The organism is Anisomitus miae (SeqCode) (assembly GCF_054906395.1).
Window position 1 is genome coordinate 1 of record NZ_JBRACL010000008.1, and the last position, 57,671, is coordinate 57,671.

Here is a 57,671-nt window from a genome sequence, read left to right on the forward strand (position 1 = left end):
CTCACACGTATCTCACACAAATCTTCCACGAGTTTAGTAGCTTGTCCATCCACGTGTTTCCCAAACTCCTTCTACACCTTTTCAAAAGTTTGATGCTTGTCTATTCGTACATCTCCCGTATAGCCAAACACCTTCTACTCACCCTATACACATATTTTTATTTTGCAGATCTTCCAAATATCTGGATATCTGGGGGAAAATTAGGAAATTAGGAAGTGAGCAAATAGGATTTCGGGGTATTGAGATATGAGTAAAAGAATTTATGGTTTAGTAAAGAAGCATTAGAGATACTACTAGGTAAAGAGATAAAAAAATAGAGTCGATGGTTAATCTGATGGTGAAATGCTGATTAATAAGATTTGAAATATTAAAGATGATGGTTATGTATTTACATTGTGGAGTATTTACATTGTGGAGTATTTACATTGTGGAGTATTTACATTGTGGAGTATTTACATTGTGGAGTATTTACATTGTGGAGTATTTACATTTACGAATTTGGTGAATTCATAAAAGTGGACAAACATTTTCATGAGGGAATCATTTCCTAAATTTATATAGGCATTTTATTGTGGAAGCATTCTTGCGAAAGAGGATAGGACGGATACAGAATAAATTTTAAGGGAGATTAAGTTAAAGGGGAATATGGTATAATAGATATAAGATATTATGTATATGTAAGGGGATTAGGAGATAAATGGGTGTAGGAAAAGATGTATGGGAGAATTTGACTATAAGTAACGATTATATATTTGCGAAGGTAATGAGAGATAAGGAGATATGCAGGGAGACGTTAGAAGGTATTATTAGGTAAGAAGATAGGGGAGATAGAGTACATAGATGAACAGAAGAGGATAGATATAAGATATGAATCTAAGGGTGTGAGACTTGATGTATACGTGGAAGATGAGAGTAGGATATACAATGTAGAGATGTAGGTAGTAGACAAGAAGGATTTAGGGAAGAGGAGCAGATATTATCAGGGGATGATAGATTTAGATGCTATAGAGAAGGGAGAGATGTATAGGGAGTTAAAGGAAAGTATAATAATATTCATATGTAGATTTGACGCATTTGGGAGAGGTATGAGCAGATATACATTTGAGAATATATGTATAGAGGATAAAGGGATAAGGTTAGGAGATGGTAGTAGCAAGGTATTTTTCAATACTAGAGCGTATGAAAAGGAAGAAAGGGAGGAGGTTAGGATATTTTTGGAGTATGTGGAGAGGGATGTAGCGAGAGGAGGAGGATTTATAGGGAGAATAGATAGAAGAGTTAGGGAGATAAAGGAGAATAAAGAGTGGAGGGCAGAATATATGAATTTAATGATGAAGGAAAGAGAGATAGCACAGGAGAACTTTGAGAAAGGTGTAGCTAAGGGACGAGAAGAAGGTAAGGCAGAAGGCATAGAAGAAGGAATAGATAAGGGTAAGGCAGAAGGAAAGCTTGAAGGCATAGAAGAAGGAATTAGGAAATTGGTGGAGAGTTTAAGAGAATTTGGAGTAGATGAGAAAGAGATTAGAGTTAAAGTAATTAGTAAGTATGGATTGAGAGAAGAAGAGTTAGATAAATATTTAAAATAGTAATAAGGTGTATAGGAGTTGCTAAGGAATGACTTAGCGACTTTTTATTTTTGTGGGAGGTGTGATGGGATGATGGAAGATGTATGATAGGAGGTGTATGGATGTACGTATGGATAAGCATTAAGCTTTTGGAAAAATGTAGAAGGTGTTTGGAAGACATGTGGAAGGATAAGCATCGAACTTCCAACTAAAAAGGTGTTAAATGGTAATATATCAGGGAAGGAGTTAAAGTTAAACGATAATGTCACCCCTACATTTGGGAATCCTACTAATGGTACATTAAAAGATAATGCTAAGTTAGGAGCAATAATGGGAGATATAACTGGAGACGATTTAAGACCATTAGGAGAAGGAACATTTGAATTAAAGATATCGCATGCAGACACTGGAAATAATATAACAGTAGAAATATGGGATGAGTCAGAGTTTAATGGTGGGAAGAAGTACATGATGGATAGCGTTACGTTTGATAAAGGTAACGGGACTAAAACAGTAGAGATAGCGGGGATAACATTAAGTTTAAAAGGATTAGATAATAATACAAATATAGCAGCAGGAGACAGTGCAGTAATAAAGTTTAACAACGAAGTTAAGGTAGAAGAAGAAGGTATAAGATTACAAGTAGGAGCGAATAGGGAGCAAATGATAGGATTGAGTGTGGGGAACATGAGGAGCAGGGAGTTAGGGCTAGGAGGAATAGATGTGATAGGAGTAGGGAATGTGGAGGAGGTGGGGGAGGCGAAATAAATTTTTGTGGATCATAGTTTATCGTTAAGGATTAAAGAAGGACAGAAATAAGAAATTATGAAAATGAAAAACGGGTAATGTATGTAGTGTATAGAGAATAGAAAATTTGGTTTAGCAAAAATGGATTTATGGATTTAGAGAGATGAGAAGGTGGGGATTTGGGTTATGGAGATTTGTGAAATGGGATTCATTATTTGGACAAGCTTTCAGGCTCACAAACGCTAAATTATACGTTTACATTGGGCAATTCCAAAAATCGCAAAATCCTATCTCAAAAATACGAAAAAACAAACCAATCGCATAAAACGATTGGTTTGTTAAAATAGGATTACATGGTAACGTACTGAGTTACACGCTAGGATATTTAAATTGTTAGTTAGGTTTGCTATTATCTCAAAATAGAAAGAACATTTTGAGGTGCTTGGTTCGCTTGAGCAAGCATTGACTGTGATGCTTGTTGTAAAACGTTTAACTTAGTTAACTCCATCATCTCTTTTGCCATGTCTACGTCTCTTATCCTTGATTCTGCTGCCTGTAAATTCTCCGCTGTATTATCCGTTGATGCTATCGTATGCTCCAATCTGTTCTGTGCCGCTCCTAAATCCGCCCTCTGACTAGATACCCTCGATATCGCTTCATCTATCCTCTCTATCGCTTCCTCCGCATTCCCTACTCCTATCACATCTATCCCTCCTAGCCCTAACTCCCTGCTCCTCATGTTCCCCACACTCAATCCTATCATTTGCTCCCTATTCGCTCCTACTTGTAATCTTATTCCTTCTTCTTCCTTAACTACTTCATTGCTGAGGGTAAATGTCACTCCCTTGCTTGCTTCCAAATTATCTTTATTTATATTTAACTCTAATTCAATCCCTGCTATTTTAAATGTCTCCTGAGTATCATTAGTAGCAGTCTCAAAAGTAAAACTATCCATCAAATACTTCTTTCCACCGTTAAATTCTGAATTGTCAAATAACTCTACTGTTACATTTGGTTTGGCCGTTGTATTATCAGTTGTTACTTTGATCTCAAATGTTCCTTCCCCTAACTTCCTTATCTCATCTGGGTCTACATCCTTGAATATCTTTCCCAACTTAGTAGCATCTATTCCCCCATTAACATTAGCTGTGATAGTCCCTTTCTTAGCCTCCAACTCCTTCCCTGATATATTCCCATTTAACACCTTGTTACCATTAAATTCCGTATCATTCGCTATCCTATCTATCTCACTCTTCAATTGCATAAATTCCTGATTTATCAATTCCCTATCTTCATCTGTATAAGTTCCGTTCGCTGACTGCACAGCCAACTCTCTCATCCTTTGCCCTATAGATTGAGTTTCTGATAATGCCCCCTCTGCTGTTTGTATCATAGATATCCCATCTTGTGCGTTCCTTGAAGCTTGTGTAAGCCCTCTTATCTGTGATCTCATCTTCTCAGAGATTGCAAGTCCAGCTGCGTCGTCACCAGCTCTATTTATTCTAAGTCCTGAACTCAATTTCTCCATTGATTTACCTTGGGCAGATGTAGTAGCCCCCATATTCCTGTGTGCATTCATCGCATTTAAATTGTGGTTAATTATCATAATCGTTTTCCTCCTTGAATTTAAAAATCAACATCCTTGTTTATTTTCCACGAAGCAATCTTATGGTTTAGTTATCGGTCAATCTTAAAATTTATTTACCTTATATTGTTTAATGTTTTTCAAAAATTTATTCTAACGAAAATCTTATCCTATTTAATGCTTCCTTTATCATCTCTCTTGGATAACACATGTTAAGAGCAATCTTCCCATGCAAACTACCTTCAATTTCCTCTCCAAACTTCAATGTCAGTTTGCCAGATTTCAAAATCCTATATTCCAATTCCTCAGGCATGTATCCATACCTAGACAAATCTATAAATGCAAGATTTCCACTTTCAGGTTTTTCCAATTTCAAAGTTCCGAAAATCTTATCTAAATATTTATCAAATAAATCAAAATTACTATTGACATAATTCCTAAGCTTCCTCAACCAAACTGAAACTCTGCTATAGAAAATATTGAAAATCTCAATATCAATTGCATTGATTTTAAATCTATCACTACTGCTCAATTGAGCTTTCATAAAATCCCTAAACCTCTTATTGTTTATAACCAAATTCCCTATACTGCTATCAGCCAAATTCAAAACCTTACAAGGGCTAAAATAACTTATAACATTACTGCTATCATTCAAAGCCTTAGATAAAGGTGTATATTTAACACCTTCCCTTGTCAGTTCATAACACTCTTCAATGCTGAAAATCCAAAGATTGTTCTTCTTCGCTATGTCTCCAAGTTTCTGAAGTTCCTCCAAAGTAAAACATCTTCCTGATGGATAATGAGGATTACTTATGACGATAACCTTAGCATTCTTTGAGTACTGATCGAGTAACTCAAAATCCAATTCAGCTTTCCCATTTTCAGTAGTCAGGGGAATGGATATAAGATTACGACTCGAAGCCAAAATCTTATACCTAAGAACCTTTTCAAGTGGAGAAAGAACAACAACATTGTCATTAACCTTTGTCAATGCCTCAAAGATAAGTGTATATGCCATCTCGTCAGTTGGAACATACTGAATGGCATCAACATCAATCTCCCATCCATACTCCCTCATAAAATGTGCACTCATCAAACTCTTATATGACTCTTTATCGTAATAACCTTTATCGATCTGTTCCTCAAACAAACTATAATTTTTAAGAACAAACATAATCGGCTTTGGACTTAAAAAATACATCCTATCAACTTCATGCATTATCAAATCGTAGTTGCCTGTATCCAAATTTGAATATTGATAATTATCTTTTTTATTATCTAATTCCATCTTCTCACCTTCCAAAAACCAAACCTATATCATCTTCCCCTTGACGTCATCATCTTGATTGTTTTCAAGAATTTTTATGTTCACATTTTCCGAAAATCTAAATTTGTTTACGACCTTATTCAATCCCTCCGTAGTATTTCTATTATCTTGAATAAATTCCTTAAGTATATCTATCTTCTCAACGATTTGAAAATTCTTATCTGAAATTTTTGATAATCCGATAGTTCCTGTATTAACTGTACTCGAAATCTCAGTAATAGAACCAACTATAGTTTCAACTGCATCGCTTACCTTATTCGAAATGTCCAAGAAGTCTTTCATAAAATCATTTATCCTAAAAGTGTCCTCCGTATATTCCTCACTGTTCTTTATAAAACTGTCATAATCACAAACTATTTTGTTATCTATAAATTCTAAGATTCGTCTTGAGCTCGCTGTCAAAGTCTCGATTGCCATATTCACATTCTTTGCTATCTCTTTAATGTTATTTGCAGTTACGGAACTCTCTTCTGCAAGACCTCGTATCTCTTCAGCCACAACGGCGAATCCCTTACCAGCTTCACCAGCCCTCGCTGCTTCGATAGCTGCATTTAGAGCTAACAAATTTGTTTGACTCGCAATACTTAAAATGGATTCTGTAAGAGTATTTATCTCTTCAACTGCTTCTGACTTTTTTATTGCTGCTTCAAGGTCTATCTTAACGTTTCCGTAAATCTCTATTGCCTCATCTTTAGATGTCGTAATGTTAGTTCTAATTGACTTTGTCCTTTTGGTAATGTCCTGAGTACTGTCATATCCCTTTTGTGCATTTGTCTTTATGTTAAACATTTCATCGCTTATAAGCTTTGATGATGCTGTTATTTCTTCAAGCGTTGCATTGGTTTGCTCCATTCCCGCATACAGGTTATCAGTTTCCGATGAGGTTATAGTCGTAAAATCCTTAAGCTCTTGAGACAAAGCTTCTATATCATTAAACTTCGAATTCAAATCTATGACAATGAGCTTTATAGTTTTTACAACATCTCCAATGTTAAATCTCATTCTCACTATGTTATTAAAAGCTTTTTTCATTTCGTCTTTAGTAACATCATGTATTTTGAAAGTATCCATTAAATCAAACCTAGCTGTCTTCGTAATCAAACTATCGATTCTCAAAAGAGGATTGATAACTGTAATTCTCAATACCAGCAACGCAAGTCCCGAGAAAATAACCAATAGAAAAAGGAATACTAGCGTCATGAATAATTGGTCTTTTCTCAAACTGTTTAGTATCGACCTCACTGGAACAAAATAAGAAATCTTCCAACCAAAAGTCGTCATATTGTAAATCACCATTTTGTAAGCTTCTCTGTCGTAATAAACTCTACTGGAAGTAACCAAGTTCCCATTATCGACTTTAGATAAATTAGTTAAGATTTCCTCGTTCGTAATATACTCCCCACGAGTATTTTTAAAATCTGTATATATAACCTTCTTATCACTGTTATACAATTCAACAAAACTATCGTATATAATATCAATCTTCATATCATTCATTAAGTTTTCAATCATCTGGACAGACACAATACCAATTGCATATCCAACGCTTTGCCCCATATCGTTTCTCAGACGAACCGTTAAAATGATTTTCGGTTCACTCTTAAGGGAACTGACGTCTGTAATGAATTGATAATCCTTCGACATAGCCAACTGATGAATTGAACTCGAGAACACAGAGACATTTTTCCCTTCGACAGTTGTATCAGTCGAAAGCTCTATCTTTCCATCTGGATTAACTAAAGTTATTCCACTTATATTTCCACGCTTAAGTGACTCGTAAGACTTTATGTTAGAATAAGCTTCCTCTCTATCTAGACTTCTAGATTCTCCATATATGTAATCATCACTTAAAAGACTTTGCACACTCTTCATGTTCCCCAAGAACTTAAGCTCCGAAACAAATTCAAACAAACTCTTTTCCAATTCATTCGATGTAAGTTGTGCTTTGCCCTTAAGCTCTTCGACCTTCTCTTCTATAAAACTGTTTTCAATAGCATTTAATCCAACAAAATATAACCCCGCTCCTCCAATAAAAATGACAAAACAAAACAACATTATCTTAACTTTAAGCGACATAAAATCTTTTTCACTTCCCTCAATCGCAATTAAGTATACCCTACTAGTATTAGTTATTTTTCGTTTATTTAAACTCCACCAACTTACATTTTTTAAATTTAAAAAATTGAAAAGGAGAGAATAATTACAAAAAAAAGTAATTATTCTCTCCCAAAAACATCATTTATAACCTGATATATGTATTTAAATGATTTCACTTCTATATTTTTGAATTTAAAATTCTTATAATTTTCACCTTCAGGTACATAAACTTTTGAAAATCCTATTCTGTCAACTTCCTTAAGCCTAAGCTCCATTGACGGAACTCTCTTTATCTCACCGGTCAAACCAACATCTCCAATGAATACATACTTACTACTTATTGCCTTATTCTTAAAAGAAGAAACTATACTCATGATAACTGACAAATTCGTACTCTGTTCTTTTAATTTAAGACCTCCCATAGCCTTTATGACGATATTTTTATCATACAATTTTATCTTCCCACGCTCTTCAAGAATTGAAATCAATGTATTCAATTGATCCTTTTTCAAACAATCAGATATTCTTGATGGGTAAGGTGCATTTGAGTTAGACACAAGACTCTCAATCTCAACAATTATACACCTATTTCCTTCTTTAACCACACTCAATGTGCTTCCAAAGACTTCATCACCTTCATCTCTGGCTGTCATGAAAAACTGTGATGGATTATCTATAGATACCATTCCCTTTTCAGTCATTGAGAAAAATCCAACTTCCCCAGTGCTCCCAAACCTATTCTTAAAACAAACAAGAGAACGAAGCTCTTCTAAGTTGTCATCCTCTATCACCAAAACGCAATCAACCAAATGCTCAAGAGCCCTAACCCCTGCAAGCTCATCGTCTTTTGTCATTTGCCCAACAATCACAACACAACGAGGCCTCTTTACGTTTTTGGCTATTCGCAAAAGCTCATTCGCACACTCCATAGTTTGAATTGGGGAACCAGGTCTTGATGAATACTCCTCAAGTATAAAAGTCTGAATACTATCCACTATTATAAAGTCTGGATCAATTTCATCAATAACCTCAACTACATTATTAAGAGAAATATCAGAATATATCCATATGTTCTTGTCATCTAAATTCTCTCCTATCACTCTGTTGGCTCTCTTTTTAATCTGACTCTCACTCTCTTCACTAGAGGTGTACAAAACCTTAAACCCTTTTTGAGATATGTCATATGCCACCTGGAGTAAAAGCGTAGATTTGCCAGCACCAGGCTTAGCTGCAAGGATATTGACAGAATCCTTAACAATTCCACCGCCAAACACACGATTAAATTCACACAGACCTGTAATTATTCTATCGCTATTAAAAACCTTTATATCTGAAATCCTCTGTGCCCTCTTAGTCCTTAAGGAACCGTCAACCTTAGACCTTGAACTTGGCTTTTTGGAAATCTCAGATTCCACAAAAGAATTCCAAGTATCGCAATTTACACATTTACCAGTCCACTTAGACTGAGTAAAACCACAATTAGAACAGGAATATACTATTTTATTTTTCAAATTTACCCCCAAAATTTAAAACAAAGGTAAACTTATTATAACACCTTAACAGCCCCCCTACTATTTAAAATTTTGTGTTTCATATAGAAAGCTGTAGGAACTGAGATATTAACATTCTTAGCAGACTTCCTTATAGTGTTTTCAGTCGTAACCTCCTTTACACACATTTGAATTTTCTCAAAAGGAAGTTTGGCATTGTGAAAAATGGTATTCGTTGTATCCGAAAATGTTTTTCTACAATCCTTACATCTAAATCTTTCCTTCGTAACTCCGTCTTTGTATTTCGTGTGCCTTTGATGTCTTGATACAAACCTGCTATCACAGTAAGGACACTTCCTACTGGTTTTATCATTTATTATTTTCAAAATGGAGATTATCTCTTTTCTACTTAAGAAAATGTCATCGTTAGATTTAAAAACATCTATTAAGGATTCGTAATCAATCCGATCTATATTTTTTAAATAATTGATTATGTCATCCTTAGTTCGCATCTCTGATTTAATTTTAATAGCATTACTATTCATTTGTAAGCAACTCCTTAGCAGTCATATTTATTGGTGATTATTTCAAGTTTAAGCAATTTTATACAAAAAAATTTTTCACTCCCCAAGAGGAAAGTGAAAAAACATAAAATTCAATATTACATTTATCTCAATAGCTCAAATACATTTCTTACATTTAAAATCCCATATCCCCAATATTTATTTGGGAATTGATAACCTTTCTGAACGGTTGCGGCACTTATGAGCAGCCATATTACAAATGTAGCATCGAGCCTAACTCTATTTTGACGAACGATCGCCCACTCTAACAAAAGTGCAATACCTCCAACTGCAACAGCAGCTGAAACCGAACTACCACTTATCAAATACTCAGTTTGGTTCTTCCCAGTTGTTAAAACGTTTATACCTCCAGCTGCAAGAAGCGGCGAGACTCTTCCATCAAGAGTATATCCTTGCCCAGATTCAGAAGCTATAGTCGTGGAATTTTGATTTAAGTATGCCATCGATACAGCAAGTCGTGCTGTGGCTGGAGATGTTACTGTATTGTCAGAAACGGAATTTAAAAATCTAGTTTGAGGTTTTAGGAATTCCCTTAAACTCAAATATGCATCGTACTTTAATTTCTTATCGCTTCCAGCTATTATAATAATTTGCCATATGCCTGTCTTCAAATTCTCAAAAAGCAATTCTATATTTTGACCAATGTAAATAGAGTTTGCTAAGATTGTTCCAAGCAATCTCATCTCCGTTTCCTCAAATAAAAATTTAAATTCTCCATAAGCTTTAAAATCCAAATTGAATCTTCCCGTTCTCTCACCTGACGGTGACACAACAACCAAAGAACCATTTGCAAAATTCCTGAGATAGATATCAACTCTAAGTCTTGTCTGTCCCTTATCAACAAAAAGTTCCATAATTTTTTCGTTTCCAACTCCTTCAATCACACCACCAACATGAATTTCTTTATTCGCTTGGTTACCTGAAGGAACTACAACAACGAATCCTGGATTTTCGGAATACTTTGTAATCTGTTGTTCTATAATCGTACTACCACAATGGTCTCCACCATTACTCTGAAGGGGGAGTAGCACAACCATTGGCTTATCATACTTAGATTGAATTCTTCTCAAATACCTAAGAGCTAAATATATGGTTACCTCATCATATATTGGGTTTTCGTCTATATTGAAATTTAAATATTCTCTAAAATTTACTGATATATCCCTCAATTTAACAATCACTAAATCGCTACTTGGAGCTCCTCCTTTAATGTTTCCATAACCTCGAGCACTCGTTATACCAGCCATGGCAGTTCCATGACCAAAGGTATCACGTGAAGGAACTATGGAATATGGATCTCCCCCATTCTCACTTAACTTTATTGCACTTGTTATTTGATCCTTTGTGTAAACGCTTCCAAACAAAACATCTCCGCCAGAATCTCCCCTTATAGTTTGATCCCAAATTTCAAGTATCCTGCTCTCTCCTATCTCATTTATAAATTCTCTATTCAAATAATCAATTCCAGTATCGACTATACCCGCAATTACATCTCTTCCAGTTAGGTTTATATAAATGTTATTTTGCAATTGATATATTCCTGCATCTGCTATAGGAGAAACTCCTTCACTACAAAGGCCATAATAAAAAGATCTTTGTATCGATATATTTTCACTAGATAAATATATACTCTCAAATAAATTTAGCTTATCTAGAGGTACAGATATAATTGATATGATTTCGCTATCAGTTTCACTTTCAAGCGGGTAAATGCATACCTCTTCTAAGATATTTTCAATATTTGGATTTATAGTTCCTAAAAATATCACTCTATTTTTATCATAAAAGGCATCCAATGGACAAACGTTTATTTGTAAATTACTATCATTAAATATGTTAAATGTATCTCTCACCGAATTATGATTATGCGAATTTCTATTATCGCTTAAACTTAAAACGTTCCCTATGTTATTTCTTAAATCAGAAAACGCTCTAAAGGCACATGCAAAACCATAACCATAAGAATTATTAGGATAAATTATGTCATTAAGTCTAGTAGCACCTCTCACAAGGAAATATTTTAAAACCTCCCCATAAAGATTTGGCTTATTTCCTTTAACGATTCCCCATTCCATAAAAATTGCACATATCCCAGAAACGATAGGAGCAGAAAAGCTTGTCCCTGACACTCCAGAGATTCTTCCTCCAGGATAAATTGCTCTTATCTCCTCACCAGCTGCTAATAAATCCGGTTTAACGTTGTAAGGATTATTGAATTCCCCTCTTCCCGAAAACACAGAGACAGTTTCAGTCCTATAATTATAACTTCCAACAGAAATGACATTAAAGACAGTGGCAGGAGAGCCGATCGTATTATTGTTGTCAGGTTTTAAAAATCTTGTTTCATATCCAATGTCTTCACTTATGGGAAGCCACATGTTATAGTCACTCTCATAATCGTTAGATGCACTTATGTTTATTGTCCATACTCCTCTTTCAACATGTTCATTTCTATCTCCATCCAAAATGATTATAATATCTCCTTGAGGATTGTAATTGTTAGGACCAGTGAACACAACGTTCACAGAATTATCTCCAATTCTAAAATTTTGAGTGCCTTCGATAACTTTAAGACTTACTCCTACACTGGTCATGGGAGAATCTATTTTAAGAAATACGTCTGTCAAAATTCCTTTATATAAAAAAATAGGAAGCAATGTATGATTACCACTTACTTGTACATTGACTTCCTCACCCTCATTCGTTATTCTTCCACTTTTATGATGGCCGGCTCCACCCTCATTTCCAGCAGACACAACAACAGAGATATTTGAATTTGATGAAAAGAAACTAACGTATTCTTCAAATATACTCCTACCTGTGTGTGCTCCATAGTTTGTATTAAAGCTAAGATTAACAACAAGCAAAAGTCCATCCTCCTTTTGCTTGTCCAGTAAAAACTCAAATCCCTTCATGACCGTATGAAAAAGAGTTTCTGTGGAATCTATATCGGTTACTGTATTGACACTTATTATACTGCTTCTTGAGGCAACTCCATACAAATTTCTATTTATGTTCCCTCCAGCACAAGCAACAGAAGCAACTGCAGTTCCGTGGCCGTTAAAATCCAATTCGTCTGATAACTCTGAAGAATTTCCATCTACAAGTACAGAATTTATCTCCTCCTCGTTATAAACTTTCCCTCTATTCACATTGTAAATATACTTAATGCGTGTAGATCCATCTTCATTTCTAAAAGCATCTAAAGTATAATCGATACCAGTATCAAGAAAGGCTATAGTGACGCCTTCTCCTAACAATTCTTGAGAAGCCTGAAGCTCACTTACACAAGAGCTGAAATTCGAATTTACATCACTGAACTTTATCGGATGTGAAAATTCAAAATGGACATTGGCTCCCATCTCCTCATTGATTTTTGAAATTAAGTTAAGCTCGTTTATGAAAACGTACACAATTCCAAAATCTCCACGAAGAGATTCGTTTTCCATATCGTGTTTATCGAACAATTCCAAAAGACTATCCTTGAAATCCCCATGTACCTTATACAAAATTGGTACTTTTTTCACTACATTGAACTTTTTGTCGATAATGCTTTTATAAAACTTAGTTCTTTCATAAATAGAATCTATACTTATAATCGATTTTAAAATACTGCACATAAAACTTCCCAATATAATTGATTACACTTTATATAAACTATAATTTAATTATTACATAGTTACTAATTTTCTAATGTATTAGAACTGCTAAATGATATTTTAAAATCTGGTTTTTTGTTTCTGTTATTCATTTCAGATATATTTTGTATAATTCGATTATTAAACTTAGTCTCAAATTCATCACTCGAAGTTATCTCTTCAACAATTTTCCTTATTGAATAATTCACATCTCCAGTTTGAGTTTTGTAATCTTCAAATTTTCCTATCCAATACAAGAACCCATCGTCTTCAGGAAACCTTCTAAACACCATGTTATATAAATTCATAATCAAATTCGAAATATCATCAGTCATCTGCGAATCAGAAATGAAACTTGAGATTTTATTTATACCATCATTATCTGCAACAAATAATATTTTTGCATCAAGAATATCGTTTTCTTCTAAATCCACATCGCACTTTTGCTTGTAGATGGTTTTCAAAAATTCATCTATAGTAACTCCAAAATGCTTCAAAATGTTATAATCATTGTTGATTACGTTACTCCTTAAATCCTTTTGTTCATCTGTCCTACTTGTCTTAATCCTTTGAATAAATATTGATTTTGTCTCTTTGCCATTTGGAGAATAGGAAATGATGAAGTTTCTATATAAGGTATTAGGTTCGAGACCTTCGATTATAAATTTCCCATTTTCATATTTGCAAGTAGTCCCCTCTATGCTAGAAGTAACCTGTACATTTTCATAAAGCTTATCGGTAAAACCTTCGTTTAAGAATAATACTACGTAATCAACTCCAACCTCTGTTCTATTGAGCTCATCATAATCCATGAAGTACAAGTACTCATCTAATTCAAATTCGGTATAGTCCTTATTGTCATAAATTGATTTCTTATAGACCTCTGCATAACGAGTGGTTTCTGGAATTTCAATTTCATCAATATTAAGTTTCTCAACTCTATTTTTAAAATCCGTGGACCTCATCATTTCTTCTGCAATTAAAGTATAAGCCACCTCATCCTCTACAAAATATTCTTGTTTGTACTTCTTAACTTTCTCTACCCATTCTTTAAGTTCTTCCTCATCTATGCTAGTTAAAAATATTGCAGAATAGATTCTTTCTATAAATCCTTCTTCTTTATCCACGCTACATAAAATTTGAGGATCTTGCAAAACTCTTAGAATAAATTCCTCAGGCGTTACTTCTTTCATTAAAATTTTGTGTTCCCACATATAAAAATCAATTGGACAGATTGCCTTCTTGAGAGTGTATTGAAGAGTCGTTGTTATAAATTGCCTAATCTCATATTGTGATTTTGCCGTTTTGAAATCTTTAATTTGCAAAATATACTTTTCTTCATTTTTTGAAATCGCTTCAACGACTAACGAGTCATATACAAAGTCAGGTATGAGTCCTGATACAGTTAAGATTCCTTCATCGTAGTTAACATCATAACCATAAGCAGACCTAAAACTCTGAGCATTATCTAAAAATCCTTTTTCAAAATTCTCTGAGGTTATGGATATGGAAGTATCAGTAATCTTTGATGCATTAACTTCACTTGTAGTAAACAAATAATCTACAGAAACATTTGAAACAATCTCAGAAGATATATTCAAATTTGGATAATTAATATTTTCAGCCTTAGTTGGCGATTTAGTAAATATGTAAAAATTACATACAATACAAACGCAAATTACGCAAACCCAAAATCTTTTTATCTTCACGTTATCCACCTCCTTATTTCACATAATGTAGTCTAAGTATCGTAACAAACTCAGTTTAAATTTACACAATCTAATTCATATTTCAAAAAAATTAAGTAGCTCCAAATTCATGAAGCCACTTAATTCAAACCTGCAATAATACTTTGGAATTCTCTCTCATTAACCATATCATTTACGGTCATTTTAAGAGCAAACCTTTCAGGATACCCTTCAGAAATTAGGTAATCGTAACTTTTAATCCAAAAATTCAAGCCCTCTTCATCAGAATCCCTATTTACAATAACTTTGTAAAGTCCCTCTATTTTGCTCACAGTGGTTGTCCTATTAGAAATAAACTCAGATTCGTTCAATAGATTTATAACAAACTCTTCGGCTCTAATGTCTTTGAAGGATAATTTATCTACCCAATACCAGAAACCTTGCTCATCTGGAAGCCTATTAAAAGCATTAGAATAAACACTTTTTACAAATCTGTTTATATTCTTAGTTTCTTTATTGGTAGAAAATTCAGGCAAACTTAAAATAAAATTCCTTCCATCAGAAGTTTCAAAATAAACTTTTAATCCAGAATAAGTTTTCCCTGGTATGAGTCTATCGATTAGAAGTATTCCATTTGCAAATTTCACATACACACCATTTAAACTTGTTTTAAAATTTACTCCATCCTCTATATAATTTCTTAAATTTCCATTTAGATAAATTGAGGCATAGGTATCTCCAATATTTGATTTTCTCAAATCGTCATCCGAAATGCTGAAACTAAAAATTCTAGAATTTGAAGTACTTGAACTGCTTACAATACTTCCTGAAACATTCCCATCAGAACTAGCAAAATAATTCTTTGAGGTTTTTATCTCACCCTTATCTATAACCTTAGGTGAATCTCCATCTACATAACTTACAATTTCGTATTCGTAATTTTTATCATCAACTAAGCCTGTAATATTTAAAACTATATTTCCTGAGGTCGTTTGTTCTGGAATTTGAACTTCCTTAAAACTAGCTCCTTGATATTTCAAAATAATCCATAGGGGATAATATTTTGGATCAAGTGCGTTTTTGGAAATTCTTATTTTAGCACCGTCATAAGTCTGGGATTCAACTGAAGATTTAAAATTAAGGGTTGATATCTTGAAAGGAGAAGAGATAAAAAAATTTTTGTTATCTTTATCGTTTGGGATTGCAAGATATATTGAATACTCTGTACCCTCTTTAAGATTTTCTATAGATGCTTGTACATTTCCAAGCCTATCGCTATTTACATTTTGAGCTACTATAATTTTTCCTGAATCATCTACTGCAGCTACGACTATATCATTTACGGATAAATTCGAATCAACTTTTGCCTTTAGCGATATGAATGTGGTATTTTCCGTTATGTCTTTTTGCGAAATATCTATATGGTGTTTTTGATAAGGATCTATTGATGAATTCATGAATCTGACTTGAGCTAAAATCTGATCATCTTTTTTTATGTCTTTGAACAATGTTAGGTTTTCAATGTCCACGTTTTTAATAGATAAATTATCTACGATGTTATCCATAAATATTTCATTATTGTTTCCTGAGAAAGTTAAATTTTGAAAAAGTGTTTGAGGACTTCCACTAGTGCTCATAACTTTCTTGAAGGATATGGCTTGTCTATTTTCATCATTAGCTTTAACTATAGTAAGCTTTCCTCCACCGTTTATTTTAGTCCCTTGGACAACCACTAAAGAAGAATCTAAAACTTTCGAAGATCCTATAGTAATTTTTAAATTCCTAGTTGAACTCGTTAAGTCAATCCTTTTTGATATAACTACATCACCTTCGATTACAATTTCGGTAATATTTTGATCCTTTAATGCTTCTATTAATTCGTCTTCACTTGCCACCACGATTTTAGAAATAGATCTTTGGGAATTTTGAGATTCTGATTTGCTTTCAATAGCTAAAACGGACGATGTCGCAACTCCTAATGAGAAAATTGAAACAGTTGAAATGAACATCTTCGATAATTTTCTATACATAAAATATCTCCTTAAAATACAGAAAATAATTTTAGCAATTCAATTTTAACATATTTGTAATTAAATTACAATAACTTTTTTAAAAAATAAAAAAGGATTTACTTAAAATAAAGTAAATCCAATTTATATTAAAGTCCTAGGTTACTTACTCTTGTCTTAAATTCTTGCTCGCTAACCATTTGATCTGCCACTAAAGAAAGAGCTGTTGAATCAGTATACCCTTGAGCTATAAAGCTATTATATTTATCAGTCCAGAAAGCTAATCCAGTTGGATCAGAAGTTCTATTAACTATAACCTGATATAAAGCCTCTATTTTTTGAGATGTCGTTTTGTTATTTTCTGAGAACTCTTTCTCACTTAACAGGTTTCTAACAAAATCTTCTGGTGCTGTCTTCTTACCTTGAATTTGATCTTCCCAATAAGCAAATCCTCTTTCATCCGGTAATCTATTTAAAGATTGTGAATACACGTCTTTAACAAATTGACCTGACTTAGTAGTGCTTGTCTTTGTTGTGAATGTAGGAACTGAAAGTGATCTGGAATTTCCATTTGAATCTCTATAACTTAAAGTTACGTTCTTGTATTCTTTTTCAGGAACTAATCCACTTAACTCAACCTTACCATTTTCGTATTTAGCAGTTACTCCCTCAACATTTGTTGTTAAATCTCTTCCATTATTTAAATTGCTAGCTACAGTCGAACTTGAAACTGGTATAGACACAGAAGTATCTTTTATCTCAGATCTATTTATATCATTAGAAGTTATACTTCCTGTAACACTTGAACTTCCATTACCTGTTATAGTTGAACCTGAAGAATTGGAAGAACCTCCTGATATGATTGAACCTGTTGATGATGAAGTGGAAGCTGTTCTAAATGAAGCTTTATCAAGAATATGACCTGAGTTATCTTTTATTTCGTATGTGTAATCAGTTGATAATGTAAGATCTGATAATGCTAAAACTGATACACTAGAACTTTCTATTCTGTAAGACTTAGTAGATGAACTTGATGTTAGTGTAACTGTTAAAGGGTATGCACTATCTGGAATACTTCCCCTTTCTATTTTTAAGTTCGCAGTATTGCCTCTTATATCTGTAACGGTTGCTTTGAAAGTCGTGAAAGTTTTAACTGCATCACTAACTTCATACTCGTTTCCATTTTCATCTTCTATATTTTTAACCCTAACTGTGTATCCAGTTCCTGCTGTTAATCCATCGATCATTGTAGAAAACTCGTTATCGTTAAATAAAACGCTAACTGTTTTCAAAAAGGTATTTGAAGAATTCACTATTTCCAAATCAATAGTATTCAATTTGACATTTCCCGTTGAAGTTCCTAGATTAACTTTACCAACCAAATCAACACTTGTTGAACCTAGATTTGTTAAATTAATATCTACGCTAGACACAGTAAGCTTTTGACCAACAGAGATACTGCTTCCTCCATAAAATAGGTTGTCCGAAAATGTAATATCGCTAATACCTGTTGTAGATGATAAATATCCTCCGCCAACCACTCTATTATCTTTCAAAGTAACTTTAAAGTTTGAACCTCCGTTCAAGAAAGCCTCTTGTGTTTGGTTATTGTTATTAAAAGTTACACCTGATATAGTAACTTGTGTAGTTGTGGTGTTTCTAGTTTCTGTTTTTTCATTATCGCCATCTCCACCTTCAGTGCTTCCGCCATTACCATTTCCGTTATTGTCTACACCAGTACTTCCACCGTCGCCACTTCCACTTCCGTTGTTGTCGCCTCCAGTATTTCCATTATCGCTTTTCTTATTTTGAGTTTGTAATAAAGCTCCTGTCTTTCCACTATCTCTTGTTATGATTAAATTGGATTTGTCACCATTCAAATTTACAGAATCCTCAATTGATAAAGTCGCACCAGACCTAACAACAATTTCTAGACTGCTAGTTCTACTATTTATTGCCTCAACAGCTTCTGCTGTTAATGTAACATCAGTTTCAACGTATAATATCTCAACTCTACTGTCTTTCAAATAAGTAACAAAATCATTAATGTTACTTGAAGTGATGTTCTGTATTGATCTTGCGATCTTCGAACCTACCTCAGCAGATATAGGCATAACGCCATGCTCCGTAGAGTGAGCTGCTTGTCCAGACATACTTACCCCTAAAATCAAAGCCGTAGCCATACTTGCAACAATTAATTTTGATAACTTCCTTCTTAACATCGTGTGCTTCTCCTTATATAATCTCATGATTTCAAAAATAATGCATCGATTCTTAGCCGTCACTTCTTGTTAACATTCTAATTTATTTGAAATTATTTTGCAATAACTTTTTAAACTTTTTTTGAATTTATGTTTTACTTTTGTAATCTTTTGTTGATTTGATAAAGCAAAAAAAATAAGAGCTATTTTGAAAATAGCTCTTTCTTATAATCAGTACACAACGTTTATTGGATTGCCTTGCACAAAGCTCTCAACATTCTTTATGATTAAATCAAATAACTTTTTCCTCGTTTCAAAAGGACACCAACCATAATGAGGAGTGATAATACAATTTTCTATATTGAGAAGAGGGTTATCTTCTTTCATCGGCTCAGAAGAAATTACATCGAGGAGTGCATATTTAACCTTTTTAAATTTTAGAGCATCACTCAAAGCAAATTCGTTTATGAGTCCTCCTCTTCCTGTATTTATGATAGTCACTCCATTTTTCATTATAGATATAGAATCTTCATTTATAATTTCCCTCGTCTCATCGTTCAAGGGACAATGAAGAGAAATTACATCACTACTTGCAAATAGCTCTTCCTTGGATACAAATTTTATGCCTTCCTGATCTTGCCCTTTTGTCCTTGTGTGAATTAGAACTTTCATGTCTAGGGCTTGTGCAATTTTTGAAACCTTTTTTCCAATATTCCCATAACCAATAATCCCCATTGTCTTATTGGCAACTTCACAAACATCTTTATTGTAAAAACAAAAATCTGACGAATTTATCCACTCTCTATCTTGAACCCTTTTGTTGTGTTCAGAAACTTTCCTAAAGGCTTCAAATAAGAAAGCGAATACGAGTTCAGAAACTGCGTTCGTAGAATAGTTAGGCACGTTTGTTACAATAATGTTCCTCTCTTTGCAGAAATCTACATCTATTTGATTAAACCCTGTTGCCATTGAACCTATGTATTTAAGATTTTCACATTCTTGTATGATATCCTTCCTCATAGGAGTTTTACAAGTTAAAACGCACTCAGCGTCTTTTACCCTATCCATTATTTCATCTTCATTTGTTCTATAATGAACTTTGACTTCCTTAGAAAATTCAGACAAAGCCCCCCAAGAAAAATCTCCTGGATTTACTGAAAATCCATCTAAGATGACGATCTTTTTCATATACAAAAACACCTCAAAACTTTCTATGTACTATGCTTATATCCATCGACTTATTATGACACAAAGAGAATCTAAAATCATTAAAAAGAATTTAATTTTGAAATAATGCATGTACATCAATTATTGAATTCCTTAAACTACAAAATTCCAAAATCATAAAAAGGCAAAGTCGCAAAAAGACAAAAAGACAAAATTGTAAAAAGGCAAAAACATAAAATCTAAAAATACCTTATTAAAATTTTTTAACCCTTAAGTTACCCGTATAAATTCACGAAATATACACACGTCGTTTAATATTTTTAAATTAATTTTAATTTTGTTATTGTTTTATGTGGAAATTTATTTTATAATTTAGTTGTTCGGTTGTATCGCTGGCTTCGACACTCAATTTTGAAAATTACTTTATTCTAAGAATTAAAGAGGTATAGAGATATGAATAAAGGCAGTGATAAAATGAATTCAAAGAAAATATTGACTCCGTATTTTGTGGTTTCCTGCATAATTGTGTCTTCGGTTCTCTCTGCAAATCCAAGTAAGGTAAGTGCGTCACCTTGGTCTCGTCTCGCGGCTTCGATTCGTGGTCTTTCTTCCAGTGTTTCCAGATTATTTTCGAGAAGTAGTTCTACTTCAGCAAGTTTAGTGTCTCAAGCTCGAGGTTTAGGTAGTGAAGGCGAACCTGTAGTATTAGCTTACAGAAGTGAATCACAAGGCGTTGATGCTAGAGCGACTAATATTAGTGATCTTGTAGATAAATCTAGGGTTAAGGCTTTACAAAAAGACATAAATAGGTGTGAATCAAGATTAACTAGCGTAGAACAAAGTCTGTCTAGATTCGTAATTCCTTCTAAAGACTTAGATGAGGCCTTAAGACATGTGGACTTAGATAATCCTACTAATCAGTTTATAGCTGAGTTTGCGTACATGGATATGCAAGATCAAAAAGTGCTACAAGCACAGAAGGAATATTTGCAAGGCAAGTTAAGTGCTTCGAGAGAATCGTTAAATTCGTTATTGAATTAAGGTCAGCTTCGTTTATGCTTTTTAGATTGCAGCGTAATGAATCGTAGTGTTTCAGATATTTCGGATTCAAATTTTTGTGTTTTATGAAATGGAGGAACAAAACAAATGAAGAATAAAAAATTAAAAGTCGTTGCTGTTCTAGGTGCAATTACAGTTATATCTTCAATCGGTATAAGTTCAGTGAATGCAAATGCAGGAGCTTTTATTCCAAGAGCATCATCGTCTAATTCTACTACTGGTGGTAGTGGGTTTTTAAGTAGATTAAGAAGTGGTTTTACCGGTATTTGGACTGGACTTACATCTTGTTTCCGTGGAAGGACGACTAGTGGAAATGGGACAACAAGTGTGACTGCCCCTTCTGCTAGTGCTCAAACAACTTCTCATCACACTAACAGTTCTTTTGATGGTGATGGTGGTGATGTGACTTATGCAAATCTTTCACTAACTGGTACACCTGGAGGACTTCATCCTAGCAATATAGATGGTGGTAATAAAACTATTTATACTACCGTTAAAGGAAGCGGTGGTGGAAGTAGTAGTGGTCTTTCATCTGGCTTAAAAATAACTACAACTGGAACTGGGGGCAACAAGGTTGAGACTGTAGACTTCGGCAATGGTAATAAGGTTACAGTTACAACAGGTGACGATGGAATCGAAAGATATCACAGAGACTAGCATTTGCAATTAATAAAAATTAAAAATTGGAAGATATGACTTATTGTATCTTCCCTCTCTTTTATTGAGTGTCAGACATAATTACATATGGTATTTGGAAATTAACATATATGGAAAGTAAACTTTACGATTAATCGATTTGTCTTTTTTGAATTTGTCCTTTTGAGGATAGAGCTAAATGGGAAACAGAAATTTTAGGGCTATCATCTTCTTCAAGATCATCTTCTGACTATATACAATTTTACAGTTTTTCAATTACTTCTGTGTAAATTGGGCCTTTTATGTTTATTTAATTTAGGTGGGTGGGTTTAGCTCAACGAATTTAATCTCAACACAAAACTCTTAAATCATTTCATAAGTGGTATTTAAGTGTAGACTTGAATATTTTTAAAATCTTAAAACCCTAAATCATACTACATACATGATTTAAAGTTGGTAATGAGATTAAATTCGGTTACTTATTAGGAATTGTGGATTTGCCTTTTTACGATTTTGTCTTTTTGTGATTTACTCTCTCGATCAAATCACTTTGTTCCAAAATCAATCTGCGTTTTTTCACAATCCTTATAAGAATATTCCCTTAATTACAAATATTATCGAGGTGAAAATGAAAAGCAAAAAAGTACTAAAGACTATAGCAATAATGAGTTCAGTCACAATTGGTTCTATAATAGTTGGATCTGCACATAGTGCAAGTGCAGGACCGGTTATGTCAAGAGGCACCACGTCAGGCACGGGGGGGGGTAATAGCCCTGGAAGTAGAGGTTTTCTATCTCGACTCTCAAGTTGGTGGACTAGTTTTAAAGGCAGTATTCCTGATGTGGAACTTGTAAATCCATTTAGGCCAACGAAACAAACTACTACCAATCTGGAAATGACAGAGACTTCAGGTGGTGGTAGTGGTATATTCACCATTAGCGGTGGTGGCGGCGGAAGTCACACTAACTTCGGTTTTGAAGGTGGCGATGAGGGTAATTTGAGTATTGTCACTTCAGGTGGTAGTGGTGGAAGCACTAGGTCAAGCAGTTCATCTAGTTCTAGCTCGAGCAGTTCATCATTATCAGTATCTTCATTTTCGGGTTCTTCATCTTCGTCTGGTGGTTTTAGCAGCGAAGGAATTGCTGGCATAGATGGACATAACCCAGAAACTCCTTCTCCTACTACACGAGGTAGAAGCCTTATGCTTTTAGGTTTAACTCAGGATGACCGTCACATGAATGGCGACTTAGGCACATACACATCAAACTTTGGCTTTATGGACTAAATAGAGTTTTTTAATATCACGAGATTGTTAATTGGATAATGAAAACAAACAAAAAATTAATACTTCTAGCGTCGTTTTCAATAATAACAGCTCACTTTTCACTAAATGCCAATTTGTTAAGAGCAGGTGCAAGTCCTGCGATTTCGAGAATTGCTCCATCGAGTACAGGAGACAGAGGTTTTTTATCTAGACTTTCTGACTGGTGGACAAACTTCAAAAACACTCTTCCTCAAGTTGAGTTTGTTAATCCTTTCAAATCAACAAGAGGAAAACTAAAAATCTCTTCACCTATAAGTGGTAGAGATCAACGTGGTGCAGGCTCATTCGATGGAGAAATAAATGAAGCTTTCGACTCTATATCTACGGTAGATTCAGGAAGCATAAGTATACATCTTCCTTCAATAAGTTCGGATAGTTACAGCAGTGAAGGTTTTGATAGTCGTTATGGGGAAAGTGGAAGTATAAGCAGTAGGTCTATTCCCGCACTAGGCGATGTTTTTAATCCATATGACTCACCGACTGCAAACCATAGACACCGTATGCTATTTACATTAATACAGGATGATGAACATATGAACGGTGAGCTTGGCACCACAATAACAAATCATGGTTACTTGAATCAGTGATAATTTAAAACTAAACTATTCTAAATTAAAATTTTACTAATTGAAAATTTATGAATTGAGAAATTACGTATTTGTGATATTGACTTAAATTGTAATTATAAGTGTATCAGAGGTATTAAAGTAATGAAAATAAGCAAAAAACTAAAGATGCTAGCCTTAGTAGGTGCGATTACAACTCATTCTTCGGTTAGTACCAGCACACTAAAAGCGAATGCAGGCTCTACAGTTTCGAGAGCTTCCACAACGGGTACAGGTAGTAGAGGTTTTTTATCTAGGCTTTCTGACTGGTGGACAAACTTCAAAAACACTCTTCCTCAAGTTGAGCTTGTTAATGTTCTTAAAAAAGGAAGTCGAAGTTCTTCTAATCTTTCAACAACTCCTCCTTCTGATCCTGGCGATGGAATATATATTCAAAATGGAGGCTCTGGTGGAAGTATTAAATTGTCCAACCTAGGAGGTACAAGTTTGGGAGCATCCGGCTTTGAACAAACTAATGAAGGATTTGAATCAGATTCCGATGGCGTTAAATCATCAACTAGAAGTTCAAGTATATCAAGTCTTGGTTTGAGTCTAGGGACTGATCCTACTGGAAATCAAGATGTGGATAAAAGACGTCAAATGCTCTTAGGGTTAACTCATGATGACGAACACATGAATGGTTTATATGGCACAATGACAACCGGAAATGGTAACAAGACACAACAATAGATTTATCTTTTTGTGATTTTGCGATTTTATGATTTTGCGATTTTGCGTTTTTGTGGTTATCTCTTTTTATGTTTTTACATTGGAGTTCAACGCAATATCACGTTTATGGATTCAATTAAAACCTTAAAATTTAAGATATACAAAACATTTTAAAAAAACAAATTCTGATAAAAGACTAAAGATAATTTAAAGATAGACGATAATAAAATACAGTTGCTGTTTTTCTAATAAAACAGACAACTACTACAACCAAAGTACTGGATGTCCTTTCAATAATTTCTATCTACAGAGATACCCATCTCTCCTCTGTAGAATAATCTCAGAGGTGCTTCAGCCTTTCCCATTATAAGTATTTATCTGAGGCACTATTCTAGAAAGGACATCTGGTACATATCCCCTTGAGGATTTATTAGAATAACTCAATAGAACAATCTTTTGTGATTATGAGTTGTGAGGTAAGTACATAATGATCATTAGTAAAAAATTAAAATCAGTAATATTCTTTAGGTGCTACAGCGATTTGTTCTGTGATTGGAATTGGTTCTACGGAAGCGAATGCAGCACCAACATACAGACCTAAGTCTAACACTTGGCCTGGATCTACTAAGCCTACACCCGTTAAAACAAGTCTTAGTGGAGGGACAAGCTTAACTAGTAATAAGCCTAAATCAAATTCACTCTTAGGACAAATTGATTTTACAATTCGAGTAATTAGGTATTTTGAAAATGGGACTTTACATATGACATAATGCTTTTCATTAAGGTTTGTGAATTGTGAGGTATATGGAAATGAAAAAGAATAGAAAATTAAAATTAATTGCGGTAATAGGTGCGATAACAATCTTTTCTTATGTTGGAGCTAGTACTACTGAGGCAAATGCTGGAGCTTTCTTTTCAAGATCGTCTTCTGTCAACATCACTCAGCAATCTAGCAGCACCATATGGAGTAGATTGAAATCTTTAGCATATCGTATTCATAAAGTGGAATTAAACTGCAGTGGTTTAGGATCTTCACTTAAAAAGTCTTTGAGTAGTGGATGGAATAAATTTAAGGGATTATTCACTAAAACTTCTGGTAGTAAGTATTCTTACGATCTTGACCCTGAAAATGTTCCAACTTCATTTATCAATCAAAACTATAGAGGTCCTGAACCATCTGATAAGAGAGAAAGTTTAACTAGCACTTCAAGCTCTTCTAGTTTTTCAAGTGTTTCTAGTTCATCCAGTGAAAGTAGCTTGACTAAAGTTACTACTGGTGCTACAACAACTACCTCGCAACAAGACGCTACTACTGCTTCTACTAGTACTACTACTGGAGAATCACCAAAGAAATATACATCTAAAGGTTTTGATAGGTTCTACGATGGATCATTTGATGAAGAACGTAAGAAATATATCTATTATGGTGATACTGGTACTGATTCTAGTACAGGTGGTTTTGGTACTGTTATTCAGGGAAGTGAAGAACCTACATACGCAACAGTTGTAAAAGGTCCTGAAGGAAAGATGACTGTTAAGTACTCTCTAGGCAACGAACCTGAAGGTAGAAGCGTTCTAAAAGTAACAAAGACAGATGGTGGTGGCACTAAAACAGAACCCATTTACGATAAAGTATCCGAAGAAGTTATATATGACGAAGTTTACGATTAAACAAAATGCAAAAAGGAAGAAGAGATATACCCCGATATCTTTTCTTCCTTCTTTCTTTTTTGCTATAAAGATTTGCTCCAACCCTTACGATAAATTGAAATAAGTACAGTGTTAAAGTTGTATATTTTTAAAATAGTGAGGTGAATCTGATTAGTTATGAAAAAACGTAGTAAGCTAACACCAATTATAACTGGTACCCTTTTAGTATTACCAAGTTTTTTATTTTTATCATCAGCTCAAAAATCTAATGCTATGTTGGGTTCTGCATTAAGGGGAGCAGCGAGTAGATTTCTTAGCTCTGCATCCAGTTCACTAAGTAAGGTTAAACTAAACACTATTACAATTCCTAAAAATTTTTCAACTTCATCTCCCTCATTAGTGAAAAGAAGTAACTCTGCACCCGCTAGTACCTCAACAGCATCATCTAATTCAGGTTCTATTTCAATTTCTTCTGGGTCAGCTGTAAATGTAAAGTTAAATCCTTCAACTTCTGCTATTGGCAGTGTTCAGTTAGATGACATAAGTCCAACTTTACCAATTCAACAAAGATTAGTTTTAACTCTTCTTAAAAATGGTATAACTCCAGAGAACCAAATCAAATCACCTGTTAGTGGTTCATTATCAAGGTTAACTGGTTCAGATGTATAGAAAGATAAAAAGAGACAAAAGTTTATATGAAGAAAAAAGTTTTAGGTTTAGTAATTACAACATTGGCTCTAGGAGTAGTTGTTACAACAGCAATTAGAATTTTAAAAAAATCACCTTCCTCAAAAGACAAAATTGCAGAATCGCAAAATCACAAAAAAACAAAATCGTATCCTCAGAAATAATAAAATCCATTTCTAAAAGATAAAAAAGAGATGCCTCGACAATAAGGTGCATCTCTTCTTAGTTTTACTTTATACCAAATTTAAATTTTCCGCTTTCCCAAAATGATAAGTTTTGTTTAAGCTTGAATCACCTAGACACTCCTCTATCTTTTGTATATAAATCTTCTCCTCCCTAAGTCCCTGAACTTTCAACTTATCGTCTATCACAATAAATGGAACTCCCGTCAACCTAACGTCCATCGCATGTGAACTATCATTCGAATATTCGACATAGCATTTCTTAAATTCATTATCAGTAAAATTACTAGGCAATCCCAACTCTTGAAGCGTTCTCTGCAACACCTCAATGTCACTTATATTTTCTAATTCCTCAAACATCAATTTGTATATTAAACTTATGTATTCCGATTCTTTATTAAACTTCTTCGCTAACTTAGAAAGGATAAGTGCAGTTTTCGTATTATAATTCATCTTGACTTCATTAATTCTTATGCCGTATTGATTTCCCATCCTATTAAGTATGTTAAGTATCAAATTGTAATTTGGCAAAACCTTAAAAAGCTCTGATGTCTTTATGCCTTCCTCGGATATTCCAACATGCAACTCCTTAGTGTAGTATTCCATCTTTATGGGATATTCTTGTGATAATTTATCAAACACTGCCTTACAAACACAACTAAAAGGACAAATAAAATCATAAAATAATTTTACATTTATCAAAACAGACACTCTCCCTAAATTCAAAAACTATTATTGGGTTAGTATTAGTACATTTTTTTCAATATATACACTTGATTTTACCAATCAAACAAAATCGATTTAATAACCGCAATAATTTCTCTAAAGAAATCCTTCCATACCTTATCGTAAAAAGTTTCACTCCCTATTAAGTGAATCGACTTAAATCCAACACGCCTTGCCAAAATCTTCGCTCTGAACAAATGATACTTACTCGTTATTATCAATATCTCATCAATGTCTCCCAAAATCTTTTTCGTATTTTTCAAATTCTCAAAAGTATTAGTAGAACTGCTCTCAATTAAAATTCTCTCTACATCGATTCCCATATTTATTAAAAACTTTTTCATAGCAAAACCTTCAGATACAGGCTCATCTTCACCTCTACCACCACTAACTATAACCTTCGATTCTTGAAACTCATTTAGATAATCGACTGCACATAACAATCGTTTTTCCAAAGTCTTACAAGGAGTATCCTCATCTATGATTCTTGCACCAAGCACTAATACGTATTTAGAGAATTTGTTATATCTACTCTCACCACACACTAAAATGAACACCAATATTAGAAGAATTATCAAACAACAAAACACAAATAAGCTAAATAATATCTTAACTATCATTCCATTCCTTCCAAAACAAAAGATTATTCTTGAAAATTTTTGAATAATTACCAATTTAATGTTGAAACTAACTATGGATAGAATTTTTAACTAAGAGGAGAAGATTATGTCATTAATACATCTTTATTTAGATAAAAACGCTACTTCAAATAATGAAATGATTCAATTACTTAAAAATCATAACATCGATTTTATACAATACAATCTCAAAAATAACAACACATACCTTAATGCCTACGAACTTGATAGTCTTCCTGCATTAACATTTGATGAATCAACAATATATGACATAAACAAAGACTCAGTGAAAGACATGGTCGAGAGGTTTAACAAATTCATAAAACAAATTCCTTGTAAACCAGAAATAGAAATTCCTGAAAAAGTAAAATCAGAACTAGAGCAAATCAATAAATCCTCAAAAGACAAATTGAATAAATCAAATAACGAATTAACTGAAAACGCATCACACACTATTGACAAAACCAAAAATGAGTCGCACTCTCTTAATAAAAACGAAAATGGAGAAGTACCTTTGAATGAAAATTTAAATAACTCTCATGAGGAAACCTTCTATAAGAAATCGCCAATAGTTAAACCAACTTTAGAAATTCCTCCTGATCAGATAGAAGAAAAACCAATTGTAGAAGTTTCTCCCGAGCAAACAAAAGAAGAACTAATTATAGAAACTCCTCCTGAGCATACAGAAGAACCAATTATAGAAATCTCTTCCAAGCAGACAAAAGAACCAATTACGTTATCTCCTTTTGAAGATAATCTAAATGAAACAAACATGGAAGTTTCTACTGAATACGAATTGACCAAACCAAACGAAGAAATTTTCCTTCAAAACGAAACAGATATATTAAATACGGAAGTTTATAATGAGAATAATTTAGACAATCCACCTTCGGAGCTTTCATCTGGTAATGAACCAACTACATCGATAGGTCAATCTGAAAATAGGAATCAAATTCTAGTCGAAACTTTAAAAATCATTAACAAGGATCAACTATCAGCGAAAGTCAAGAAATTTGCTAATGGACATAGGAAATATTAAATCTGATTTTTTAAGTATATACTAAAGTATTTAAAAGTTTACAACTCTAAAGTTATATAAAAAAGACACCTAAACGTAAAGGTGTCTTTCTATTTATTTACAAACTTAAAATCACAAACACACGAAACCATTAATCCTGACTAGCCCAAGACGATCTTCTAGATGATGACAAGCTAGAACTTCCATCAGTTCCACCTGTACCTGTTACTAAAGATTTTCCACCAGTAAAATCTGGACTAACTGGAGTACCAAGAGGTTGTCCTGTCACAGAATCAACTGGTCCACCCGTATTATCCGTATATATTGTACCACCTACACCGCCTTTTTGCTCTACAACAGTTTTTTCAAGGAAAAAAGCAGTAGTTCTTAACTGGGATGGAACTATACCACGTGCATCTCCTCCCAATTTAAATGGATTTTCTTTATCCCAATCTATTGAACTATCAAAATTACCTAACGGTGGTGCTGGTGGGATGCCAGTACCTCCATCTCCTCCCCCTGTTTGGCCTCCATCCGAAGTTCCTCCTCCAGTGGTCGTTGTAGTGCTAGATGTACCCAGAAGTATCGATACCCTTATCTTCGATAAATCTAATTATACCGTCCTCTCCAGGCTGCATTGTAAGTTTTAAACTGCTAGTAACTTGACTTGAAGCACCACTTCCTGTTCCTGTTGTGCCAGAAGTCCCAGATGTTTGAGATCCACTGCCTCCAGTTGAAGTGCCTGAAGTTTGAGGACCACTAACTCCTCCTCCAGAACCTTGACCATCAGAAGATCCTCCTCCTAATTGAGAAGATGTTCCAGTTGTAGGTTGGGTCGAAGATTGTGCACCGCTACCTCCTGTAGAAGTTGTTCCACCTTCACCAACAAACCTAATTGTTCCATCATCTCCAGGCTGCATTGTAAGTTTTAAACTGCTAGTAACTTGACTTGAAGCACCACTTCCTGTTCCTGTTGTGCCAGAAGTCCCAGATGTTTGAGATCCACTGCCTCCAGTTGAAGTGCCTGAAGTTTGAGGACCACTAACTCCTCCTCCAGAACCTTGACCATCAGAAGATCCTCCTCCTAATTGAGAAGATGTTCCAGTTGTAGGTTGGGTCGAAGATTGTGCACCGCTACCTCCTGTAGAAGTTGTTCCACCTTCACCAACAAACCTAATTGTTCCATCATCTCCAGGCTGCATTGTAAGTTTTAAACTGCTAGTAACTTGACTTGAAGCACCACTTCCTGTTCCTGTTGTGCCAGAAGTCCCAGATGTTTGAGATCCACTGCCTCCAGTTGAAGTGCCTGAAGTTTGAGGACCACTAACTCCTCCTCCAGAACCTTGACCATCAGAAGATCCTCCTCCTAATTGAGAAGATGTTCCAGTTGTAGGTTGGGTCGAAGATTGTGCACCGCTACCTCCTGTAGAAGTTGTTCCACCTTCACCAACAAACCTAATTGTTCCATCATCTCCAGGCTGCATTGTAAGTTTTAAACTGCTAGTAACTTGACTTGAAGCACCACTTCCTGTTCCTGTTGTGCCAGAAGTCCCAGATGTTTGAGATCCACTGCCTCCAGTTGAAGTGCCTGAAGTTTGAGGACCACTAACTCCTCCTCCAGAACCTTGACCATCAGAAGATCCTCCTCCTAATTGAGAAGATGTTCCAGTTGTAGGTTGGGTCGAAGATTGTGCACCGCTACCTCCTGTAGAAGTTGTTCCACCTTCACCAACAAACCTAATTGTTCCATCATCTCCAGGCTGCATTGTAAGTTTTAAACTGCTAGTAACTTGACTTGAAGCACCACTTCCTGTTCCTGTTGTGCCAGAAGTCCCAGATGTTTGAGATCCACTGCCTCCAGTTGAAGTGCCTGAAGTTTGAGGACCACTAACTCCTCCTCCAGAACCTTGACCATCAGAAGATCCTCCTCCTAATTGAGAAGATGTTCCAGTTGTAGGTTGGGTCGAAGATTGTGCACCGCTACCTCCTGTAGAAGTTATTCCTCCTACTCCTTCTTGTGGTGTATCAATCGGATTCCCTTCTCTATCTGTAATCTTCGTTCCTCCTAATCCACCTTTCTCAGTAACAGATGTAGGTCTAAGTCCTAACTTCACAGCTGCTAAATCATTACCAGATATACCTCTTAGATCTTTATCATCTCCAGTAGATTGAGTTCCTCCTGTCTTAGTATCTACATGTTTCAAACCTTTAATTGCATTCTCAAGATCTTCTGGTGTAACTAATCCTGGATATGGTCTTGTCTCAGGCTCACCTACCGGATTAAGTTTATCCTTAGCAGCCTGTAAAGCTTCAGAAGTTAATCCTAAAGGCTTAGGACTATCTCCAGATCCTGTTCCACTTGTTGTTCCTCCATCTTGAGGTCCTGCAGTTCCTGTTAACCCATCTAGAGGTGGTGCCGGTGGAATTCCATTACCTCCACTTCCTTGATCTCCATCAGAAGATCCTCCCCCAGATTGAGAAGACGTCCCAGTCGTAGGTTGAGCTGAAGATTGTGTACCACTACTACCTCCTGTAGAAGTTCCTCCTGTACCAATAATATCATCATTAGTCTGCGTTCCTACAGAAACTGTAACAGGCTTCGAGCCACCCTCAGTTTGAGTACCAACTGTTCTATACTGAACGCTTGGAATACCGTCTTCTGGTCCACCCCCTGATCCACTCGGAGCTTGACCACCACCTCCTCCAGATGATCCTCCTGATTGAAAGGTATCGCCACTTCCTGTTGTACCAGAAGTCCCAGATGTTTGAGATCCACTGCTTCCAGTTGAAGTGCCTGAAGTTTGAGGACCACTAACTCCTCCTCCAGAACCTTGACTATCAGAAGACCCCCCTCCAGGTTGAGAAGTTGTTCCAGTTGTAGGTTGGGTCGGAGATTGTGTACCGCTACCTCCTGTAGAAGTTATTCCTCCTACTCCTTCTTGTGGTGTATCAATCGGATTCCCTTCTCTATCTGTAATCTTCGTTCCTCCTAATCCACCTTTCTCAGTAACAGATGTAGGTCTAAGTCCTAACTTCACAGCTGCTAAATCATTACCAGATATACCTCTTAGATCTTTATCATCTCCAGTAGATTGAGTTCCTCCTGTCTTAGTATCTACATGTTTCAAACCTTTAATTGCATTCTCAAGATCTTCTGGTGTAACTAATCCTGGATATGGTCTTGTCTCAGGCTCACCTACCGGATTAAGTTTATCCTTAGCAGCCTGTAAAGCTTCAGAAGTTAATCCTAAAGGCTTAGGACTATCTCCAGATCCTGTTCCACTTGTTGTTCCTCCATCTTGAGGTCCTGCAGTTCCTGTTAACCCATCTAGAGGTGGTGCCGGTGGAATTCCATTACCTCCACTTCCTTGATCTCCATCACTTAATGATGCATAACCATCATTACCAGCGGATGATAAACTTCCACTTCCTTCACCTGATGTATGCCCCACTATAGTACTCCAATTCCCTTCACTACCCTCACTATCATTAGATGAAGTACTACTCCTCCTAGATGATTGCATTCCACTACTTGAACTCGAAGATGTAGAAGATGTATCAGAAATTCCTCCAATACTAGTAGAACTACTTACTCCATCAGAAGAACCAGAAGTCTGACTACCTTGTCCATCCTTATCTTCAACAATAGTTACCTTACCGCCAGTTGAAGTAACCTTAAGTTTCAGAGTGCTAGTATAAGTCTGTGGCTTATTGCTATCTCCTCCACCAGTTTGGGAAGTAGTTCCAGTTGTCCCAGATGTTTGAGCACCATCTCCATCTTGAGTAATAGCTATCTTATCTCCACTTGAAACCACGTTAAGTTTCAAACTACTACTAGCAACCGGAGCTTTAACTCCATCACCACCAGTAACGGCTTGATCACTTCCACTAACTCCAGACGAAGGTGACCCGGTTACAGGGTTAACTAAATTTCCTTTATTATCGGTGTATTTTATTCCACCTATACTACCACTTTTATCTGCAATCACAGTCGGTTTTAATGACAACCTTACATTTTCAATTTCACTATCTCCCTCTCCAGAGGTAGAACTACTTGAACTACCACTTACCGGCTTAAGTCCATCCCTAACTGCTTTCAATAAATCAGGATTCAACCCGTCACCATCGCCACCTACAACTTGACCGACACCTGAACCTCCACTTGTTTGAGAACTAGAAACTGTAGTATCAGGCGACTGAGCACTACTAGCTGATGTTTGTACTCCTATTGAAGCCGTTCCTGTACCAGTTATGATATCATCGGTTTGAGTTCCCACTGAGATTGTAGAAGGGCTAGATGTTAAATCTCCTTCAGTCTGAGTTCCTACCGTCTTAAACTGAACATTAGAAGCCCCACCTGGCTGAGTTTGATATGTACCTTCAGGATTTTGACCATCGCTACCTCCTGAACCTCCTGCAGAAGACTGAGCACCACTTCCACTACTTGAAGTCTGCCCTGTACTAGTTTTCCATCCATCATCAGATGTACTAGATGGCGTCTGAGTTGAACTTGATGTTACACCAGTTTGGGAACCACTACCAGTTCCTCCGGAAGATTGAGTGCCACTTCCATCTGCCAACTGTCCTGAGCTCACAGCTCGAGGTTTTACGGTTGGTTGAGTACTTCCAGAACCACCAGATAACTGACCATCACCACCACCTGATACACTAGAAGCTGATGAATCACCTGTACCTATAGTACCAGTATTTACTGGATTAAGCTTACTTTTAGCTTCAGTCAATGCCTCAGGAGTTATTCCATTTCCAGTATTACTACCTTGTATATTAGTATTTACTAAACCTGTTATAGGTGATGCCGGTGGAATATTAGCATCTCCTCCTGCTTGAACTCCAGAACTAGACGTTCCAGACTGTGCTGTTGAAGATGTTGAGCTAGCTAAAATATCTTTACCTAAAACCCAATGAGGTTGAGCAATAACAACTCTCTGACCAGTACCAACACCTATCTCAGGATCAACAGAACTCCCTCTAATAATCTCACCATAAACAAGCATCCTAAGAGTCTCACCTAACTCAGTAGATCTAATAATACTATTTCCTTCACCATCATAATACAAATTATATCTAGCATTTGGATTAATATTAGAGCCCAATAAAGTTTTAAGCTTTGAAGCATCTGTTTCTCCATAATAGAGTCTCCTTGATTCTGCACCAGGAGCAAATACCTCAGTACCACCTGGTGTAGTATCATAGACTACTCTGCTCGATGCTATCGGTTGTGAACTCGGAGAAGTAGTTGTAGAAGTCGCAGTCCCTCTAACTACACTTGAAGTAGAAGGAGAAGTAGTATTAACAGCCCCACCACCTGATCTGCTCAAACTAGATGAAGCCAAACCCGTAGCTCCACCACTATTACCAGACCTAACAGCACTTTGAACAACTGATGAAGTCCCCCCTCTTATGGTACTTCTAAGAATATTAAACATGGCATCTGTTTTTTGACCTTGAGAAAAAATAGTACCCGCAGCAATAACAGCCACTAAAACATATGTACGTTTAGAACAAATAAACGGATATTTCTTACCACCAAAACCCATAATACCTCCAATCGAAAACGATACCAATTATTTCTCAACAACCAAAGCACAATAGGAAAAAATTAGCAAATCAATTTTCGTATATACTAATAAATCTAAATTCTTAAACAAAACTAAAACCCTGCGTTGTAAACTGTAATCTTTTTGTAAAACTAATCACAGTCTATATTATTTTTAATTAAAAATCAATATAATTTTCAATATTAATTAATAATCTTTCTATTTTGTTAATTGATTTCTCTCAATAAATATATCTCTTTACTCCTTTACAAATATTCGAAATCGCAAAAACATAAAATCCAATTGACGATATCTCAAAATTGCATCTTACATACTTCCAAATATCTTTAATCAAAAATACTATAAACCAAATATCTCTAATTGATTAAAACACATCATCAAAAACAGTAATTAAATATGGCTTAACAAAACCTTTCTCCCATCCTCATGCCCCTTAGCTCAATTTTACATTTTCGTTAAACCAAAATCAACATCTCATTAAAACTTAGTTATTAATATTTAAATTTTATTAACATATAAAATTTAAATATTTGCTTTAAATCATGGAATAATTTTGATTGCCGTAAAGTATAAATTAATCATGGAAATGAACTCAATTTCAAAAACTGATAATTTCCAAAATATATAATGTAAAAAGAGGTAGCTTGCTTTGACTAATGCGTATTCAATAAATGATAATCTTTTAAGCAGAAATGTATCTATTGTATTCCAAACTACAGATAGCGACGGTAAAATATATAAGTTCACAAAAACCTTATTAAATATAACTGAAACTGCTTCCAATAGTGATATACACGCTGCAGCCTCTGCCATTGCCAAATTATACCGACATGATGAATTCAGTGTTAGACTGATAATAACCAATATTCTAGAAAATGATACAATCATAGAAACGCTAGAAGAAACTTTATAAATTTAAATTCCCCTGTAACAATAACAACTAAACTTCAAACGTATTTGGATTAAATTAATAACCAATACCCCCAAACTATATAAAAAGAGAGAGATTATTTTAAATCTCTCTTTTTTATACATCAATTTTTAATATACTTTTCTAATCTTTCAAGTCCTCTATCAAGCTCGCCTAGAGAATTACAATAACTTATTCTTATATACCCCTCTCCCATTTCACCAAAAGCACTTCCAGGAACACAAGCAAGCTTTTCACTCCTAAGTAAATCCACACAAAAATCATAACTATTCTTTTGCGTTATACCATCAAGTGATGGGAAAATATAAAATGCCCCCATAGGATTTTTAACCTTAAATCCCATATTCATAAGTCTTTGATACACAAAATTCCTTCTTTTCTCAAATTCATTTCTCATAAACTCAACATCTTTAAGAGATTCATCAAATCCATACAAAGTACCATACTGAACTATAGAAGGTGCACAAGATGTAGCATATAGATGAACCTTATTAAGTTCGCCAATAATAGGACTTTTAGCACATATGAAACCCAGCCTAAGTCCCGTCATAGAAAACATCTTTGAAAATCCTGAAACCAAAACCACCCTATCCAAAACGTCATCATACTCGCATACAGTTTCAAATTTTCCATAACTAATAGCACTGTAAATCTCATCGCTTATTATTTTACACTCAGGATATTTTTTCAAAATATTGTAAAACCTTTCCTTATCCTCCTTGGATAAAGTGACTCCCGTTGGGTTGTTTGGAAAACACAATATTATTCCTTTTATATCATTGTTTTTTAGATTTTTCTCTATGTGATCAAAATCTATACCCTCATCTTTATAAATTCCATAAAATATTGGATTTGCTCCAACAAAATTCAATGTATTCTCATAAGCGGGATATCCTGGTCCAGGAACTAATACTTTATCACCTTCATTAAAGAGGGTATTGAAAGTCACAAACAAGGCTTCGCTTCCACCTACTGTTAATATAATTTCATCTTTTGAAAAATTTATACAATATTCCTGCTTTATATAATCAGAAATCCTTTCTCTTAATTCTGGGATTCCTTGATTTACAGTGTAAGCAGTTTTACCCTCTCTCACAGCCTTTACGACACCTTCCTCTATGGGTTTAGGCAATTTAAAATCAGGTTGTCCCACAGTTAAAGAAATCGCATCACCATATTTCTTAACCTCATCAAAAAATTTTCTAATTCCAGAATACTGAACATTCACCATTCTCTTATTCACAATAGTCAACTCCTCATTTATGATTTTTAGTATTCAATTCCTAATCTTGCTATTACGCCATCATCATAATAATGTTTAACTTTACCTATATTACTAACTAAATCTGCATTTTCTATTATTTTGTCAGACGCATTCCTGCCTGTTAAGACAAGTTCTAAACTATCAGGTTTATTTTTCATAATATCCAAAACCATTTCTTCATCAATGAATCCACCCTCTATCGCCCCCAACACCTCATCCAAAATGATTAAATCATATTTATTTTCATAAATAAACTTCTTAGCCTGTTCAAATTCAACCTTTATCTCTTTCCTTAAAACCTCAAGTTCCTCTTGACTCAAATTATATGTAAAACTTTTTCGGCTCTCTATCCTATAAATATTGAATTTTTGACCAAGCATTTTTATACTATTGAGCTCAGACGTATCCCAATTTTTCAAAAATTGAACCATCATGACATTAAATCCAGCTCCAATACTTCTAAAAGCTAACCCTAAAGCACAAGTAGTTTTACCTTTACCAAGTCCCATATAAACGTGTATATATCCTTTTTTCCCCATATCGAATGACCCTCCAAAAATTTTTTTATATTTTCAATACTAAACAAAAAAAATATAAATATAAACCTAAATGAATTAAATTTATTACTTTTTTTTATAATTTTACTGTATAATATAATTGAATTTCGACGCAAAGGAGGCTGTTAAAATGGATTATGATATGAAAAATCCTTACGATATAGCAAGATACATAAAGGATTCTAAAAAATCTACACCACTTAAGGTTTATATAAAAGGAAACTTTAGTGATTCTGATTTTGGAAACTTAGAGTTTTACGGAAGTAATGGCAATTACATACTATTTGGCGAGAAAGACGAGGTCATTTCGTTTCTTGAGTCAAACAAATCAAAAATATCAAATCACAGGATTGAAAATATTAAGAGAAACTCGGCAATTCCGATGCTAAACCTTATAGATATAGAAGCAAGAATTGAGCCTGGTGCAATAATTAGGGATATGGTAACAATAAATAAAAACGCTGTAATAATGATGGGTGCTGTTATAAATATTGGTGCTGAAGTTGGAGAAGGCACAATGGTGGACATGAATGCAGTAGTAGGTGCTCGTGGAAAATTAGGGAAAAATGTCCATTTAGGTGCTGGAGCTGTCGTTGCAGGAGTTCTCGAACCTCCATCGAAAGACCCGTGTATAATAGGAGATAACGTATTGATAGGTGCAAATGCAGTTATACTAGAAGGGGTAAAAATAGGAGAAAATTCTGTTGTTGGAGCAGGTTCTATAGTTACTAAAGACGTCCCTCCAAACACTGTAGTAACTGGTTCTCCTGCAAGAGTTGTTAAAGAAATAGATCAATCTGTAAAAGATAAAACTCAAATACTAGAGGACCTTAGGAGTATATGAAGATACAAAAAAAAGACTTTGGCATAAAATAGCCAAAGTCTTTTGGGCATGACAATAATTTAATTCTATCCAACATCTTCAGATGTTTCTACGATTTTATTATTCTTGTCCACTTTTTCCATTTTAGAAACAGATACTTCGTAAGCAATTTTAGTTATCTTTTCATTTTCAGATAATTTTTTTTGGTACTCCCTACTTTGAAGTCTTCCCCAAACTCTTATATTATCTCCAACTTGCAAATTTTTACAGAACCTAGAATTTCTTCCCCACGCTATAGTAGGTATGTAATCAGATTTATTGTATGCTCTATTAACGGCTAAAAGAACATCTGCTATTTCCCTACCAAAAGGAGTTGTTCTATATAATGGCTGTTTACAAATATATCCATCTAAATATATCTCATTAGGGTTTTTGCTTTTTTCCGTGCACAAAGCCACATTTCTAGCAAACACAGTTAATATCAACTTATTTTTTCCATCAACGATTTTATTATAAGACCTAAGCTGTCCTTCTACTACCACTTCGATACCAATAGAAAAATCTATTCCCGACATTATTCTTTCTGATATGGTAATACTGAGTATGTCCTTTGAGTCACTTAACCTCATTACTTCAATATCAAAATTATAAAACCCTTCTCCAAACATTTCATGACTAAATATAGGTTTAGCTACTATCTTTCCCTCAAGCCATATCCTATTATTAACCAAGTTTGTGTCCATACTACACCTCTCCACATTAGTTTTTACTTCTCTAATATGTATATTAGTCAATATATTTTTTATTACCTCTTAAGAAATACAAATACATTATAAGGTTTGTTAATATTTTTTTCAATATTTTAAATTTATTTATATTTTAGAAACATTTTTCATTTTTTTCTGAGTTCCTGTAATGTCTATTTCATAATTATCTTTGTAAATAAGTTCTGAAATCTGTACAAATTCATATCCCTGTTTACTAAATTCCTCTAAAATCCTATCTAAATTTTCTGGAGTGTATTTAGTATTATTGTGAAAAAGAATTATTGAACCTGGTTTTATTTTCTGTGAAACCCTATTGTATTCAACCTCAGCTCCTTGTTCTTTCCAATCAATCGAATCCACATCCCACTGTATTGGAATATACCCTAAGCTTTTTACTATCTCCACAGAATTCTGATCATATCCACCTTTAGGGAATCTAAATATTTTGTTTCTCTTGTTTATTAATTCATATATTTTGCTATCTGTTATTTCCAATTCTTTAACTATCTTCTCTCTAGATAAGTTAGTAAAATCTGGATGAAGATTACTATGGTTTCCTAATTCATGTCCTCTCTTATCCATTTCTTTAACAAGCTCAACATTCCTTTCGTTATAATCAATCCACTTTCCTATCAAAAAGAATGTTGCCTTGGCATTGTGCTTATCTAAAACATTTAATATTTCTTCTGTTCTGTCTGTCCCCCAGTTCACATCAAATGTTATGGCAACCTTTTTATCAAGAGTATCTACCCTATATATTGGAAGAGATTTTTGAGAACTGAAAGTTAATACTGTGGGATCCCGAAAATAAAAATACGTAACAAATGAAAATAAGCCCAAAGCTAATATAGAGCTTAAATAAGAATACTTTTTAAATTCTTTACCTTTCTTCTTACTTCTTAAAAACAAGCGTGCTACCTCCTAAGGATTGTTTTCTTTTAAAAGTATATATTAATATATTGTTAGTAACGTTTCTTTATACTCTAAAAAATATTTTTTTATTTGTATTATTTTATTTTTAAGATTAGAATAACTATATGTGTGAAATTAATGAGGTGAGTTTAAAACTATGCTAAACAATATTATAGAACTTGCTGATAACAAGCTTCTTATCTTGTATATAATCAAAAAACTGAAACACCCCTGCACAAATATATACATAACAGATATCATTTTAAGCAATAACTTCTTAAACTATTTTTTACTGCAACAATACTTAAATGATTTAGTTGAAAGTAATTATTTGATTCTCCTAAAACCAAAAGATGAAGTGTTATATAAATTAGCACCTCGCGGGAAAAAAGTACTAGAGATGTTCCAAGGCAGAATATCCAAATTTAAAATTGACTGCTTTAATAACTACATGAATTCTTGTAACAAAAAAGAGCAAGTAATATCCTTAGAAACTAACTACACTAAAACTAAACCCGAGGGTTTTACATTGAACATTTCATTTAATCAAAAAAATGAGACTTTACTAAAGCTAAGTCTCAAAGCAAAATCCAAAAATGAACTAGACTGTATAATTAAAAATTGTGAAGAGAACACACAAAACATATATACTTTAATTTTATCATCACTCAAAAGCTCAAAAAAATAATACTTAGTGTACAAATTAAAAAATCATACACTAAGTATTAAAAATTTAATAACTATGAATGCAGGTTGGTTCCAGACCAGTTCTTATAAATTCCTCTTCTTTTGTATATATATCATATTTCAACAATATATCTTTATCACTTATAACTATATATAAAAATCTTCCCTTTTTTAATATCCCTCTGGGAGTTCCACATACATCGATTCTACTTATCTCTTTAAATGCCACTAAATCAATAACGCTAATACAATTTCCAAGATAATTCGAAACAAACGCCATGTTATCCTCATAATCAAAATGCATATCTATAGGTGATTTACCTAACGTTATCGTCTTACTTCTTTCCCCATTCTTGGAATCATAAACACTGAATGTTCCCTCTTCATCATTCCCGAGATTGCTCTCACATACAAAAATATGTCTTCCATCTCTGTAAAATTTAGATTCCATTGGAAGATTGCCCGTCCTTATCTTTCTTACAAAGTCGTTCTTTTCATAATTGACTATGGTCAATTCATTATTATGCATATTTGTAATGGAGATTAATTTACTTTTATCACAAATATCCATGCTGTGAGGATAATTGCCACATTGTATCTCATAACATAACCGTTTTTCAATCATATCGTATACAATCAAGCAATTATTCTCACTACATATCAAATACATGTAATCATTCTTAAATTTTAAATCATTTGCTAACATACCCACGTAATAATTTCTTACTCTACCATTTTCCACATCTATTTCGTAGAAACTATAATTATCATTGGTAGCCACATAAAGTTTACCACTATTTAAGTCTATCCCGTGAGAACCAAGGAGTTTTTCTTCCATGCTTATATACATTTTCTCTTCCTTACAAGCATCTAACCCGACCTTCGAAATATAATTAGACGAAACATTGCAAATATATAAATTTCGCATAAATCCCACCTCAAAAATATCTTTAATAGTAGTCATATTATTCTGAAAACAAAAATATTTTTTCTTTTTATATGTACAATTTATTAAATAATATGTCAACTCTAGAGTTTATTTTATCTAAAATCTGTTTTGATATACATATTTTATTAACAAATTTAGCTTTACAAAAATATAGCTTTACCACATTCATGGTAAAGCATCAATGGACATTTAATTTAAAGTAAACCTTATTTTTCATAAGCCAGTTTTGCAATATTGGCAATTACATTTTCTGCATTTTCCAAATCTCTCGTATACACACTTATGATAAACGGTGTATTTCCAAATACAATTCCTATATCATGATAATTGCCCTGATAAGAACCATATTTACTAGCAACTATATTACTTGGTATATATCTTCCTATTCTTACGCCAGTCGAACTATTTTTCATGTAATTCACAATGTTATTGTAGTATGGATTATTTTTCTCATTATAATATAACTTTTTCAAAAACGTATTCATCTCATTTGTCGTAAAAACATTTCCCGTACGATTAAGAACATATCCTAAAATTTTGCCATATTCTCCATAAAGATTTGCATATTGGCTTATACCTGTTATGAGCATATTCGCTGCTATATTATCCGAATTCAAAAGGGACATCTTTGATAATTCACTAAATTTTTGTGGAGGAAGAGCGTTATCAATAATATGATCCTGAAGTATTCCCGAACCCCCCTCATAATGTTTTTCATGAATATACTTGACAGTATTATTTAAATCTATTTTGCCAGCTTGTACCAAATCATACAAAACCAAATTAAGGGGAACCTTATAAGTACTACCTGCTTTGAACAACATATCTCCATTTATATCAAAAGATTCCTGAGTCGTTATATCGTAAAATGAAACCGCAACTTTATTAATATTGTTACCTAGATATCTAATAATTTTATTTTTCAAATTCAATAATTCTGGTTTTTTAGATAATTCTTTTTGCAAATCGCTTGCCTTCTTCTCAGCCTCTGAAACCTCTTTACTATCATCATATTCATAGATATTTGAATTTAAAGAATTATAGACAGCCGACGCACTACTCCTTTTATGTGATAAAAAGGAATTACTATCATTTAATTTTACACTCATGAGAGATACTCTTATTGAAATCTCATCGCTTTCTAATAATTTTGAAATCACATCATTTATAACTTCTGGAGAATCGTTTATATTCCACCTTAAAGTCAAAATTACATCATTTGTATAATTTGATGGATAATATTTCTTATAATAATATATAATTCTATCATCTATGTATTTTAGCCAATATTCCATATTATCTTCATCTACTTCTCTATCAAAAATAAATCTATATACCTTGTCCACAAAATCATCTTTAAGTCTCGTAGTTTTTAGAAATTCTTCTGACTCCAATACGAATTTTTCAATAAAGTAGCTGACAGATATCAGTCCATTACCTAACATATCATACCAATAAGAAAACCCATCTAAGTCAGATTCCCTTTTATAAAAAATGTTATACGCATATTCTATGAAATTACCAAGAAGCTTATCTGATGTTTTAGTAATAGCAGTTTTAGGAAAAATTCCATATACCTTAACACTTGAAAACCCAAAACCAAAAACCAAAAATGTTATAGTGAAATATCTTAAAATTTTTTTCATCATTCACTCCTTACAATAAATTTTCTAAACAAAATCTTTAAACACAACTATGAAAAAATAATCCTTCTTAAACTTATATACTTTAAGAAGGATTAATCATTGCGTCCATATTAAAATCTATTCAATGTATAATAAACTTTATTATAAATTATTTTTAAAATTTGAGATATTCACTCTAACGTCTTCAAGCATTGATTCATACTTTTTTAATTTATCTTTTTCATCATTTATAACTTTCTCTGGTGCCTTTTGCACAAAACCAAAATTAGAAAGTTTCTTCATTATTCTGTCAATTTCCAACTTTAGCTTCTCTTCCTCTTTACCAAGTCTAGAAAGTTCCTTTTTTACATCCACAAGATCGAGCAATGGTATATACATGTTTGATGATGAAGTAACTATCGAAACAACCTTATTCGAATTTATAAGTTCTTCATCGATACTATTAGTAACTTCTATATCTTTTACTAAGCCTAACTTTTCTATATAAACTAACGACTCTTTATATACATCACCGAAACCTTCTTTAGGTACAATGTGAAGCTTCGCTTTCTTAGAAGGAGGAATATTCATCTGAGATCTTAAATTTCTTATCATTTTTATAGCTTCAATTATTAAATTCATCTTTTCCTCAGAATCGTTAAAATTTAAATTCTTATCAAATTCTGGAAAACTAGAGGTCGCTATAAATTCACATTCATCACTCTTTAAATTGAAATACAATTTTTCAGTTATAAATGGCATTACAGGATGCAAAAGTTTTAAGGAATCCACTAAAACTTTACGAAGAACACCTAGAGTAACACCTTTGTTCTCAGAATTCTCTCCGTACAAAACAGTTTTCGAAAGTTCTATATACCAATCACAAAATTCCGTCCATACAAAATCATAAATCTTTGAAAGTCCAATACCAAGCTCGAATTTTTCAAAATTGCTCGTAACTTCAAGTATAAGAGAATTCAGTTTATTTAAAATCCATCTATCTGCCAAACTATATCTCTTAGGATCATAATACTTATTGATTAATTCTTCATCTAGATTCATCATAACAAACTTTGAAGCATTCCAAACCTTATTTGCAAAATTAGAAGCAGAATCTACCTTTTCCTCAATGTATCTAATATCATTTCCTGGAGATGTACCGTTCACAAGCATAAATCTTAAAGCATCTGCTCCATACTTTTCTATTACATCCATAGGATCGACCCCATTATCAAGAGATTTTGACATCTTTCTTCCTTGAGAATCTCTTATGATCCCGTGTATGAAAACTTTTTTGAAAGGAACTTGCTTCATATTGTGTATTCCAGAAAAAATCATTCTAGCAACCCAGAAAAATATTATATCGTATCCTGTAACTAGCGTTTCATTTGGATAGAAATACTTTAAATCCTCAGTTTCACGAGGCCATCCGAGTATAGAGAAAGGCCAAAGTGCTGAACTAAACCATGTGTCCAAGACATCATCATCTTGACGAATATTCTTAGAATTACACTTTTCACACTTCAGAATATCTTCAGATGAAACCATAACATGATTACAATTATCACAATAGAAAACCGGAATCCTGTGTCCCCACCAAAGCTGTCTGGAAATACACCAATCTTTAACATTTTCCATCCAATTAAAATAAATTTTATCAAACCTCTCAGGTATAAATGAAATCTCCTTGGTCTTCACACTCTCTATGGCAGGCTTAGCCAATTCTTCCATCCTTACATACCACTGTTCTGAAATCATTGGCTCAACTATTGTTCCACATCTATCATGACAACTTACATTGTGAATATGATCTTTTATCGTAACCAAAAATCCACCTTTTTGTAAATCCTCAACTATCTTTTGTCTAGCATCATATCTGTACAATCCTTTATACTCAAATCCATTTTCATTAACGCACGCCTTGTCATTCAAAATTTTAATCTGAGGGAGATTGTGCCTCAAACCAACCTCATAGTCATTTGGATCATGAGCCGGAGTAACCTTAACTGCTCCAGTACCAAATTCCATATCAACATAAGAATCTCCAATAATAGGAATCTCTTTATTAACCAATGGGAGAATTACATGCTTACCTATGTATTTTTTATATCTATCATCTTCAGGATTCACCATAACAGCAACATCACCAAGCATAGTTTCAGGTCTAGTAGTCGCTATTTCAAGATACCCATCTCCATCAGATAAATAATACTTTATGTACCAAAACTTCCCTACCATTTCTTTATACTCAATCTCAGCATCAGAGAGAGCGGTAGAACACTTAGGACACCAATTCGTAATTCTATTACCTTTATATATAAATCCTTGATTATACAGATTAACAAAAACTTCTTTAACAGCCTTGTTCAAATTATCGTCCATAGTAAAAGCCTCTCTCGAAAAATCGCAAGAAGCACCCATCATTTCAATTTGCTGTCTTATTTTTTCTCTGTAGGTCTTGGTCCAGTCCCACACCTTGCTTAAAAATTTTTCACGTCCTAAATCTTCCTTTTTTATTCCTTCCTTAAAAAGTTCATTTTCGACACGAACCTCAGTGGCAATACTTGCGTGATCCTCACCTGGCACCCATAATGCCTCATAACCTTGCATCCTCTTAAATCTTATCAATATATCTTGCAGTGTTAAGTCAAGAGAATGACCTAAGTGCAACTTACCAGTTATATTTGGAGGAGGCATGGATATAACATACGGAGTTTTTTTTGCACTAACTTTTGCTTTAAACAAATTATTTTGTTGCCAAATATCAAAAATCTCTTTTTCAAATTCCAAAGGAACGTATTTATGTAATTCTTCTCTCATTATTAACCTCCCCAAACAACTCATAATAACAAATATTTTTTTCCTATTTGAACATTATCCTTATTTTATCACATAGAATATTAATGTCAAAAACATTTATATTTTAAACTGAATAATCAAGGTAATTTTTGGAATAATATTACTAAGTTTAATAAGAGGTGATTAATTGTGGATTCTTATTTCAAGAAAGCAAATGACTATTATAATAAGAAAGAGTATAAAAAGGCCATTTCATTATACAAAAAAGCTATAGAAAATGAAGAAAGTGAGGCATGTTCTTTATATAATTCAGCTGTATGTTACATAAAATTACAAGATTATGATAAAGCCATAGAACTCCTAAAAAAAGCTCTCGCTATAAAACTTGACAACAAATACTTATTTAATTTAGCTTACTGTTACTCTTTACTTGGAGATAACGCAAAAGCACTTACATATTTTAATTGGTCTTGGGCATACAATAATGATGATTTTGAATGTAAGAAAGCTATTTCAATGATTCTTGAGTCATATAATAATCGTACCAATCGGTAAGATAAAAAATGTAAATGGGTAGATTTAACACTCCCTATTAAAGCTACCCACCATACTTATATATCAAACTGAAAATTCCCATATAATTCTTTCTTTTTTGTGATCCTGTCCAAAGTTCTCTACATCAAAATAATTACCCGTTTCACCAAATGTCGTGTCCAATTGAATCCATTTTCCAATTTCATCTATATAAACCTCGTTCCAAGCATGATTTATCCAAGAATTACCATCGAATCCTTTCCCCACTACAATTCTTGTAGGCAACCCAACGATCTCTGCCAACACAGAATACAGACTTGCATAATCGAAACATATCCCCTTTTTAGTTTCGAATGCAGAGATTGCACCAGATAGATTACTAAAATCATTATTAAGTATGTCTTCTGACTTTTCATTATCGTAATCCATAATATCTATAACATCCTCATAAAATTTTTTAGCTCTGTTATATGAGTTATTTATACCATGCACACTACTAAAAGCAAATTCCTCAATCTCTTTATTTCTCATGGTAGCTTCATCAATAGTAACACCGTTATATAGATATCTAACATTAGATATGCTTATATCTTTAAAAGCATCAAATATTGGATCAAATATATTAAATATGATGTCGTTAAGACTACTCCTGAATGGTAAAATCAAGTTATTCGATAAACTACTATATATGCTCGACGAATTTATAGTTTTAATCAATGTACTTTCCTTATTTAAAAACACAGAAAATGTATTAAGTATAAGGACAAACACTAAAACATTAATCACCGCTTTCGGAATCTTAATTACTCCAAAAATCATCGACTTGATCATAGAAGGTAATTTTGTCAACAACTCATGTATATCTGCAATCATTCTTCTAAAGAACATTCTGTATATAAACCTAAATATAACTGAATACACCGAAAACATAATTGCGAACAAAAATAATTTTAATCCAAATCCCCAAAATCCATAATCTGTTTCTTGTGAATTAAAAATCTTTAATACAAAGTAATAGAGATCATAAGCTATAAAATTATAAGATAAATAAATAACGTATAGAGAAAATATATTGATATAAAACTTTATATCTCTCGATATATAATTAAATTTCGTATATTGAATAGAGCCTTTTGCTATAGTAAAAACGAATAGAATCACAATTAAAATACTCACAGCACTTGTATTGAAAGTATCCGATAATAGTTTAAACAACCGATATTCCCCTTTTTGGAACAATATCCAATGATCTTGAATTGATTTTTAAATTACTTCATCTATAATTTTAGTCACAAGATCATAGTCATAACCTTTACTTACCAGGTGACAAAAAAGCTTGTGTCTAATCTTAAACCCTTCAAATTTTCCTTTAATCAGTTCATATTTCTTCTTACAAATTTTAACTCCCGTTTCTATTTTTTGCTCATCAGATATCTTCGAAAATTCCGCTTTCAAAAACTCTTCATCCAATCCCTTTAAAATGAGATCAAAAAATATCTTTTTCTCACCATATTTACACATTTTGTTACTTATATAATTCCTAGCATAACGTTCATCATCTATAAAATTATAAGATACCAAATACTCAACCACTCTATCTGAAACTTCTGGTGATACACATTTATCATTAAGATATTTTTTCATTTCCTTTTGAGTTTTATCATAACGATTCAATAATTTTAGCGCTAGATTTTTTGCAATTATAAAATCTTTATCCATAATTATTTCCCTTTAAGAATATGAATTGTTGGATTTTTAAAATATTTACTACAAATATCTATTAATTCGTTAGAATTAATTTTATCTATCGTTAGCAAATCATTGATATAACTGTTAATATCTTTTTTATAAATCATCTTATCGATCAGATACAGTCCAAGTTTTTCACTATTCTCGATAGTAGAGTATATAGACATCAATTGCAATTTCTTCATAAGTTGTAAATTATAATCGTTGAAATGATCCTTCCATGTTTTCATATTTTCTATACAACTATCAATAATTTTCATAACTTTATCTACATTTTTATAATTTGTAGCACAAAAAATATACATTCCATCGAATTCATCACTAAGTTCTATTTGGGTATAAACATCATATGCCAAACCCATTTCTTCCCTAATCTTTTTAAACAATATTGAATTTGAACTACCGCCAAGTTTATATGCTGCTATCTTTAAAAGTATCTTCTCATGCTGTTGAAGATCCTCAAAAGTAAAAAGATATGTTATAGTGCTCAATTCCAAATCATTTCTATATGTAACTATCTTTTGTGAAATATTGCTCTCCTTTATTAAATCTTTATGTATTGCTTCTCTGCTTTGCCAGGAGCCGAAATATTTATTCAATAAATCAACTAAATATCGTTCATCATACGAACTTATAATAACTGCATAGGAATTATTAGGTAAATAATATCTTTTATAAAATTCGTTTAAATCAATTCTCTTAATGTTCTTAACCGAATCCTTAGTTCCAGCTATATCAAATCTTAAATGGGATTTTTTAAATGCCTCTTCATTTATTCGCATAAAACTATATTCTTCATAGTCAGATACACACGAATCAATTTCCGATATTATCACATCCTTCTCAAGAGAAATCTCTTTGGCATCAAATTCAGGATACATAATCATACTAGAAATCAACTCTACTGACTTTTCAATATCAATGCACATACCGTTTATAGTAAATATAGTTGAACCATAATCAGTAAAAGCATCATAATCTCCACCTAAAAATTCCAAAGTCTTATTGATCTCGTAATTGCTAAATTTTTCATTTGACTTGAATAACATATGCTCAATGAAATGACTAAACCCAAGTTCATCTTCAGATTCATACGCACTTCCGATCTTAACTCCAAAACTTAGATTAAAAAATTTACTATCTCTTTTTAAGAAAACAACTTCAAGTCCATTGTCCAATGTAAATTTCTTAAAATCAATTTTAAAATTTTCCATACTCTCTCCTAACCTTAACATAATACATTTTTTTGTATTTTTTTTCCAGATGATAGTTATTAAATTTATAAGTTTTTCACATTTTAAATCCCACTTGCACTCTAAGTATGATAAAAAAACTATGATTTAATACAAAACCATAGTTTCAAACAATTAAGCAGCTAATCCAATTTCACTCATTAACCTTACATACTCATCACTTTTGAACATTTGAACTAGCACATTACTCCTAGACGTTTTCTTTATCTCGTTCACCCAAAAACTCTTCCCATCTTCATCAGGTAGTCTCTTTAGGGTAATTTTATATATGCGAGTTACGAAATCTCCATCCGACATACTGATATTTTTAAATTCTTTACTATCAATAATCGATTTAACAAACTTCGTAGTAGACATGAAATTATCGATCAAGCTCTTTGAGTATTTGCTTATTTCAGAATCAGTAGCTTGTCTATTCATCAAATTCATGTATACACTCCTTATAATATCTTCAACTATATCTTCCACATTAAAATTATACAAAAAGGTCTTACTCTCTCCACGCAAGGACACGTCATTTAATCCTCGCTGAAAAAGCAAATTCAAATTAAACTTGAGAACTTCTCTCTCCTTAAAGTTCCCCATAACTATGTACACATATTGTTTAAGCTTACCTGACACAATTAAATGCTTTTTCTCAAATGACATATTGAAATCTTTAGTAAATTCTGGATAAACAAGAGTTGCTTGTACATTTTTAAGTGTGTCCCATGGGTCATCAATTTCAATAGCAATCGTTATTTTATCTTGCTCATTATACAAAAGCACTGGATCTCCAACTGCTTGTCCGCCTTTGAAAGTTTTATTTTCAGCACTAAGCGAAGCTATTCCTCTCACATTCTCTTCCGATCTATTGACAACCAACGTTACCCCTAACTTTAAATTATTGATACTGTATTCCTTACTACCCAATGTCACAACTATTACATATTTGTTTTTCGATAACTCATAGGTGCTAACAGGAATAACCTTCTGTCCATCCTCAACAAAAAACTCTTTCACCACGCCATTTAAATCACTATCAATACCAACATTAAAAACAAATTTGTTACCACCAGAAATATTTTCTAAAAACTCCGTACTAACTTCAACCTTCGAAGAATTGTTTGAAGATGCAGTAGTTTTAGCTCCTATCATAAAAAATAAGAAAAAAGTAAATATTGCTGTTAAAATTTTACTTCTGCAACTTAACAATAAATCTTCCCTCCATTTATTAAATAATTAGTTACAATTATATAATATTTGAGTTAATTTTTCTAGGAATAATTTACAAATTTATTATAATGCAGATAAGATTTTTAAAATTTTACTCTATTATTTAAGACTTGAAAATAAATAGGCTTTATTATATAATAATTATTAGTAATTGAAATTAAGTTTTCAATGGTAATTTGTTTTTTATATTTTGGAGGTTAGTAATGAAAAAATTTATTTGTACAGTTTGTGGATATATATCTGAAGGTTCAGTTCCTGAGGTTTGCCCTGTTTGTAAAGCACCTTCTGAGAAATTTAATGAGCAAACAGGTGAAAAGATGCAATGGGCAGACGAACATGTTATAGGTGTTGCCAAGGGTGTTGACCCAAGAGTGGTTGAAGGATTACAAATGAATTTTGAAGCTGAGTGCACAGAAGTTGGTATGTATTTGGCTATGTCAAGACAAGCTGATAGAGAAGGATATCCTGAAGTTGCTGAAGCTTACAAGAGAATGGCTTTCGAGGAAGCTGAGCATGCGTCAAAGTTTGCAGAACTTTTGGGAGAAGTTGTTGATAATTGTACTAAGACAAATCTTGAGAAAAGAGTTGCTGCTGAGCACTGTGCTTGCAAAGATAAAAAGGATTTAGCTACTTTGGCTAAACAATTAAATCTTGATGCTATACATGATACTGTTCATGAGATGTGTAAGGATGAAGCTAGACATGGAAAAGCTTTTGAAGGACTTCTTAAAAGATACTTTGGAGCTTAGAGATGTTGCTATAATATATTTTTAATGCTCTAGAATCCACTTTTGAGTGGGTTCTTTTTGTTTTTGTCCATATATAATTTTCTGATTTTTTTAATGAGAGATATTAAGTTTATAATTTTTGCATTCGATAATGCTCAGTATAAAGTCCGACCAAATTGCCTTTATTTATAAATTTTAGATTTTATCTTAACAGGAGAAAAAATCAGATATGAAAGATTGTAGAAATGATTTTAAGAATGATAACGACTTTAATAGTAGTTTTAAGCCTCATTTGAAAGCTATATCTCTCTTTTCACTATCGACGTTGGTATTAACGTTAACTCTAGGAGAAGCTAGCAAAGTTAAAGCAATGATGCCATCACAAGCACTTAAGGCGGGTTCATCCATAGTAAGACCTGGTGCTTCATCTAATATTCTAGGTAGCATAATAAATAGTACTGGTGGGGCAAGTGGACTGGGTGCCGCAGTGTCAAAAATAAAAAACCCCAATACACCTAAAATAATGTCTGCGACAAAGACAGCTACAACTAAACCATTAACCACAACAACTGCTACGAAAACAACCACTTCTACTTTAACAAAACCAGCTGTTGCACCGAAGCCAACATCAACATCTAGTATAACGAAACCTACAACTTCCACATCAACTACCACTTCAAGTACGAGTAGTACAACTTCTACTAAGCCTACAACGACTACTACAACTTCAGGTACAGGTGGTAGCTCAAGCGTAACAAAACCTACAACAATTTCAACTGGTACTCAAACTACAAATACAACTTCAACTGGTACTCAGACCACGCTAACTGGTACTGGATCATCAACTGCTCCTACTACTAGACCTTCATCGGTATCATCTGGTACTTCTGGACAAGGCAACAGTGGTGGTACAACAACTACCTTTACAGATAACACAAATAGCAAAAAGAATAAGCTTCTTATAGGTGGAGCACTAGCTGGGGCTGGAGCACTTGCACTTGGACTAGGTTTAGGATTAGGTCTTAAGGGCAACAGCAGTTCAACATCTGATGATGGTAAAGATAATACACAGCCACCAAAATCAGTTCCAACACCTGAAGCTCCTTCTAATTCTAACAATGTTGTATCTTCTCCACTTGGTAATTTATTCACAGATGAATAATCTTTAGTGGGCACTAACGATGTTTAGTGCCTTTTATAATTTACTTAAAATTTTTTAATTATATGAGTTAAGTTGTCAGATATGCTTACGAATATGTAAGTATAATCAATTTAAATTTTAATGGATATGAAATACAGGGAGGTATTTAATTTATGAGTAATGTTAAAAACAACAATAACAACAAAAAGGAATTTGCTAAAAAGGCGGTTGCCCTCGGTGCAGCTCTTGGTGTTGTAGCTGGTATAGGTGCTGGTATGGCTGGAGGAGATGAAGCTCAAGCTAGAAGCCGTACAAGTACGACTACAACTTCTACTGACTCTGCAAGTACTGAAGCTACTACTACTAGTACTAGAAGACCTGCTTCCAATGCTTCTACATCTACTTCAACCTCATCAACTTCTTCAACTTCATCATCTAGAACTTCAAGATCAGCTGGTACTAGAAAGGTTTCAGCTAAAATAGCTAGTACTACTACAAATGAAGATGAGAATGATGTTGAAAATGTAGAAGAAGCAGTAGCAGATGAAGGTGCAACTACTACTACTGGAGGAAGAAGAAATAACACAAGTTCTACTGCAGGTAGTAGAAGTGCTGGTACTAGCACTAGCAGGAGAGGTACTACTTCTACTACAAACACATCTAGTAGTGCTAGTAAGACTGAAGAAAAAACTGGAAGTAACTCTCATGCTTCAGTTGAAAGCAAAAAAGCTAGTTCAAAAGCTCAACAAAACAAAGATTCAGCATCTAGAACTACAAACTCAACTAGCAATAAAGTTGTTGTTAGCGTTTCAACTAATAAATAATTTCATTCCCTTCAAGTACAGGAGACACTTTCCCCATAGAGTGTCTCCTCTTTCTTTGTAAATCAAAATGGTTAAGGTTATTAAATTATTACACGATATATAAAAGTGTAGACTTTAGTTATGGTTATTTTACAGGGAGGTAAAACTAAAATGAAAGAAAATAATAAAAAAGATATAACTAAGAAAGCGGTTGCTTTCGGCACAGCACTTGGTGTTATGGCTGGTATAAGTGCTGGTATGACTAGTGGAGATGAAGCTCAGGCCATAAGTCGTACTTCCAGTACAACAAGAACATCATCTACAAATTCTGAAGCTACTATAGCTGATTCTACTACAACTAAAAGACCTACTTCTAACGCCTCTGAATCTACAACACTAACTACTAAAATAAACGCTAGAACATCTTCAAGTACTACTAGAAGAAAAAGTCAAGTAAAAGTTTTAAATAGTTCTACAAACACTGAAGAAAATCAGGATAATACTAATGATCAAGATGAAAAAAATACAAATGAGGAATCAAATGCGTCTTCTAATGAGAAAGATACAAGTTCTGAAGAATCAAGTTCTAAAAGACCACAAAGCAGTTATAGAACTGTGAATGAAAAGAAAGTTCAAGCAAGATCAATGACTCAAAGAACATCATCAAATTCGGGTGTATCAAATACTCAAAATAGAATCGTCGTAAAAGTTGCTACAAAATAAAAAGCACTAAGATCTTAGTGCTTTTTTAATATTCTAATCCCATATCAAGGATTAATTCCTCGAACTCTTTTTCATTTATCATTCTATTTACTACATACTGTTTTGAAGCAAAGTTATCACCATTAGAATTAACTAAGGCATCATCATTGTAAAACCTAATCCAAAAATTAAGTCCATTGCTATCTGGTTCCCTGTTGACTACAATTGAATATAACACAGTTATAAGTTCCTCTATGCTATAATTCATTTCTGAAAACTCTTTTTCAGCAAACAGCAAATTTATCAAAAAGTTCCTAGCAGATATATCTTTTGTTTTAAGTCTATCAATCCAATACTTATATCCTGACTCATCTGGATCTCTTAAGAATGATCTTCCATAAACATCATATAAAAATGACTGAACATCATCCTCTGCATCCAATTCAACATTTTCCAAATTAAATACTAACTCGTTATCTCCATCAACTCGAACTTTAACCTCTATTTTATCGTATTTCTTTTTAGGTACAAGCCCTTTGATCTTTATATCAGATTCATTTAATTCAAAATCCAGACCTTCAATATCACATTTTATATCAGATTCATTTATAGAATTATTCTCACTCACTGACCTAGGCAGACTGAACACCAACTCATCTCCCAATCCATCAAAATCTTCTACTGATATCGGAATATCAAAATTTATATCTTCATTATTGTCTTCATCCAAATTTATATCACTAACTGACAAATTTACCTTTCCTGGACCAACCTTAAATGTATCAGATTCAAGTTCTACCACAACTTCATAATCTCTGTTCTCATTTATGAAATAATCTAGATCAAAACTCGTTGTTTGAGAAACGTTTGTGATAGTTTGGATCTTTGTATAACCATTTATATTCTTGCTCTCCAAATCATTCTGATTACTCTGTTCTGGATTCTTTTTTTCCACTTCTTTAAGATATATATTTATTTTATCACTATATACAAATTTAATAGGCTCATGATAAGCCCAACTAACAGAATAACTCCTCTTCTGTATATTATCTTGAGTAATTTCTGACTCATCAATTACTGCTCTTATAGTACGATATGGAATTTCAAATTCTATAAATAACATTTCATTAAATTCCAAATTTTCAGTATCAACACGATATCCATGAGGATTGAATGAAATTAAAAAATCTCTATCTGTAAATCTATCTGACAATGTAAGCTCAAAATCTAAAGTCTCTTCAGCAGATAAGGATACTATACTTCCACTTGAGTAATTTTTATTCTCTGGAAGTTTCTGAAACACATCCAAGTATAATGAAGATTTTATATATTCAAATACATCATCTCCATTTTTAAAATCAGTCTTTATTCTGATTTTATCACCAGCAATAGATTCTATTCTACAATTTTGAAACACCACATTAGTTGTAGAAAACTTTGTGGTACAATCTGGTATATCATTAGCTCTATTAATAAATTTCACTAATATCTCATAATTCATTTGAGGTTTTAAAAATATTAAATTAATCATCGTAATATCTTGCAATTTTTGAAATTCATCATCGTGTATAATCGTAAAAAGCGGTATCTTACCAAACGTTTTGTTATTTCCTTCCTTTATATATATCTCTATTGAGTCATCATCTAAGAATTTATACTCCTCAGGATAATTTATAAGTAGCTTTACTGAATGCTCAGTAGGATCTTTAGTTGAACAAGATGTGGTTCCTGACTTCGTCACAAAGTCTACAGTTTTTTCAAATTTAACACCACTTATCGTGTAAACAAGCTTAGCAGTATACTCCATATTCATATGATTAACTACGGTCTCTCCCAAAGTCACATCCTTGATATCTTTTCCAGTTTTTGAAAACGAACTCCCTACTGGATACCCACCAACAATCTTCCTCTTTATGAATATATCCAATTTATCTTTTTCATTAAAATCTGTTATGTCATTAGATAACGTCCATTTAAATACAGCACTATTTGTCCTGACAGCTTCAGTCTCAAAAGAACTTATTACAAAATCTTTCGTCTTTATATCAGTCAGCCTAACTTCTTTAGTATGGATCTGCTCACTTGTACTAGTATCAGAAGGTGATGGAGTAGTAGGTGTTTGTGTTCCATCTTGTGAAGTATTGTCGCTTGACCCTGACTCATTTTCCTTTTGTTCTTCCTGTACATCCTGTTCTCCTTTTACACCTTCACCATTTCGTTGAACAAATTGTTCTATTTTCCCATTTCCATTTTCATCTATCTCTTGACTTTGAGAAACTGTAGAATCTTTATTTTCCTCTTTACCATCAGTTGAACCTTCTTCAGATCCTGCTGTACCTCCACTACCAGAAACTTCCGTGCTCTCTTGGCTACCTTCTTCTCCAGAACTTGTTATGCCATTAGATGATGAATCACCTCCACTACTACCACTACTTTGATCGTTTGAAGATGATCCTTCTCCATCAGATCCTGATGAACCTCCATCTACAGTACCCGACTCACTATTTGCTTTAAATTCATTTTTTGTTTTAAACTCTACTCTAAATTCATAATTTCTGTTAGGAATTAAGTAATCAACAACAAAGGAAGATGTATTTTTCAAATCAACTTTAGACTCATCATTTGAAGAATGCACATACTCCTTAAACAATACTTCCGATGATGAAGCCAAATCTTTTTGCTTTGTATATATCTTTATAGAATCCCCATCCGTAAATTCAAATTCAGTCGGATATGAAACCTCTAATGTTACTTGATTAGCTGTAATATCCTTAGCTGTTACATTAACAATTTTGTTATCTGTAGTTGTATCACTCACAACTTCAGAAGAAACATTTTTTGTAAATATGTTCCCACTTCTTGATACTTCCACATTCCCTATAGGAGCATTTTGCGTAAAAATATTTCCACCTATTGCCATACCTTCATTATCTATATAGAGACTCTTCAACTCTGCATATTTCTTACCTCCTATGTTGTAGACAAGCTTTATGTCATAAGCTCCTTTAACTTCCCCACTTATATCAATATCTAAAGAAAACGTTTTATCTAAATTTGTATCTTTGTAAAAATAAGCATCATCAGAATAACTAGGAACATCTTTTTCCTTTATATATATAGCCAAACTATCTCCATCTATAAATTCAAATTTGGATTTCATTAACTGCCAACTTAAAATTACTTTCAGATTATTTTGATTATCAAACTTACCAGAAACATTTATATCTTTTATACCAAACTGTGGAGTGCTAAAAGTATCTTCCTTAATTTTCACAATTGTCCCATCATTGTAAAGTATTTCATAAATTATCTTATATTTATGATCCACTTTCAAATTATTAAATTCAACCTTATGGTTTGG

At 33.4% G+C, this 57,671-nt stretch carries 46 protein-coding genes (1 of these 46 running past the window's edge); 20 read left to right on the forward strand and 26 right to left on the reverse strand.

Annotated features, from left to right (window positions below; translation table 11 throughout):
* Window positions 1–986 precede the first annotated feature (986 nt).
* Together AALI31_RS05655 and AALI31_RS05660 are read left to right on the forward strand one after the other, a co-directional pair.
* Window positions 987–1,586 carry a nuclease/transposase family protein gene (locus AALI31_RS05655; RefSeq protein WP_489885558.1) on the forward strand — a complete coding sequence of 200 codons (600 nt, stop codon included), beginning with the start codon at window positions 987–989 and terminating at the stop codon, window positions 1,584–1,586.
* Between the two features lie 195 nt (window positions 1,587–1,781).
* Entirely contained in the window at window positions 1,782–2,333 is a 552-nt protein-coding gene (locus tag AALI31_RS05660) for a hypothetical protein (protein ID WP_489885559.1), read from the forward strand.
* A 388-nt stretch (window positions 2,334–2,721) separates the two neighbouring features.
* Here the strand turns inward: AALI31_RS05660 and AALI31_RS05665 are convergent, their stop codons facing one another.
* The 10 genes from AALI31_RS05665 to AALI31_RS05710 form a co-directional block, all read right to left on the reverse strand.
* The gene (locus AALI31_RS05665) at window positions 2,722–3,918 is read right to left on the reverse strand and encodes a flagellin N-terminal helical domain-containing protein (protein WP_489885560.1); all 1,197 of its coding nucleotides are present in this window, start codon (window positions 3,916–3,918) and stop codon (window positions 2,722–2,724) included.
* 127 nt (window positions 3,919–4,045) lie between these two features.
* Window positions 4,046–5,185: an aminotransferase class I/II-fold pyridoxal phosphate-dependent enzyme gene (locus AALI31_RS05670; protein WP_489885561.1), complete on the reverse strand. Its 1,140-nt coding sequence runs from the start codon at window positions 5,183–5,185 to the stop codon at window positions 4,046–4,048.
* 24 nt (window positions 5,186–5,209) lie between these two features.
* Window positions 5,210–7,300 carry a methyl-accepting chemotaxis protein gene (locus tag AALI31_RS05675; RefSeq protein WP_489885562.1) on the reverse strand — a complete coding sequence of 697 codons (2,091 nt, stop codon included), beginning with the start codon at window positions 7,298–7,300 and terminating at the stop codon, window positions 5,210–5,212.
* 140 nt (window positions 7,301–7,440) lie between these two features.
* Window positions 7,441–8,832: a DNA repair protein RadA gene (gene radA, locus AALI31_RS05680; RefSeq protein ID WP_489885563.1), complete on the reverse strand. Its 1,392-nt coding sequence runs from the start codon at window positions 8,830–8,832 to the stop codon at window positions 7,441–7,443.
* Between the two features lie 35 nt (window positions 8,833–8,867).
* Entirely contained in the window at window positions 8,868–9,356 is a 489-nt protein-coding gene (locus tag AALI31_RS05685; protein ID WP_489885564.1) for a transposase, read from the reverse strand.
* Window positions 9,357–9,478: 122 nt separating this feature from the next.
* Window positions 9,479–13,015 (reverse strand): S8 family serine peptidase, encoded by a 3,537-nt coding sequence (locus AALI31_RS05690; RefSeq protein ID WP_489885565.1) that lies wholly within the window; start codon window positions 13,013–13,015, stop codon window positions 9,479–9,481.
* A 62-nt stretch (window positions 13,016–13,077) separates the two neighbouring features.
* Window positions 13,078–14,742, reverse strand: coding sequence for a hypothetical protein (locus tag AALI31_RS05695; protein ID WP_489885566.1), 1,665 nt, complete (start codon window positions 14,740–14,742; stop codon window positions 13,078–13,080).
* Window positions 14,743–14,861: 119 nt separating this feature from the next.
* Window positions 14,862–16,751: a DUF4214 domain-containing protein gene (locus AALI31_RS05700; RefSeq protein ID WP_489885567.1), complete on the reverse strand. Its 1,890-nt coding sequence runs from the start codon at window positions 16,749–16,751 to the stop codon at window positions 14,862–14,864.
* A 128-nt stretch (window positions 16,752–16,879) separates the two neighbouring features.
* Complete coding sequence (locus AALI31_RS05705; RefSeq protein ID WP_489885568.1) at window positions 16,880–18,952, reverse strand: DUF4214 domain-containing protein; 2,073 nt, start codon at window positions 18,950–18,952, stop codon at window positions 16,880–16,882.
* 210 nt (window positions 18,953–19,162) lie between these two features.
* The gene (locus AALI31_RS05710; RefSeq protein WP_489885569.1) at window positions 19,163–20,119 is read right to left on the reverse strand and encodes a D-2-hydroxyacid dehydrogenase; all 957 of its coding nucleotides are present in this window, start codon (window positions 20,117–20,119) and stop codon (window positions 19,163–19,165) included.
* A gap of 432 nt (window positions 20,120–20,551) precedes the next feature.
* On the opposite strand from AALI31_RS05710, the gene AALI31_RS05715 reads away from it, so the two are divergent.
* From AALI31_RS05715 to AALI31_RS05755, 9 genes are all read left to right on the forward strand, one after another.
* Complete coding sequence (locus AALI31_RS05715) at window positions 20,552–21,139, forward strand: hypothetical protein (protein WP_489885570.1); 588 nt, start codon at window positions 20,552–20,554, stop codon at window positions 21,137–21,139.
* A gap of 105 nt (window positions 21,140–21,244) precedes the next feature.
* On the forward strand, window positions 21,245–21,814 hold the full coding sequence (locus tag AALI31_RS05720) for a hypothetical protein (RefSeq protein ID WP_489885571.1): 570 nt from the start codon (window positions 21,245–21,247) through the stop codon (window positions 21,812–21,814).
* 607 nt (window positions 21,815–22,421) lie between these two features.
* Window positions 22,422–23,078: a hypothetical protein gene (locus AALI31_RS05725; RefSeq protein WP_489885572.1), complete on the forward strand. Its 657-nt coding sequence runs from the start codon at window positions 22,422–22,424 to the stop codon at window positions 23,076–23,078.
* A 38-nt stretch (window positions 23,079–23,116) separates the two neighbouring features.
* Window positions 23,117–23,704 carry a hypothetical protein gene (locus tag AALI31_RS05730; RefSeq protein ID WP_489885573.1) on the forward strand — a complete coding sequence of 196 codons (588 nt, stop codon included), beginning with the start codon at window positions 23,117–23,119 and terminating at the stop codon, window positions 23,702–23,704.
* A 123-nt stretch (window positions 23,705–23,827) separates the two neighbouring features.
* Window positions 23,828–24,412 (forward strand): hypothetical protein, encoded by a 585-nt coding sequence (locus tag AALI31_RS05735; RefSeq protein ID WP_489885574.1) that lies wholly within the window; start codon window positions 23,828–23,830, stop codon window positions 24,410–24,412.
* Window positions 24,413–24,939: 527 nt separating this feature from the next.
* Window positions 24,940–25,161: a hypothetical protein gene (locus tag AALI31_RS05740; protein WP_489885575.1), complete on the forward strand. Its 222-nt coding sequence runs from the start codon at window positions 24,940–24,942 to the stop codon at window positions 25,159–25,161.
* 40 nt (window positions 25,162–25,201) lie between these two features.
* A complete protein-coding gene (locus tag AALI31_RS05745) occupies window positions 25,202–26,062 on the forward strand; it encodes a hypothetical protein (RefSeq protein WP_489885576.1) in 861 nt (286 codons plus the stop codon).
* Window positions 26,063–26,218: 156 nt separating this feature from the next.
* The gene (locus tag AALI31_RS05750) at window positions 26,219–26,710 is read left to right on the forward strand and encodes a hypothetical protein (protein ID WP_489885577.1); all 492 of its coding nucleotides are present in this window, start codon (window positions 26,219–26,221) and stop codon (window positions 26,708–26,710) included.
* 26 nt (window positions 26,711–26,736) lie between these two features.
* Window positions 26,737–26,892, forward strand: coding sequence for a hypothetical protein (locus AALI31_RS05755; protein WP_489885578.1), 156 nt, complete (start codon window positions 26,737–26,739; stop codon window positions 26,890–26,892).
* Between the two features lie 69 nt (window positions 26,893–26,961).
* On the opposite strand, the gene AALI31_RS05760 is transcribed toward AALI31_RS05755, so the two are convergent.
* Window positions 26,962–27,612: a DsbA family oxidoreductase gene (locus tag AALI31_RS05760; protein WP_489885579.1), complete on the reverse strand. Its 651-nt coding sequence runs from the start codon at window positions 27,610–27,612 to the stop codon at window positions 26,962–26,964.
* Between the two features lie 77 nt (window positions 27,613–27,689).
* Window positions 27,690–28,256, reverse strand: a complete 567-nt coding sequence (locus AALI31_RS05765; protein WP_489885580.1) for a YdcF family protein — start codon at window positions 28,254–28,256, stop codon at window positions 27,690–27,692.
* A 106-nt stretch (window positions 28,257–28,362) separates the two neighbouring features.
* Here AALI31_RS05765 and AALI31_RS05770 point away from each other — a divergent pair, with 106 nt between their 5' ends.
* Window positions 28,363–29,313, forward strand: a complete 951-nt coding sequence (locus tag AALI31_RS05770; protein ID WP_489885581.1) for a hypothetical protein — start codon at window positions 28,363–28,365, stop codon at window positions 29,311–29,313.
* 130 nt (window positions 29,314–29,443) lie between these two features.
* Here AALI31_RS05770 and AALI31_RS05775 read toward each other — a convergent pair whose 3' ends face one another.
* Complete coding sequence (locus AALI31_RS05775; protein ID WP_489885582.1) at window positions 29,444–29,719, reverse strand: hypothetical protein; 276 nt, start codon at window positions 29,717–29,719, stop codon at window positions 29,444–29,446.
* Between the two features lie 139 nt (window positions 29,720–29,858).
* Window positions 29,859–34,850, reverse strand: coding sequence for a hypothetical protein (locus tag AALI31_RS05780; RefSeq protein ID WP_489885583.1), 4,992 nt, complete (start codon window positions 34,848–34,850; stop codon window positions 29,859–29,861).
* 670 nt (window positions 34,851–35,520) lie between these two features.
* On the opposite strand from AALI31_RS05780, the gene AALI31_RS05785 reads away from it, so the two are divergent.
* Window positions 35,521–35,784 (forward strand): DUF1659 domain-containing protein, encoded by a 264-nt coding sequence (locus AALI31_RS05785; RefSeq protein WP_489885584.1) that lies wholly within the window; start codon window positions 35,521–35,523, stop codon window positions 35,782–35,784.
* A 121-nt stretch (window positions 35,785–35,905) separates the two neighbouring features.
* Here the strand turns inward: AALI31_RS05785 and AALI31_RS05790 are convergent, their stop codons facing one another.
* Both AALI31_RS05790 and AALI31_RS05795 read right to left on the reverse strand, forming a co-directional pair.
* A complete protein-coding gene (locus tag AALI31_RS05790) occupies window positions 35,906–37,045 on the reverse strand; it encodes a pyridoxal phosphate-dependent aminotransferase (RefSeq protein ID WP_489885585.1) in 1,140 nt (379 codons plus the stop codon).
* Window positions 37,046–37,071: 26 nt separating this feature from the next.
* On the reverse strand, window positions 37,072–37,605 hold the full coding sequence (locus tag AALI31_RS05795) for a cob(I)yrinic acid a,c-diamide adenosyltransferase (protein ID WP_489885586.1): 534 nt from the start codon (window positions 37,603–37,605) through the stop codon (window positions 37,072–37,074).
* Between the two features lie 148 nt (window positions 37,606–37,753).
* Between AALI31_RS05795 and dapD the strand changes: the two genes are divergently transcribed.
* Window positions 37,754–38,467 carry a 2,3,4,5-tetrahydropyridine-2,6-dicarboxylate N-acetyltransferase gene (gene dapD, locus AALI31_RS05800; protein ID WP_489885587.1) on the forward strand — a complete coding sequence of 238 codons (714 nt, stop codon included), beginning with the start codon at window positions 37,754–37,756 and terminating at the stop codon, window positions 38,465–38,467.
* A gap of 65 nt (window positions 38,468–38,532) precedes the next feature.
* Here dapD and AALI31_RS05805 read toward each other — a convergent pair whose 3' ends face one another.
* Together AALI31_RS05805 and AALI31_RS05810 are read right to left on the reverse strand one after the other, a co-directional pair.
* Complete coding sequence (locus AALI31_RS05805; protein WP_489885588.1) at window positions 38,533–39,189, reverse strand: single-stranded DNA-binding protein; 657 nt, start codon at window positions 39,187–39,189, stop codon at window positions 38,533–38,535.
* 129 nt (window positions 39,190–39,318) lie between these two features.
* Entirely contained in the window at window positions 39,319–40,122 is an 804-nt protein-coding gene (locus tag AALI31_RS05810; protein WP_489885589.1) for a polysaccharide deacetylase family protein, read from the reverse strand.
* A 160-nt stretch (window positions 40,123–40,282) separates the two neighbouring features.
* Between AALI31_RS05810 and AALI31_RS05815 the strand changes: the two genes are divergently transcribed.
* Window positions 40,283–40,813, forward strand: coding sequence for a DUF4364 family protein (locus AALI31_RS05815; RefSeq protein ID WP_489885590.1), 531 nt, complete (start codon window positions 40,283–40,285; stop codon window positions 40,811–40,813).
* Between the two features lie 45 nt (window positions 40,814–40,858).
* Here the strand turns inward: AALI31_RS05815 and AALI31_RS05820 are convergent, their stop codons facing one another.
* The 3 genes from AALI31_RS05820 to AALI31_RS05830 all read right to left on the reverse strand — a co-directional run bounded on the left by AALI31_RS05820 (window position 40,859) and on the right by AALI31_RS05830 (window position 46,206).
* Entirely contained in the window at window positions 40,859–41,740 is an 882-nt protein-coding gene (locus AALI31_RS05820; RefSeq protein ID WP_489885591.1) for a YncE family protein, read from the reverse strand.
* 227 nt (window positions 41,741–41,967) lie between these two features.
* Complete coding sequence (locus AALI31_RS05825; RefSeq protein WP_489885592.1) at window positions 41,968–43,407, reverse strand: serine hydrolase; 1,440 nt, start codon at window positions 43,405–43,407, stop codon at window positions 41,968–41,970.
* Window positions 43,408–43,548: 141 nt separating this feature from the next.
* Window positions 43,549–46,206: a valine--tRNA ligase gene (locus tag AALI31_RS05830; protein ID WP_489885593.1), complete on the reverse strand. Its 2,658-nt coding sequence runs from the start codon at window positions 46,204–46,206 to the stop codon at window positions 43,549–43,551.
* Window positions 46,207–46,374: 168 nt separating this feature from the next.
* Between AALI31_RS05830 and AALI31_RS05835 the strand changes: the two genes are divergently transcribed.
* Window positions 46,375–46,740 carry a tetratricopeptide repeat protein gene (locus AALI31_RS05835; protein WP_489885594.1) on the forward strand — a complete coding sequence of 122 codons (366 nt, stop codon included), beginning with the start codon at window positions 46,375–46,377 and terminating at the stop codon, window positions 46,738–46,740.
* 63 nt (window positions 46,741–46,803) lie between these two features.
* Here the strand turns inward: AALI31_RS05835 and AALI31_RS05840 are convergent, their stop codons facing one another.
* The 4 genes from AALI31_RS05840 to AALI31_RS05855 all read right to left on the reverse strand — a co-directional run bounded on the left by AALI31_RS05840 (window position 46,804) and on the right by AALI31_RS05855 (window position 50,915).
* Window positions 46,804–47,934 carry a transglutaminase-like domain-containing protein gene (locus tag AALI31_RS05840; protein WP_489885595.1) on the reverse strand — a complete coding sequence of 377 codons (1,131 nt, stop codon included), beginning with the start codon at window positions 47,932–47,934 and terminating at the stop codon, window positions 46,804–46,806.
* Window positions 47,935–47,982: 48 nt separating this feature from the next.
* The gene (locus AALI31_RS05845) at window positions 47,983–48,438 is read right to left on the reverse strand and encodes a regulatory protein RecX (RefSeq protein WP_489885596.1); all 456 of its coding nucleotides are present in this window, start codon (window positions 48,436–48,438) and stop codon (window positions 47,983–47,985) included.
* Between the two features lie 2 nt (window positions 48,439–48,440).
* Complete coding sequence (locus tag AALI31_RS05850) at window positions 48,441–49,682, reverse strand: M16 family metallopeptidase (protein ID WP_489885597.1); 1,242 nt, start codon at window positions 49,680–49,682, stop codon at window positions 48,441–48,443.
* 153 nt (window positions 49,683–49,835) lie between these two features.
* Window positions 49,836–50,915, reverse strand: coding sequence for a DUF4214 domain-containing protein (locus AALI31_RS05855; RefSeq protein WP_489885598.1), 1,080 nt, complete (start codon window positions 50,913–50,915; stop codon window positions 49,836–49,838).
* Between the two features lie 224 nt (window positions 50,916–51,139).
* Here AALI31_RS05855 and AALI31_RS05860 point away from each other — a divergent pair, with 224 nt between their 5' ends.
* From AALI31_RS05860 to AALI31_RS05875, 4 genes are all read left to right on the forward strand, one after another.
* Window positions 51,140–51,685, forward strand: coding sequence for a ferritin family protein (locus AALI31_RS05860; protein ID WP_489885599.1), 546 nt, complete (start codon window positions 51,140–51,142; stop codon window positions 51,683–51,685).
* 208 nt (window positions 51,686–51,893) lie between these two features.
* Complete coding sequence (locus tag AALI31_RS05865; RefSeq protein ID WP_489885600.1) at window positions 51,894–52,826, forward strand: hypothetical protein; 933 nt, start codon at window positions 51,894–51,896, stop codon at window positions 52,824–52,826.
* Between the two features lie 152 nt (window positions 52,827–52,978).
* Entirely contained in the window at window positions 52,979–53,629 is a 651-nt protein-coding gene (locus AALI31_RS05870; RefSeq protein ID WP_489885601.1) for a hypothetical protein, read from the forward strand.
* Between the two features lie 150 nt (window positions 53,630–53,779).
* On the forward strand, window positions 53,780–54,331 hold the full coding sequence (locus AALI31_RS05875) for a hypothetical protein (RefSeq protein ID WP_489885602.1): 552 nt from the start codon (window positions 53,780–53,782) through the stop codon (window positions 54,329–54,331).
* A gap of 25 nt (window positions 54,332–54,356) precedes the next feature.
* Here the strand turns inward: AALI31_RS05875 and AALI31_RS05880 are convergent, their stop codons facing one another.
* Window positions 54,357–57,671, reverse strand: the 3' portion of a protein-coding gene (locus AALI31_RS05880) for a hypothetical protein (protein WP_489885603.1). 1,143 nt of this gene lie beyond the right edge of the window; only the last 3,315 of its 4,458 coding nucleotides appear in the window; its start codon lies off the right edge, out of view; the stop codon is at window positions 54,357–54,359.

Bases quoted from the DNA above. Each gene is read 5' to 3' on its own strand.
- AALI31_RS05725 (WP_489885572.1), top strand. From the start codon at position 22,422: ATGAAAAGCAAAAAAGTACTAAAGACTATAGCAATAATGAGTTCAGTC.
- AALI31_RS05735 (WP_489885574.1), top strand. From the start codon at position 23,828: ATGAAAATAAGCAAAAAACTAAAGATGCTAGCCTTAGTAGGTGCGATT.
- AALI31_RS05705 (WP_489885568.1), bottom strand. From the start codon at position 18,952: ATGTTAAGAAGGAAGTTATCAAAATTAATTGTTGCAAGTATGGCTACG.
- AALI31_RS05875 (WP_489885602.1), top strand. From the start codon at position 53,780: ATGAAAGAAAATAATAAAAAAGATATAACTAAGAAAGCGGTTGCTTTC.
- AALI31_RS05870 (WP_489885601.1), top strand. From the start codon at position 52,979: ATGAGTAATGTTAAAAACAACAATAACAACAAAAAGGAATTTGCTAAA.
- dapD (WP_489885587.1), top strand. From the start codon at position 37,754: ATGGATTATGATATGAAAAATCCTTACGATATAGCAAGATACATAAAG.
- AALI31_RS05745 (WP_489885576.1), top strand. From the start codon at position 25,202: ATGAAAAAGAATAGAAAATTAAAATTAATTGCGGTAATAGGTGCGATA.
- AALI31_RS05830 (WP_489885593.1), bottom strand. From the start codon at position 46,206: ATGAGAGAAGAATTACATAAATACGTTCCTTTGGAATTTGAAAAAGAG.
- AALI31_RS05780 (WP_489885583.1), bottom strand. From the start codon at position 34,850: ATGGGTTTTGGTGGTAAGAAATATCCGTTTATTTGTTCTAAACGTACA.
- AALI31_RS05765 (WP_489885580.1), bottom strand. From the start codon at position 28,256: ATGATAGTTAAGATATTATTTAGCTTATTTGTGTTTTGTTGTTTGATA.
- AALI31_RS05770 (WP_489885581.1), top strand. From the start codon at position 28,363: ATGTCATTAATACATCTTTATTTAGATAAAAACGCTACTTCAAATAAT.
- AALI31_RS05690 (WP_489885565.1), bottom strand. From the start codon at position 13,015: ATGTGCAGTATTTTAAAATCGATTATAAGTATAGATTCTATTTATGAA.
- AALI31_RS05655 (WP_489885558.1), top strand. From the start codon at position 987: ATGATAGATTTAGATGCTATAGAGAAGGGAGAGATGTATAGGGAGTTA.
- AALI31_RS05750 (WP_489885577.1), top strand. From the start codon at position 26,219: ATGAAAAAACGTAGTAAGCTAACACCAATTATAACTGGTACCCTTTTA.
- AALI31_RS05710 (WP_489885569.1), bottom strand. From the start codon at position 20,119: ATGAAAAAGATCGTCATCTTAGATGGATTTTCAGTAAATCCAGGAGAT.
- AALI31_RS05865 (WP_489885600.1), top strand. From the start codon at position 51,894: ATGAAAGATTGTAGAAATGATTTTAAGAATGATAACGACTTTAATAGT.
- AALI31_RS05850 (WP_489885597.1), bottom strand. From the start codon at position 49,682: ATGGAAAATTTTAAAATTGATTTTAAGAAATTTACATTGGACAATGGA.
- AALI31_RS05715 (WP_489885570.1), top strand. From the start codon at position 20,552: ATGAATAAAGGCAGTGATAAAATGAATTCAAAGAAAATATTGACTCCG.
- AALI31_RS05805 (WP_489885588.1), bottom strand. From the start codon at position 39,189: ATGGACACAAACTTGGTTAATAATAGGATATGGCTTGAGGGAAAGATA.
- AALI31_RS05825 (WP_489885592.1), bottom strand. From the start codon at position 43,407: ATGAAAAAAATTTTAAGATATTTCACTATAACATTTTTGGTTTTTGGT.
- AALI31_RS05685 (WP_489885564.1), bottom strand. From the start codon at position 9,356: ATGAATAGTAATGCTATTAAAATTAAATCAGAGATGCGAACTAAGGAT.
- AALI31_RS05665 (WP_489885560.1), bottom strand. From the start codon at position 3,918: ATGATAATTAACCACAATTTAAATGCGATGAATGCACACAGGAATATG.
- AALI31_RS05700 (WP_489885567.1), bottom strand. From the start codon at position 16,751: ATGTATAGAAAATTATCGAAGATGTTCATTTCAACTGTTTCAATTTTC.
- AALI31_RS05820 (WP_489885591.1), bottom strand. From the start codon at position 41,740: ATGCGAAATTTATATATTTGCAATGTTTCGTCTAATTATATTTCGAAG.
- AALI31_RS05720 (WP_489885571.1), top strand. From the start codon at position 21,245: ATGAAGAATAAAAAATTAAAAGTCGTTGCTGTTCTAGGTGCAATTACA.
- AALI31_RS05730 (WP_489885573.1), top strand. From the start codon at position 23,117: ATGAAAACAAACAAAAAATTAATACTTCTAGCGTCGTTTTCAATAATA.
- AALI31_RS05670 (WP_489885561.1), bottom strand. From the start codon at position 5,185: ATGGAATTAGATAATAAAAAAGATAATTATCAATATTCAAATTTGGAT.
- AALI31_RS05860 (WP_489885599.1), top strand. From the start codon at position 51,140: ATGAAAAAATTTATTTGTACAGTTTGTGGATATATATCTGAAGGTTCA.
- AALI31_RS05675 (WP_489885562.1), bottom strand. From the start codon at position 7,300: ATGTCGCTTAAAGTTAAGATAATGTTGTTTTGTTTTGTCATTTTTATT.
- AALI31_RS05795 (WP_489885586.1), bottom strand. From the start codon at position 37,605: ATGGGGAAAAAAGGATATATACACGTTTATATGGGACTTGGTAAAGGT.
- AALI31_RS05845 (WP_489885596.1), bottom strand. From the start codon at position 48,438: ATGGATAAAGATTTTATAATTGCAAAAAATCTAGCGCTAAAATTATTG.
- AALI31_RS05755 (WP_489885578.1), top strand. From the start codon at position 26,737: ATGAAGAAAAAAGTTTTAGGTTTAGTAATTACAACATTGGCTCTAGGA.
- AALI31_RS05815 (WP_489885590.1), top strand. From the start codon at position 40,283: ATGCTAAACAATATTATAGAACTTGCTGATAACAAGCTTCTTATCTTG.